This window comes from Phenylobacterium sp. P4_E10, assembly GCF_056401675.1.
On record NZ_JBFUIW010000008.1, the window covers coordinates 1 to 55,779 of the forward strand.

Annotated in this window: 53 protein-coding genes (1 of these 53 only partly in view); 23 read left to right on the forward strand and 30 right to left on the reverse strand. The window is 68.9% G+C overall.

What is annotated here, in order from left to right:
• Positions 1–53: 53 nt before the first annotated feature.
• From pseI to AC1DQJ_RS10935, 6 genes are all read right to left on the reverse strand, one after another.
• The gene (pseI, locus tag AC1DQJ_RS10910) at positions 54–1,100 is read right to left on the reverse strand and encodes a pseudaminic acid synthase (protein ID WP_477603113.1); all 1,047 of its coding nucleotides are present in this window, start codon (positions 1,098–1,100) and stop codon (positions 54–56) included.
• Positions 1,097–1,777, reverse strand: a complete 681-nt coding sequence (locus tag AC1DQJ_RS10915; protein WP_477603115.1) for an HAD family hydrolase — start codon at positions 1,775–1,777, stop codon at positions 1,097–1,099. Before AC1DQJ_RS10915 ends, pseI begins: the two co-directional genes overlap by 4 nt.
• Positions 1,774–2,721 carry an ATP-grasp domain-containing protein gene (locus AC1DQJ_RS10920; RefSeq protein ID WP_477603117.1) on the reverse strand — a complete coding sequence of 316 codons (948 nt, stop codon included), beginning with the start codon at positions 2,719–2,721 and terminating at the stop codon, positions 1,774–1,776. Before AC1DQJ_RS10920 ends, AC1DQJ_RS10915 begins: the two co-directional genes overlap by 4 nt.
• Positions 2,722–2,742: 21 nt before the next feature.
• The gene (locus AC1DQJ_RS10925; protein WP_477603119.1) at positions 2,743–3,615 is read right to left on the reverse strand and encodes a class I SAM-dependent methyltransferase; all 873 of its coding nucleotides are present in this window, start codon (positions 3,613–3,615) and stop codon (positions 2,743–2,745) included.
• A 179-nt stretch (positions 3,616–3,794) separates the two neighbouring features.
• On the reverse strand, positions 3,795–4,286 hold the full coding sequence (locus AC1DQJ_RS10930) for a DUF2267 domain-containing protein (protein WP_477603121.1): 492 nt from the start codon (positions 4,284–4,286) through the stop codon (positions 3,795–3,797).
• A gap of 85 nt (positions 4,287–4,371) precedes the next feature.
• Positions 4,372–6,192 carry a flavin-containing monooxygenase gene (locus AC1DQJ_RS10935; RefSeq protein WP_477603123.1) on the reverse strand — a complete coding sequence of 607 codons (1,821 nt, stop codon included), beginning with the start codon at positions 6,190–6,192 and terminating at the stop codon, positions 4,372–4,374.
• A 172-nt stretch (positions 6,193–6,364) separates the two neighbouring features.
• Here AC1DQJ_RS10935 and AC1DQJ_RS10940 point away from each other — a divergent pair, with 172 nt between their 5' ends.
• On the forward strand, positions 6,365–7,525 hold the full coding sequence (locus AC1DQJ_RS10940; RefSeq protein ID WP_477603125.1) for an MFS transporter: 1,161 nt from the start codon (positions 6,365–6,367) through the stop codon (positions 7,523–7,525).
• A 6-nt stretch (positions 7,526–7,531) separates the two neighbouring features.
• Here AC1DQJ_RS10940 and gyrB read toward each other — a convergent pair whose 3' ends face one another.
• From gyrB to AC1DQJ_RS10970, 6 genes are all read right to left on the reverse strand, one after another.
• Positions 7,532–9,958 (reverse strand): DNA topoisomerase (ATP-hydrolyzing) subunit B, encoded by a 2,427-nt coding sequence (gyrB, locus tag AC1DQJ_RS10945; protein WP_477603127.1) that lies wholly within the window; start codon positions 9,956–9,958, stop codon positions 7,532–7,534.
• The gene (gene recF / locus AC1DQJ_RS10950; RefSeq protein ID WP_477603498.1) at positions 9,955–11,097 is read right to left on the reverse strand and encodes a DNA replication/repair protein RecF; all 1,143 of its coding nucleotides are present in this window, start codon (positions 11,095–11,097) and stop codon (positions 9,955–9,957) included. Before recF ends, gyrB begins: the two co-directional genes overlap by 4 nt.
• A gap of 45 nt (positions 11,098–11,142) precedes the next feature.
• On the reverse strand, positions 11,143–11,553 hold the full coding sequence (locus AC1DQJ_RS10955; protein ID WP_477603129.1) for an NUDIX hydrolase: 411 nt from the start codon (positions 11,551–11,553) through the stop codon (positions 11,143–11,145).
• A gap of 6 nt (positions 11,554–11,559) precedes the next feature.
• Complete coding sequence (gene dnaN, locus AC1DQJ_RS10960; protein ID WP_477603131.1) at positions 11,560–12,678, reverse strand: DNA polymerase III subunit beta; 1,119 nt, start codon at positions 12,676–12,678, stop codon at positions 11,560–11,562.
• 138 nt (positions 12,679–12,816) lie between these two features.
• Positions 12,817–13,767 carry a retroviral-like aspartic protease family protein gene (locus tag AC1DQJ_RS10965; protein WP_477603133.1) on the reverse strand — a complete coding sequence of 317 codons (951 nt, stop codon included), beginning with the start codon at positions 13,765–13,767 and terminating at the stop codon, positions 12,817–12,819.
• Positions 13,768–14,018: 251 nt separating this feature from the next.
• Positions 14,019–14,660: a LysE family translocator gene (locus AC1DQJ_RS10970; protein WP_477603135.1), complete on the reverse strand. Its 642-nt coding sequence runs from the start codon at positions 14,658–14,660 to the stop codon at positions 14,019–14,021.
• 56 nt (positions 14,661–14,716) lie between these two features.
• Between AC1DQJ_RS10970 and AC1DQJ_RS10975 the strand changes: the two genes are divergently transcribed.
• Positions 14,717–14,899 (forward strand): hypothetical protein, encoded by a 183-nt coding sequence (locus tag AC1DQJ_RS10975; RefSeq protein WP_477603137.1) that lies wholly within the window; start codon positions 14,717–14,719, stop codon positions 14,897–14,899.
• Here AC1DQJ_RS10975 and AC1DQJ_RS10980 read toward each other — a convergent pair.
• From AC1DQJ_RS10980 to hrcA, 3 genes are all read right to left on the reverse strand, one after another.
• Complete coding sequence (locus AC1DQJ_RS10980) at positions 14,871–16,364, reverse strand: S10 family serine carboxypeptidase-like protein (RefSeq protein WP_477603139.1); 1,494 nt, start codon at positions 16,362–16,364, stop codon at positions 14,871–14,873. The genes AC1DQJ_RS10975 and AC1DQJ_RS10980 overlap by 29 nt on opposite strands.
• A gap of 101 nt (positions 16,365–16,465) precedes the next feature.
• A complete protein-coding gene (grpE, locus tag AC1DQJ_RS10985; protein WP_477603141.1) occupies positions 16,466–17,062 on the reverse strand; it encodes a nucleotide exchange factor GrpE in 597 nt (198 codons plus the stop codon).
• A 12-nt stretch (positions 17,063–17,074) separates the two neighbouring features.
• The gene (gene hrcA, locus AC1DQJ_RS10990; protein ID WP_477603500.1) at positions 17,075–18,145 is read right to left on the reverse strand and encodes a heat-inducible transcriptional repressor HrcA; all 1,071 of its coding nucleotides are present in this window, start codon (positions 18,143–18,145) and stop codon (positions 17,075–17,077) included.
• A gap of 102 nt (positions 18,146–18,247) precedes the next feature.
• On the opposite strand from hrcA, the gene rph reads away from it, so the two are divergent.
• The 4 genes from rph to AC1DQJ_RS11010 all read left to right on the forward strand — a co-directional run bounded on the left by rph (position 18,248) and on the right by AC1DQJ_RS11010 (position 24,142).
• Positions 18,248–18,964, forward strand: a complete 717-nt coding sequence (gene rph, locus AC1DQJ_RS10995) for a ribonuclease PH (RefSeq protein WP_477603143.1) — start codon at positions 18,248–18,250, stop codon at positions 18,962–18,964.
• Between the two features lie 138 nt (positions 18,965–19,102).
• Positions 19,103–19,624 (forward strand): N-acetyltransferase family protein, encoded by a 522-nt coding sequence (locus AC1DQJ_RS11000; RefSeq protein WP_477603145.1) that lies wholly within the window; start codon positions 19,103–19,105, stop codon positions 19,622–19,624.
• Between the two features lie 87 nt (positions 19,625–19,711).
• Entirely contained in the window at positions 19,712–23,281 is a 3,570-nt protein-coding gene (locus AC1DQJ_RS11005) for a fibronectin type III domain-containing protein (RefSeq protein ID WP_477603147.1), read from the forward strand.
• A gap of 459 nt (positions 23,282–23,740) precedes the next feature.
• The gene (locus AC1DQJ_RS11010; protein WP_477603149.1) at positions 23,741–24,142 is read left to right on the forward strand and encodes a hypothetical protein; all 402 of its coding nucleotides are present in this window, start codon (positions 23,741–23,743) and stop codon (positions 24,140–24,142) included.
• A 9-nt stretch (positions 24,143–24,151) separates the two neighbouring features.
• On the opposite strand, the gene AC1DQJ_RS11015 is transcribed toward AC1DQJ_RS11010, so the two are convergent.
• Positions 24,152–24,667 (reverse strand): D-glycero-alpha-D-manno-heptose-1,7-bisphosphate 7-phosphatase, encoded by a 516-nt coding sequence (locus AC1DQJ_RS11015; protein ID WP_477603151.1) that lies wholly within the window; start codon positions 24,665–24,667, stop codon positions 24,152–24,154.
• 139 nt (positions 24,668–24,806) lie between these two features.
• On the opposite strand from AC1DQJ_RS11015, the gene AC1DQJ_RS11020 reads away from it, so the two are divergent.
• From AC1DQJ_RS11020 to AC1DQJ_RS11030, 3 genes are all read left to right on the forward strand, one after another.
• Positions 24,807–26,612: an ABC transporter ATP-binding protein gene (locus AC1DQJ_RS11020; protein ID WP_477603153.1), complete on the forward strand. Its 1,806-nt coding sequence runs from the start codon at positions 24,807–24,809 to the stop codon at positions 26,610–26,612.
• Positions 26,609–27,673 (forward strand): mannose-1-phosphate guanylyltransferase, encoded by a 1,065-nt coding sequence (locus tag AC1DQJ_RS11025; protein WP_477603155.1) that lies wholly within the window; start codon positions 26,609–26,611, stop codon positions 27,671–27,673. The genes AC1DQJ_RS11020 and AC1DQJ_RS11025 overlap by 4 nt, the downstream gene beginning before the upstream one ends.
• Positions 27,674–27,765: 92 nt before the next feature.
• Positions 27,766–28,851, forward strand: a complete 1,086-nt coding sequence (locus AC1DQJ_RS11030) for a GNAT family N-acetyltransferase (protein ID WP_477603157.1) — start codon at positions 27,766–27,768, stop codon at positions 28,849–28,851.
• On the opposite strand, the gene AC1DQJ_RS11035 is transcribed toward AC1DQJ_RS11030, so the two are convergent.
• A complete protein-coding gene (locus tag AC1DQJ_RS11035; protein ID WP_477603159.1) occupies positions 28,848–29,534 on the reverse strand; it encodes a hypothetical protein in 687 nt (228 codons plus the stop codon). The genes AC1DQJ_RS11030 and AC1DQJ_RS11035 overlap by 4 nt on opposite strands.
• 92 nt (positions 29,535–29,626) lie before the next feature.
• On the opposite strand from AC1DQJ_RS11035, the gene AC1DQJ_RS11040 reads away from it, so the two are divergent.
• On the forward strand, positions 29,627–30,838 hold the full coding sequence (locus AC1DQJ_RS11040) for a threonine ammonia-lyase (protein ID WP_477603161.1): 1,212 nt from the start codon (positions 29,627–29,629) through the stop codon (positions 30,836–30,838).
• 11 nt (positions 30,839–30,849) lie between these two features.
• Complete coding sequence (locus AC1DQJ_RS11045; RefSeq protein ID WP_477603163.1) at positions 30,850–31,359, forward strand: FKBP-type peptidyl-prolyl cis-trans isomerase; 510 nt, start codon at positions 30,850–30,852, stop codon at positions 31,357–31,359.
• 148 nt (positions 31,360–31,507) lie between these two features.
• Here the strand turns inward: AC1DQJ_RS11045 and AC1DQJ_RS11050 are convergent, their stop codons facing one another.
• Positions 31,508–32,029 (reverse strand): DUF1993 domain-containing protein, encoded by a 522-nt coding sequence (locus AC1DQJ_RS11050; RefSeq protein ID WP_477603165.1) that lies wholly within the window; start codon positions 32,027–32,029, stop codon positions 31,508–31,510.
• 150 nt (positions 32,030–32,179) lie between these two features.
• Here AC1DQJ_RS11050 and AC1DQJ_RS11055 point away from each other — a divergent pair, with 150 nt between their 5' ends.
• Positions 32,180–32,743, forward strand: coding sequence for a carboxymuconolactone decarboxylase family protein (locus AC1DQJ_RS11055; RefSeq protein ID WP_477603167.1), 564 nt, complete (start codon positions 32,180–32,182; stop codon positions 32,741–32,743).
• Between the two features lie 2 nt (positions 32,744–32,745).
• Entirely contained in the window at positions 32,746–33,543 is a 798-nt protein-coding gene (locus tag AC1DQJ_RS11060) for an SDR family NAD(P)-dependent oxidoreductase (protein WP_477603169.1), read from the forward strand.
• Here the strand turns inward: AC1DQJ_RS11060 and AC1DQJ_RS11065 are convergent, their stop codons facing one another.
• From AC1DQJ_RS11065 to purU, 4 genes are all read right to left on the reverse strand, one after another.
• Positions 33,544–33,993: a DUF2214 family protein gene (locus AC1DQJ_RS11065; RefSeq protein WP_477603171.1), complete on the reverse strand. Its 450-nt coding sequence runs from the start codon at positions 33,991–33,993 to the stop codon at positions 33,544–33,546.
• 57 nt (positions 33,994–34,050) lie between these two features.
• On the reverse strand, positions 34,051–34,872 hold the full coding sequence (locus AC1DQJ_RS11070; protein WP_477603173.1) for an enoyl-CoA hydratase-related protein: 822 nt from the start codon (positions 34,870–34,872) through the stop codon (positions 34,051–34,053).
• A 61-nt stretch (positions 34,873–34,933) separates the two neighbouring features.
• Positions 34,934–35,767, reverse strand: coding sequence for an EamA family transporter (locus tag AC1DQJ_RS11075; RefSeq protein WP_477603175.1), 834 nt, complete (start codon positions 35,765–35,767; stop codon positions 34,934–34,936).
• A 67-nt stretch (positions 35,768–35,834) separates the two neighbouring features.
• The gene (purU, locus tag AC1DQJ_RS11080; RefSeq protein WP_477603177.1) at positions 35,835–36,677 is read right to left on the reverse strand and encodes a formyltetrahydrofolate deformylase; all 843 of its coding nucleotides are present in this window, start codon (positions 36,675–36,677) and stop codon (positions 35,835–35,837) included.
• 92 nt (positions 36,678–36,769) lie between these two features.
• Here purU and argE point away from each other — a divergent pair, with 92 nt between their 5' ends.
• Complete coding sequence (gene argE / locus AC1DQJ_RS11085; protein WP_477603179.1) at positions 36,770–37,951, forward strand: acetylornithine deacetylase; 1,182 nt, start codon at positions 36,770–36,772, stop codon at positions 37,949–37,951.
• Here argE and AC1DQJ_RS11090 read toward each other — a convergent pair.
• Positions 37,911–38,975 carry a glycosyltransferase family 2 protein gene (locus tag AC1DQJ_RS11090; protein ID WP_477603181.1) on the reverse strand — a complete coding sequence of 355 codons (1,065 nt, stop codon included), beginning with the start codon at positions 38,973–38,975 and terminating at the stop codon, positions 37,911–37,913. The genes argE and AC1DQJ_RS11090 overlap by 41 nt on opposite strands.
• 30 nt (positions 38,976–39,005) lie before the next feature.
• Between AC1DQJ_RS11090 and rfbC the strand changes: the two genes are divergently transcribed.
• Both rfbC and AC1DQJ_RS11100 read left to right on the forward strand, forming a co-directional pair.
• Entirely contained in the window at positions 39,006–39,560 is a 555-nt protein-coding gene (rfbC, locus tag AC1DQJ_RS11095) for a dTDP-4-dehydrorhamnose 3,5-epimerase (RefSeq protein ID WP_477603183.1), read from the forward strand.
• A gap of 16 nt (positions 39,561–39,576) precedes the next feature.
• Positions 39,577–40,398 carry an acyl-CoA thioesterase gene (locus AC1DQJ_RS11100; protein ID WP_477603185.1) on the forward strand — a complete coding sequence of 274 codons (822 nt, stop codon included), beginning with the start codon at positions 39,577–39,579 and terminating at the stop codon, positions 40,396–40,398.
• 58 nt (positions 40,399–40,456) lie between these two features.
• Here AC1DQJ_RS11100 and AC1DQJ_RS11105 read toward each other — a convergent pair whose 3' ends face one another.
• Complete coding sequence (locus tag AC1DQJ_RS11105) at positions 40,457–41,551, reverse strand: NADH:flavin oxidoreductase (protein ID WP_477603187.1); 1,095 nt, start codon at positions 41,549–41,551, stop codon at positions 40,457–40,459.
• Positions 41,548–42,699 carry a saccharopine dehydrogenase family protein gene (locus AC1DQJ_RS11110; protein WP_477603189.1) on the reverse strand — a complete coding sequence of 384 codons (1,152 nt, stop codon included), beginning with the start codon at positions 42,697–42,699 and terminating at the stop codon, positions 41,548–41,550. The genes AC1DQJ_RS11105 and AC1DQJ_RS11110 overlap by 4 nt, the downstream gene beginning before the upstream one ends.
• A gap of 218 nt (positions 42,700–42,917) precedes the next feature.
• Here AC1DQJ_RS11110 and AC1DQJ_RS11115 point away from each other — a divergent pair, with 218 nt between their 5' ends.
• From AC1DQJ_RS11115 to katG, 5 genes are all read left to right on the forward strand, one after another.
• The gene (locus AC1DQJ_RS11115; RefSeq protein ID WP_477603191.1) at positions 42,918–44,342 is read left to right on the forward strand and encodes an MFS transporter; all 1,425 of its coding nucleotides are present in this window, start codon (positions 42,918–42,920) and stop codon (positions 44,340–44,342) included.
• 83 nt (positions 44,343–44,425) lie between these two features.
• Complete coding sequence (locus tag AC1DQJ_RS11120) at positions 44,426–45,334, forward strand: glutathione S-transferase family protein (RefSeq protein WP_477603193.1); 909 nt, start codon at positions 44,426–44,428, stop codon at positions 45,332–45,334.
• A gap of 11 nt (positions 45,335–45,345) precedes the next feature.
• A complete protein-coding gene (locus AC1DQJ_RS11125; protein WP_477603195.1) occupies positions 45,346–46,164 on the forward strand; it encodes a crotonase/enoyl-CoA hydratase family protein in 819 nt (272 codons plus the stop codon).
• The gene (locus AC1DQJ_RS11130) at positions 46,164–46,802 is read left to right on the forward strand and encodes a glutathione S-transferase family protein (RefSeq protein WP_477603197.1); all 639 of its coding nucleotides are present in this window, start codon (positions 46,164–46,166) and stop codon (positions 46,800–46,802) included. The genes AC1DQJ_RS11125 and AC1DQJ_RS11130 overlap by 1 nt, the downstream gene beginning before the upstream one ends.
• Positions 46,803–46,935: 133 nt before the next feature.
• Complete coding sequence (katG, locus tag AC1DQJ_RS11135; protein WP_477603199.1) at positions 46,936–49,143, forward strand: catalase/peroxidase HPI; 2,208 nt, start codon at positions 46,936–46,938, stop codon at positions 49,141–49,143.
• A gap of 31 nt (positions 49,144–49,174) precedes the next feature.
• Here katG and queG read toward each other — a convergent pair whose 3' ends face one another.
• From queG to AC1DQJ_RS11150, 3 genes are read right to left on the reverse strand one after another with little or no spacing between them, the layout of a single operon-like run.
• On the reverse strand, positions 49,175–50,320 hold the full coding sequence (queG, locus tag AC1DQJ_RS11140; protein WP_477603201.1) for a tRNA epoxyqueuosine(34) reductase QueG: 1,146 nt from the start codon (positions 50,318–50,320) through the stop codon (positions 49,175–49,177).
• Positions 50,301–50,987 (reverse strand): FtsZ-binding protein FzlA, encoded by a 687-nt coding sequence (gene fzlA, locus AC1DQJ_RS11145; RefSeq protein WP_477603203.1) that lies wholly within the window; start codon positions 50,985–50,987, stop codon positions 50,301–50,303. Before fzlA ends, queG begins: the two co-directional genes overlap by 20 nt.
• Positions 50,988–50,995: 8 nt before the next feature.
• Positions 50,996–51,961: a cation diffusion facilitator family transporter gene (locus tag AC1DQJ_RS11150; protein WP_477603205.1), complete on the reverse strand. Its 966-nt coding sequence runs from the start codon at positions 51,959–51,961 to the stop codon at positions 50,996–50,998.
• A 173-nt stretch (positions 51,962–52,134) separates the two neighbouring features.
• Here AC1DQJ_RS11150 and AC1DQJ_RS11155 point away from each other — a divergent pair, with 173 nt between their 5' ends.
• Positions 52,135–52,998 carry an enoyl-CoA hydratase-related protein gene (locus AC1DQJ_RS11155; RefSeq protein ID WP_477603209.1) on the forward strand — a complete coding sequence of 288 codons (864 nt, stop codon included), beginning with the start codon at positions 52,135–52,137 and terminating at the stop codon, positions 52,996–52,998.
• A 6-nt stretch (positions 52,999–53,004) separates the two neighbouring features.
• Here the strand turns inward: AC1DQJ_RS11155 and AC1DQJ_RS11160 are convergent, their stop codons facing one another.
• Positions 53,005–53,448, reverse strand: coding sequence for a cupin domain-containing protein (locus AC1DQJ_RS11160; protein ID WP_477603211.1), 444 nt, complete (start codon positions 53,446–53,448; stop codon positions 53,005–53,007).
• A 91-nt stretch (positions 53,449–53,539) separates the two neighbouring features.
• Positions 53,540–54,625 (reverse strand): citrate synthase/methylcitrate synthase, encoded by a 1,086-nt coding sequence (locus AC1DQJ_RS11165; RefSeq protein WP_477603213.1) that lies wholly within the window; start codon positions 54,623–54,625, stop codon positions 53,540–53,542.
• A 76-nt stretch (positions 54,626–54,701) separates the two neighbouring features.
• Here AC1DQJ_RS11165 and AC1DQJ_RS11170 point away from each other — a divergent pair, with 76 nt between their 5' ends.
• Positions 54,702–55,779, forward strand: partial view of a citrate synthase gene (locus tag AC1DQJ_RS11170; RefSeq protein ID WP_477603215.1) — the 5' portion only. 89 nt of this gene lie beyond the right edge of the window; 1,078 of the gene's 1,167 nt are visible here — the first part of the coding sequence; its start codon is at positions 54,702–54,704; its stop codon lies beyond the right edge, outside the window.

Below are 55,779 nucleotides of genomic sequence, written 5' to 3' on the forward strand. Positions count from 1 at the left end.
CCTTTGGGGGAGGTGGCGCGCGAAGCGCGACGGAGGGGGCCTTTAGGTCGCCCCTACTCCACCATCGTCCAATCCAGCGGCGCGCCGCGGGGCAGGGCGCGGCTGGCCTTGCGGCCGAGCACCTGCGGCAGGTGCTTGGGCGGCAGGCCAAAGCCCGGCCGGATCGATCGCACGTTGGCGGGCGTCAGCGGCTCGCCGGCGGCGACGTCGGCGACCACGTAGAGCGAGCGGCGATGGTCGCGGCTGGACGCCTCCGACGGCGCCTCGTCGTAGCGGACGCTCCCCAGCGCCAGCCAGGCGTCGCGGCACTCGGTCACCAGCCGCTCCAGCTCCGCCGGCTCCAGCGAGAAATCGGAATCGACCCCGCCCTCGGCGCGGCTGAGGGTGAAGTGCTTTTCAATGAAGCAGGCGCCCAGCGCCACCGCCGCCACCGAGGCGGCGACTCCCATGGTGTGGTCCGACAGCCCGACCGCGACGCCGTGCTCGGCGGCCAGGTGCGGCAGGGTCAGCAGGTTCATGTCCGACGGCGGGGTCGGGTAGCCGCTGTTGCAGTGGAGCACGATGATCTCGGCGGCGCCGGCTCCGCGCGCGGCGGCCACCGCCTCGGCGATCTCGGCCGGGGAGGCCAGGCCCGTCGACATGATCAGCGGCTTGCCGGTGCGGGCGCAGAGCTCGATCAGCGGGAGGTCGACCAGCTCGAACGAGGCGATCTTGTAGGCCGGGGCGGCGAGGCTTTCGAGCAGCTCCACCGCCGTCGGGTCGAACGGCGAGGAGAAGACCGTGATGCCGATCTCGCGGGCGTGGGCGAACAGCGCCTCGTGCCAGTCCCAGGGGGTGTGGGCTTCCTCGTAGAGCTCATAGAGCCGCCGGCCGTCCCACAGTCCGCCGTGCACCGTGAAGCCAGGGCCGTCGTGGTCGAGGGTGATGGTGTCGGCGGTGTAGGTCTGCAGCTTGACCGCGTCGGCGCCCGCCGCCTTGGCCGCGTCGATCAGCGCCAGGGCGCGGCCGATGTCGCCGTTATGGTTCCCGGACATCTCGGCGACGATGTAGGGCGGATGGCCCGGGCCAATCTTGCGGCCGGCGATGGTGACGTGGCTCACGCCTCAGCTCCAGATTCGAGATGCGCCAGCACGGCGGCGATCTCCACGAAATGCGCGGCCTCGGCGTCCGGCGGGAAGTCGCCGTGGGCCTGGCCTGAAAACCTCCCGGTACGGACCCGGATGGAACGGCAACCGGCGGCGGCGGCGGCGGCCATGTCGTGGCCCGGATTGTCGCCGATCACCACGCTCTGGGCCGGGAAGGCCTCCAGCTTCCGCATCGCCTCAAGATAGCAGGCCGGGCTCGGCTTGGGGGCCTCGTACTCCCAGCACAGCAGCACCTCGTCGACCAGTTCGCCGACGCCGAGCGCCTCGAGCTTGCGCGCCTGCATCGTCGCCAGCCCGTCGGTGACGATCGCCAGCCGATAGGTCTTGGCCAGGAACCTGAGGGTGTCGGCCACCCCCGGCCACAGGCTGATCACCGGCCGGTGCTCGCGATAGACCCTGATCATGTCCCCGATCACGTCCGGCCCGATCCCGGCCTGCTCCAGCACCACATCGAAGATCCGCCCGCGGCCATGGGCGTCGAGCTCGGCCTCCATCGCTGCGGCCAGCGCCTGCGCGTCGAGGTTCGGGTAGCGCCCCGCCAGCTCCGCCGCGACGGCCCTGAACCCCGACAGCACGTAGCTCCGCTCGTCATAGAGCGTATCGTCGAGGTCGATGAGGAGCGCCGAGATCACAGCCCCGCCAGGTCCTGATCGGTGACGATCCGGTCCTGGGCGTAGCGCAGCATCGTCAGCCCATAGGTGATCGGGCGCGGGCGGGCGGCCTGCTCGGTCTCCCCGCGCGCCATCTGGAGGATGCGCTCGGGCGAAGCGAGGCCGGCCTGGATCGAGAGGTTCGAGGCGCCGCCGAACCGCGGATTGATCTCGATGAACCGGGCGCCGGCCTCATCGTGGAACGCCTGGACGACGTTGTGGCCAACGAGACCTAGGGCGGCGCAGAGCTTCAAGGCCTGCTCGGTCAGGGCAGGAATGTCCTCGGTGCGCGACTTGGTCGCCTCGCCGTCGCGGACCTGAAGCCGGCGGCGGGCGACGGCCTGCAGCGGCGCGCCGGCGAGATCCATCAGAACGTCGATGGTGAACTCCGGCGCTTCGTCGAAGGTCTGGACCAGGTACGCGTCGCCAACCGGCAGGTCGGCGAGCGAATCGATCCGGCGCGCGCCCTGGCCGCCGGCGCCGACGACAGGTCGGACGAAGACCGGAAAGCGATCGGGGGGCTCGCCGGGCGCAAAGGTCCGCGGCGTCGCCAGGCCGAGGTCATGGCAGAACTGCGTGAAGCGCCGCTTGTCGCTGCAGACGGCCAGGGCCTCCGGCGGGGGCGCCAGCACCAGGATCCCCCGGTCGGCGAAGCGTCGCCGGGCGGCCGAGAGCGCAGCCAATTCGCCGTCCCGGGTCGGCACGACCAGGCCGATGTCGTGGCGCGAGCAAACCTCAGCCAATGCGTCTTCAAAGCCCGGGTGGTCCGTGCGCGGCAGGATCACCGCGTGATCGGCCGCGAACAGGGCGGCGTTGTCCGGGGCGATGTCAGCAGCGATTACCTGCACGCACGCGGGTTGCGCCGCAGCCTGGAACGCCTGAACCAGGAGGACTTTTGCCGCGGCGCTGAGAATGAGGACCTTCATCGACGTCCGCTCAGCGCTCGCCTAGACCGGACGGGCGTAGGCGGTCTGGTTACGGCCCACGCCGGCCCGGGCGCAGCCGCGCCGGAACTCGATCACCGCTTCCAGCGAGCGTTGCCTCCACAGCCCCATCTCGAAGGCGATGCGGGTGAAGTGGCAGTTCCGGCCCTTGCTGCGGTCGCGCATATACGCGGTGTCCGGATTGAGCAGGAAGATGTCGATGGGGAACTCACCGAGATGCTCGACCACTTCCCAGCCGTTGCTGGCCAGGGCGCGGGGCAGAGTGTCGGTGTTGAAGTAGTTGAGGTGGTCAGGGGCGGCCAGCCAGAACTCCGGATCGGCCAGCTCGCGCTTGACGATCTGGTCTTGCAGCCAAGAGCCGTCGTTGGGCACGGCGACGCGCAACAGTCCCTGCGGCGCGACGATCGCCCGCAGCCGCTGGAGCAGGCCCATCGGATCGATCACGTGCTCCAGGACATTGTTGCAGATGACCAGGTCATAGACCTCGCCCTTGGCGATCTCGGCGTCGAGCAGCGCGAAGGCGTCGCCGAGCATCAGGTGCTCGGCCAGGTGCGGATGGAACTCGCGGACGCCGTCGTCGGTGAAGTCGAGACCCTTGGCCTGCCAGCCCCGCTTGAGGAAGTAGTCGAGCGTGAAGCCCTCGCCGACGCCGACCTCAAGCAGGCGGCCGGGCGCGCGGCCCCAGACCAGTTCCGTCTCGGCGGGCTGCAGCAGCTTGTGCTCTAGCTCCTCGGCCGTATAGCCATGGGCGTAGGGCGTCCGGCCGTCCGTAGAGCCGTAGTATTTGTTGCGATAGTAGGCGGCGAGCTCATCGGGCGTCGGCCGCGGCTCGATCTCGAAATAGCCCTCGGGCCGTTCGACCAGTTTGAGGCTCAAGGCGACACTCCCCGTTCAACGGCCCATCTACCCCTGATCGTAGTTAAGGCTCGGTCAACCCGGATGCGCGGAGTCGCCTAAACGAAGGGAATGTCCTGCGCTACTATGACGCGCCTGGCGTGGCGGGCGCAGCTGCGACCAGAGTACCCCTCGCTGACCGCGCAGTGACAATGCTGGCGTCAGATTCCGGTCGCCATCGCGGCCGCGTCTTCGGCGGTCTTCGGCGGCTTACGCCGGGGCGTCGGCTCAGCTGGCCAGGCGGCGCGAACCGCCTTGGGCAGATTGGCCCGCACCTTCTCGACCTGGCCAGCCGCCAGGTGCCGCGACAGCACGGCGAACACCGCCTGGGCCGCGCGGCGCGGATCGAGGGGAGTGGCGTCGCTCAGCCAGTCGCCGATGTCGTCGACGAACTCTTCCAGGGTGTTGCAGCGGCTCGGCTGCTTGGCCGGCTGGTACTGATCGTAATAGACGCCGCGGACGAGCAGGGGCAGCTGCGAGCCCAGGTGGGCCGAAAGGTCGACGGGAAGGCGGTCGCGGACCTTGTGCAGCACCACGCTGAGCACTTTCCAGGCGGCATGACGGTCGATGCCTAGCTCTTCGGAGATCTCCTTGAGCCAGGCGTTGGTCGTGTGCAGCGTCCTGTCGAAGACGTCCAGGCCGTTGGCGCTCATGAGAGCCTCCTTCGATGGCGGACGATCAGGCAACCGTCCGCCATCGGCGCAGGTTCCGCACCACGCGGCTTCGTGATCCAGGCGCTCAGCCGCGGGTCAGTTCAAGGCCTTCCATCGCCCCGTTTTCGCGCCAGGCCTCCAGCAGCCTGACGAAGGCGATTGGCCCCTTGCCGTAGGGGCCGTTGCGCGCCGCGAGGACGGAGGGCTGGCCTTCGTTGTTGTAGTAACCGGGGGTGCACTCCTCGGCGAACTTGGCTCGCTGCAGGGCGGAGTCGACCACCGCCTGCACCCAGGCCGTTTCCGCAGCCTCGGAGGCCTCGACGACGGCGACGCCGCGATCGGCGCACTGGCCGATGATGTAGGCGATGTGCTTGGCCTGCTCGTTGAGCATGTGCGGATAGTTCACCGTGAAGCCGGACTGGCTGTTGCTCATGATGAAGCAGTTGGGGAAGTCGCGGCTGTGGATGCCGTGCAGGGTCGAGATCCCGCCATCCCACTTGCCGGTCAAGGTCACCCCGCCACGGCCCGCGACTTCATAGCCGGCGCGACGCGCATAGGAGGTGCCGACCTCGAAGCCGGTGGCGAAGATCAGGCAGTCGAGCTCGTATTCGACGCCGTTGGCGACGACGCCTGCTTCCGTGATGCGCTCCACGCCCCGGCCCTCGGTATCGACCAGGGTGACGTTCGGTCGGTTGAAGGTGTCCAGATACTCGTCGTGGAAGCAGGGGCGCTTGCAGAACTGGTTGTAGTATGGCTTCAGCGCCTCGGCGGTGCGCTCATCGCGGACGACGGAATCCACGCGGCCACGGATCTGCTCCATCTTCTGAAAATCGGCCAGTTGCACCAGGGTCGCAGGATCCTGCGCGCCCTCGCCGGCCAGCTTGTTGCGGGCGATCAGGCCGAGATTGCGGATGATGTCGGTCCAGCCGTCGTTGACCAGGTCCTCCTCGGCGAAGCCGCCGCTTACCAGGGTGTTGAAGTTGTCCATTCGCGCCTGTTGCCAGCCAGGCTCCAGGCCGGCGGCCCAGTCCGGATCGGTGGGGCGGTTGTTGCGCACGTCGATGGATGAGGGCGTGCGCTGGAAGACGGAGAGATGGCCCGCGCTTGCGCCGAGGTGCGGCACGCATTGCACGGCGGTCGCGCCCGTGCCGATGATCCCCACCCGCTTCCCGGCCAGGCCGGTCAGGCCGCCATTGGAATCGCCGCCGGTGTAGTCGTAGTCCCAGCGGCTGGTGTGGAAGGTGTGGCCCTTGAAGCTATCGACGCCCGGAATGCCAGGCAGCTTGGGCCGGTGCAGCGGGCCGTTCGCCATGCATACGAAGCGCGCCTTCATGGCGTCGCCGCGATTGGTGGAGATGATCCAGCGGGCAGCCGCATCATCCCAGGTCATGCCGGTGACCTCCGTCTGCAGGCAGGCGTTGGCGTAAAGGTCGTACTGCTCGGCGATGGCGCGGCTGTGGGCGAGGATTTCCGGCGCGCGCGTGTACTTCTCGACCGGGATGTAGCCGGTCTCCTCCAGCAGCGGCAGGTAGACGTAGCTCTCCACGTCACAGGCCGCGCCGGGATAACGGTTCCAGTACCAGGTGCCCCCGAAGTCGCCGCCCTTCTCGATGACCCGTAGGTCCTTGACGCCGGCCTCACGCAGGCGCGCCGCCGCCAGCAGGCCGCCGAAGCCCCCGCCGATCACCACCACCTCGACCTCATCGGTGAGAGGTTCGCGGGTAAAGCCGGCAGCGACGTAGGGGTCTTCGAGATAGTGGGCGAACCCGTCCGCCATCTCGACGTACTGCGCGTTGCCGTCCGCCCGCAGGCGCTTGTCGCGCTCGGCCAAGTATCGCGCCCGCAGCTTGGCCGGGTCGAAGCCCAGACCGCTCCCCGCCTTCGCAGCGTCAGCAGAATCCGCCATGCGTTCCTCCCGAAACTATGTCGCGCCATCGAAAGTCGGGTCACCCCGCGGAAGGCAATGCCGAAGAAATGGGAGCGCGCCCGCGCCGTCGCAAAAACTGCGACGCCGTAATCAGAAAAACTCCGAGCTAATCTTCTGGCGGCCGGTATGCGCCCGCGGCTAAGCTCGATGGATGAACCCGCGCATTTTCGTCCTGACCATGGTCACGTTCGCGTTCGGGTCGGGGGCGTTCATCTTCGCAGGATTGCTGGAGACGCTGGCCGCCGATCTTGACGTCACCACGGCGGTGGCCGGGCAGCTGCAGACGGCCTTCGTGCTGACTTCGGCGGTGCTTGGGCCGGTGGCGGCCTGGCTGTTTGGCCGGATAGACCGCCGCCTGATGGTGATCGCTGGGCTGAGCCTCAGCGTGGCGCTGCATGTCGCGTGCGCCCTGACCCCCAACTTCGGAACTCTGATGGTGCTGCGGGCGCTGGCCGGTCTGGCCGGGGCGCTGTCGGGCCCCGCGGCCAGCGTGGCGGCCGCGACCCTGGCGCCGCCTGAGCGTCGAGGGTCGGCCCTGGCCATGGTGTCCGGCGGGATGACCCTGGCCTTCGTGGTCGGCATCCCAATCGGCAGCGTGGTCGGCAATGCGTTCGGGTGGCGGGCGACCTTCCTGTTCGCCGGCCTCCTGTCCGCCATCGCTCTGGTGGGAGTGTTCGCCTTCCTGCCCAAGGTTCCCGCGCCGCCGAAGCGCGAAGGCGGGTCGGTGCCGATGTCGGTCGTCTGGCCGCTCTACCTGACCACCTTCCTGGCGTTCGCCGCCAACATGACGCTGAACCTCTACATCGCGCCCATCGTGCGCGTCGGGGCCGGCGTGACCGGCGCGGGCGTCGGAGCCTTCCAGTCGATGATCGGCTTCGGCTCCATCGTCGGCCTGTGGCTTGGCGCGCGGGCGGCCGACCGCAATCTGGGCCGAAGCTGGATCCTGACCGGCTTCGTGATCCAGGCGACGGCGATGTCGATCCACTTCGGCGCGACGCACCAGCTCGCCCCGGCCGGCTGGCCTAGCGCGGCTCTGGTGGCGCTGGGCATCTTCGTCGCGGCGACGGCCCTGTTCTCGATCACCCCGGTGGTCCAGGCGCGGTTGATAGATCTGACCGGCGGCGCGCCGGTCGCCCTGGCCCTAAACGGCTCGGTGATCTCTGTCGGCCAGGCCCTGGGCTCGGCTATGGGCGGCGCAGCCCTGGCGAACTTCGGCGTGCCGGCGATCCCGGCGACAGCGCTCAGCATGTCGCTGGCGGCGCTGCTGACCCTGGCGTTTGTGTTCCCGCGGCCGGCGGTGAAGCCGGCCTAGAGGCCGCTAGACGTCGACTTCGGCGTCCAGGGCGTTTGCCTGGATGAACTCGCGGCGCGGTTCGACCAGATCGCCCATCAGGCGGGTGAACATGTCGTCGGCGTCGTCGGCGTGGGTCACCTTGACCTGCAGCAGGGTGCGGGCGTCGGCGTCCAGGGTGGTCTCCCACAACTGGTCGGGGTTCATCTCGCCCAGACCCTTGTAGCGCTGGATCGACAGGCCGCGGCGGCCCGCTTCCATCACCGCATTGAACAGGTCCAGCGGACCGCGGACCGTGGCGGTCTTGTCCTTGCGGGTGAAGGTCGCCACGCCCTCGAAGGTCTCGGTCATCGCGGTTGCGCGTTCGGAGAGGCGCCGGGCGTCGGCGGCGTGCAGCAGCAGGTCGTCGAGCACGATGCGTTCAGAGACGCCGCGCTTGGTGCGCGAGAACGCGTAGCCGCCGGTGGCGGCCTTTTCGCCGCTCCAGGCGCCATCGCCTTCCTCGGCGTAGAGGTCGAGGCGGGCCGCCGCCTTGGCCAGGTCGGGCTCTTCTTCCTTCAGCAGGCCGGCCAGGGCCGCTTGTTCGATCGCAAAGGCGGGCGCGCGCGTGGCCAGTCGCTCGATATTGGCTTTGGCGCCGCGGGCGCTCTGGACCAGGGCCAGCAGGTCGGCGCCGATCAGACGCTCGCCGCCCGAGAGGTCGAGGGTCGCGCCGTCGACGCCTTCGTCCATCAGGTAGCTTTCCAGCTCGGCATCGTCTTTCAGGTATCGGGACTGGCGGTTCTTGGTCGCCTTATAGAGCGGCGGTTGGGCGATATAGAGATAGCCGCGCTCGATCACCTCCGGCATCTGCCGGTAGAAGAAGGTCAGTAGCAGGGTGCGGATGTGCGCGCCGTCGACGTCGGCGTCCGTCATGATGACGATCTTGTGGTAGCGCAGCTTCTCGATGTTGAAGTCGTCGCGGCCGATGCCGGCCCCAAGGGCGGTGATCAGGGTGCCGACCTGGTCCGACGACAGCATCTTGTCGAAGCGGGCCCGCTCGACGTTCAGGATCTTGCCGCGCAGGGGCAGGATGGCTTGGTTCTCGCGGTTGCGCGCCTGCTTGGCCGATCCGCCGGCAGAGTCGCCCTCGACCAGGAAGATCTCCGACTTGGCCGGGTCTTTTTCCGAGCAGTCGGCGAGCTTGCCGGGCAGCGAGGTGATGTCGAGCGCCGACTTGCGGCGGGTCAGTTCACGGGCCTTGCGCGCCGCCTCGCGGGCGGCGGCGGCCTCGGCGATCTTCTGGACCACCATCTTGGCTTCGTTGGGGTGCTCTTCGAACCAGGTGCTGATGCCTTCCGACACCAAGTTCTCAACGGCCGGGCGAACTTCCGACGAGACCAGCTTGTCCTTGGTCTGGGACGAGAACTTCGGGTCCGGAACCTTGACCGACAGCACGCAGGTCAGGCCTTCGCGGGCGTCTTCGCCTGACAGCGAGACCTTCTCGCGCTTGGTCGCGCCGGAACTCTCGGCATAGCCGGTGATGATCCGGGTCAGGGCCGAGCGGAACGCCGCCAGGTGGGTGCCGCCGTCCTTCTGCGGGATGTTGTTCGTGAAGCAGAGGACGTTCTCGTGGTAGCCGTCGTTCCACCAGAGAGCCAGGTCGAGCTCGACGTTGTCCTTCTTGCCGCGCACCACGATCGGCATCTTGATCAGAGGGGTCTTGGCCTTGTCGAGGTGACGCACGAACGCCTCGATGCCGCCCTCGTAGGACATCACCTCTTCAAAGGGCTCGGCCTCGCGGAAGTCCTTCAGCCAGATGGTCACGCCGGAGTTCAGGAATGCCAGTTCGCGCAGGCGGTGCTCGAGCGTCTTGCGGTCGAAATCGATGAACGCGAAGGTCTCGGTCGAGGGCAGGAAGGTGACCTCGGTGCCCGACAGCGGTTCGCCGTTCTCGCGCATCGGCGCGTCGCCGGTGACCACCAGGGGCGATACTGCGTCGCCGCGGCGGAACTCCATCTCGTAGGCCCTGCCGCCGCGATAGATCTTCAGCTTCAGCCAGTCGGACAGGGCGTTGACCACCGAGACGCCGACGCCGTGCAGACCGCCGGAGACCTTGTAGGAGTTCTGGTCGAACTTACCGCCGGCGTGCAGCTGGGTCATGATGACCTCGGCTGCTGAAACGCCTTCGCCTTCGTGGATGTCGGTCGGGATGCCGCGGCCGTCGTCGGTGACGGTGCAGGAACCGTCGGCGTTGAGGATCACCTCGACCCGGCTCGCCCAACCGGCCAGGGTCTCGTCGATGGCGTTGTCGACCACCTCATAGACCATGTGGTGCAGGCCAGAGCCGTCATCGGTGTCGCCGATGTACATGCCGGGGCGCTTGCGCACCGCGTCCAGGCCCTTCAGGACCTTGATGGACTCCGCGCCATACTCAGCCTGGCCGTTGGATTCGCCTTGGGTTTCGTCGGTCATACCGTATCCAGAATCGCCAGGTTCGAGCCGTCCACATGGACGCCCTGGGCCCGGCCCTTCAAATCCTCGAAGAGATGCTCGTCCGTGCCGGTCAGGAATGCCTGCAGCCTGAGCGCCTCGATTTCGTCGAAGAGCGCGGCTCGCCGACGGCGGTCCAGATGCGCTGCGACTTCATCCAATAGCAATATAGGGTTTGGAGCCGATTCTGCACGCGAAAGACGCGCCGCCTGGGCCAAAACCAGGTTCAGAATCAGGGCTTTCTGCTCGCCGGTCGAGCATTCGGCCGCGGGGCGGTCCTTTTCGGCGTGGATGACGGCCAGATCGCCCCTGTGCGGGCCGGTCAGGGCGCGTCCGGCGGCGGCGTCGCGCTCGCGTGCGCCGGACAATGCGCGGGTCAGTCGCGCCTCGATTTCGGCCAGTTCGACGCCTTCGCCGGCCATCCGCTCCCAATCGCCGGTCAGGGTCATCCGCGCCTGCGGGAAGGGCCGGTCGCCGCGCCCGTCGATCTCGGTCTGGAGCGCGCTCAGGGTCCGTGAGCGCGAGGCGGCCATCAGGGCGCCGGCCTCGGCCATGCGGGCCTCCAGGGCCGTCAGCCAGGCGGGGTCGGCGGGGCCGTCGGCCAGCAGCCGCATGCGCTCGCGCTGGGACTTCTCATAGGCGCTGGCGTGGGCCGCGTGGCCGGGCTCGGCCGCGAACACCAGGCGGTCGAAGAACCGGCGCCGATCGCCCGCGCCTTCGAGGAACAGGCGGTCCTGGGCCGGGGTCAGCCAGACCTGGCGCTGATGGTCGGCCAGCCGCCCGGGGGGCACGGGCTCGCCCTCCAGCCGCACGCTGCGGCGCGCCGCGCCGGCGCTCTCCACGCCGGTCCCCAGGCGGGTTGGCTCGCCGTCCTGCTCGATGATTGCAGCGACCGCCCAGGGGCGGCCCTGCGCTTCCCCTGGCATGCGGCGGCCAAGCTCGGCTCCCACCGCCCCGCGCAGGCCGCGGCCTGGCGTGAATAGGCTGATCGCCTCTAGCAGGTTGGTCTTGCCCGCCCCGTTCGGCCCGACCAGGAACACCGGCCTTCCATCAAGGGCCAGTTCCGCCCGTTCGTAGGAGCGGAAGTTCGTCAGGGAGAGGCGCGTGAAGGCGGTGGTCACCGCCGCGTCATAGCGGGTTTCGGGGGCGAGCCCCAAACCCCGTGCTCACGCCGCGCCGGCGGCGAGGGCGAACACGTCGCGGTACTCAGGCAGGGCCAGCGCCTCAAGATTCGCGGCCTCCTCGGGTGTGAACCACTCCAGGCGGACGTGTTCGTCGCCGAGCATGTTCACCTCGCCGCTCCAGGCGGTGACCAGGAACACGTGGTAGCGCCCCTCGCCGTTGGTCTGCGGGTTAGGCTCCTGGATCATCGCGATGTGGCGCCAGGCGGTCGGGAAGACGCCCAGTTCCTCGGTCAGTTCGCGGGCCAGGGCCTCGCCGAGCGTCTCGCCCGGCTCGGCGAAGCCGCCGAGAGTGTCCCAGCAGTTCGGGTAAGTGCTTCGCCCGGCGCTGCGCAGGCCGAGCAGCAGCTTGCCGTCCCGCCAGAGGACCGCGCACGCGTAATCACCGTGACGCATAAGGGGCTAAACCCGCAGCGGCATCAGCACGTACTGGACGTCGGCGTCGACCGGATCGAGCACGAGGGCCGGATCGTTCGGGCCGCCGAAGCGGAATTCGGCGGTTTCGCTGGCGATCTGGTCGGTGACGTCGAGCAGGTAGCGAGCATTGAACGAAAGCTCGAAGGCCTCGCCGGAATAGTCGACTTCCAGCTCTTCGACAGCCTGGCCGGCCTCCATGTTGCGGACCGTCAGGATGATCTTGCCGGGCTCTATGGCCATCCGTACCGAGCGGCTCTTCTCCGCAGAGATGGTGGCGACGCGGTCCACGGCTTTGGCGAACAGCTTGTTGTCGACCAGCATGATGCGGTCGTTGCCCTGCGGGATCACGCGGCTGTAATCGGGAAACGAGCCGTCGATCACCTTCGAGGTCAGGGCCGCTCCGTTAAAGTCCAGGCGGATCTTCTGAGGGCTGACCTGCAGGTCGACGTTCTCGCCAGCGTCATCCAGCAGCCGGCGGACCTCGCCGATAGTCTTGCGCGGCACGATCACGCCCGGCGTGCCGGCCGAACCTTCGGGCGCGGCCATCTCGGCCAGGGCCAGGCGGTGGCCGTCGGTAGCCACCGCGCGCAGCTTCTGGACGCCGTTGTCGACGACCGTGTGCAGGTAGAGGCCGTTCAGGTAGTAGCGCGTCTCCTCGGTGGAGATTGCAAAGCGGGTCTTGTCGATCAGCCGGATCAGGTCGTTGACGTCGACGCCGATACGGCTGGAGAGGCCGTCCGAGGACATCACGGGGAAGTCGCCGGCCGGCAGAACCGGAAGATTGAAGCGCGAGCGGCCGGCGGCCACGGTCAGGCGCGGATCCTCGCCAGTGAAGCTCAGCGAGACGTCGGCGCCCTCGGGCAGCTTGCGGACGATCTCGTAGAGGGTGTGGGCGGGCGCGGTGATCTGGCCGGGCTGATCCACCTGGGCCACGGCCTCGTCGATGATCTCCATGTCGAGATCTGTGGCCGAGAAGGTCAGGCGATCGCGCTCTGCTGAGAGCAGCACGTTCGAGAGGATCGGGATGGTGTTGCGGCGCTCGACGGCGCTCTGCACATGCCCCAGCGCTTTCATGAGCGCCGCCCGTTCAATCGTAAGCTTCATGTTCCGGTCCGAATCTCTCCAAGCGCGGCGCCAAGTGCGCCGTCGCCCCCTACGCTGGAGGGACTTGGGACATTAGCCGAATTGCGGCGCTGTTAAAGGGGGCGAAACCATCTGAGCGGGGGATGATGCGCAAACGCTTCAGGCCTTGGCGATGTCGAAGCGCACGGATGAGCGGCCGAAGTCGACGGCGACTGTTTCGAACTGGGTCAGAAGGTCGATGCCGATCATGATGGTCGGGGTCTCGTGCAGGTCCCAGAGCTTGAAGATCGGCATGTCGGTAAACACCACCGGGACGTTGCCGAGGGTCAGGCCGCCCAGCCGCAGGAACGGCAGGTAGAGCTGGTCGCCGGTGAACGCCTCGCCGGCGATGGAGATCATCCCGACCTTGGTGGCGCGCGCCCGCGCGCTGGGGTCGATCTTCTCGATCAGCATCCGTAAGGCGCTGTTTCCCAACGAGAATTGAGATCCAGAATCGATCATCGCGCTGATGTCTTTGCCGCTCAGGTCGGCGTCGACGATGGTCAGCTGGCCGGACTTGCGGCGGGCGGGCACCACCACCCGCCCCTTGGCGCTGTCCTCGCGCCTGGACTTGGTGATCTCCAGGGTGTTGCCGGCGAAGCCCATCACCAGCCGTTGGCCCTTAAGCCAGTCGATGCCCAGCACCCCGTCGATGTCGAACTCGCCCATCGGCAGCACCGGGGCCTCGACCCGCTTACGGGTCCGCGTGCCGATCTGCAGCTGCTCGAGGGTGACGCTGGGGCGGCCACGGCGGCCGACCACGGTGTTGACCTGCAACTCGCGGCCGCGGGGCAGGGCCAGCTTCTGGGCCAGGCCCGAAGACACGCAGGAGACGTTGGCGCCGGTGTCGACCATGAAGCGGAACGGCCCCTGGCCATTGATCGTCACCGGGGCGGTGATGTGCTCGAACAGCTCGCGGGTGATGGCGATAGTGGTGGGTTCATCGTCAAGTTCTGGAGCCGGACTCTCAGGAACCTGCCCGAAGGCGGCCTGCGGAGCCGAAAGGAGGAGTCCTCCGGCGGCGGCGAGCCTGCCGAGTGCGAGGCGGCGAGTCTGCGACCCGACCAGCACGTTCCGCTCCCTTTTGACCTATGGCGCAGCCTACGCCCGGGCCGGGAAAGCGTCAAACTTTACGGCGACTTAGGATCAATCCAGGGCTGTGCGATCGCGCCCCGGCGCACGGCTGGATCGGCGTCTTTCGATCGGCCCGGTCCATGGCTCGCGGCGCATCTGAGCGCCACCGGGTATCGGCCAGCCCGATCGGCCTATCGACAGCGATCGGCGCGGCGGGCGGCGAAACCTGCCAGGCGCCGGTCGGCAGGTCAGGCGGTGCGCGGGGCGAACGTCTCGAAGATCAGGCGGGCGCCAAGCGCGCCGAGGATCGCGCCCATAAGGCGGTCGATGACGCCCTTGGCGCGGGCATAGCCGGCGCGGGGCCGCTCGGCCGAGAAGACCAGGGCGACGGCGGCGTACCAGCCTGCCTCGACCACGAACACGGCGGGCGGGATCGAGACCAGCAGCCAGGTCGGCGGCGAGGGCGGCAACAGCGCGGCGAAGATGCCCCCATAGACGATGGCGGTCTTCGGGTTGCTGACCTGGGTGATGAAGGCCAGCCAGAACGTCCGCAAGGGTGACCGGGCGGCCGGCTCGCCTGGGGCGGGCGCCGGCATCGGTTGACCGGCGCCGCGCCAGATTCGGATTCCGAGGTAGATCAGATAGGCGCCGCCCGCCAACTGGAAGGCCAGGTGTAGGACCTCTACCCTAAGCAGGATGGCGCTCAGCCCCGCGAGGGCAAGGGCGCCGAACGCGGCCCCGCCCACGCCCATCCCGAGGCCCGCCGCCAGTGCGTCGAGACGCGACCGCGTGACGGCGATACGGGTCACCAGAACGAAGCTTGGGCCAGGGCTCATGGCGCCGAGCAGCAGCGCGCCGAGAATGCTGAGCAGGGCGAGGGGTTCGGACATGGAGCGCCTCCCGTTGACGCTTCCGGCAAGCCCGGATTTCGGACCCACGGGAAGCGGTGGCGGTGGCGGTGGCGGTGGCGGTGGCGGTGGCGGTGGCGGTGGCGGTGGCGGTGGCGGTGGCGGTGGCGGTGGCGGTGGCGGTGGCGGCGGCAGGCGGGTGGCTTTGCGACCGGAAGGTTGGAAACGCCGTCGAAATCGGCTGGGCTGACCTCAGCGTACGGCGGCCGCCTCCTGGATGAACTTGGTCAGGTCGCGGGCGAGCTGCAGGCGGGTCGGTTGGTCGCGGTACATCATGTGGCCGCCCTCGTAGCAGACGTGAGTGAAACGGCTGGCCAGGGCCGGTTCCAGCTTTCCGCTCATGCGCAGGTTGCCCTCGCACATGTTCAGCGAATCATAGCGGCCGGCGGCGACATAGACCCGAATGCCCGGGTCCTGGCGCATGGCGTTCTGGAGCCAGGGCTGGGAGAGCGGCGGGCCGCCGCCGCCGCTCATGCGGGCCATGACCTCGGGGGTCAGCTCGACGTGATTGTAGTCCCAGCGCTCGCCGGTGCTGCGGCGCTTTGCGCCGGGCAGCGGCATGTAGCCGTCCTCCAGGCCGGTGTAGGCCAAGTCGGTGGCGAAGCCGAGTTCCTCGCGGAAGTAGGCCGCTATGGTCGCCGGCCGGGTCGGGTCGTCCACCTCGGGGCCGACGATCCGCATGTCGTAGGTGTTGAGCGCCTTCTTGGGGTCGCCTGCGTAAAGCCCCGAGAGATAGGCGCGGTTGTTCATGACCAGGGTCTTGCGGTCGATCTGCGAAGCCTTGACGCCGGTGAAACGGGCCAGGCCTTCGGCGATCTTCTCGCGCTCGGCCGGGGTGAGGGTGGCCAGCCGCTCTAGGGCCGGCAGGTAGACGCCGCTGGCCCAGGCGTCCGCCGCCTTCAGGGTCTTGGCCTTATCGGCCATCAGGTCAGGCGCCAGCTTCTTCAGCTCGAAGGCCGCGGCCGTCCGGGCCTGGACGTACATGGCGTCCTGGAACTGCGGCGACATTAGCGAGCCGGGCACGCCGCCGGAGATCAGGATCGCACCCTTCACCGGGATGCCGGCCTTGGTCAGCAGCTCGGTGGCGCCGTTGACCCGCCAGGTCCCGTAGCTCTCGCCGCCGAGGAACAGCGGTTGGTCGACGGCGCCGAACCGAACGCGGTAGGCGCGAACGAATTCGGCGGTGGCGGCGAAGTCCCCCAGCGTCGAATAGAACTCCTGCGCGAACTCGGGCTTGGCCGGGCGGCCAAAGCCCGTGCCGACCGGGTCGAAGAACACCAGATCGCTGGCGGTCAGCAGGGTCTCAGCGTTGTCGACCATGCCCTCGTGCGTCCAGCGCTTGGGGCCGAACACCTCGGTGTGGACCAGGACCGACGGGGTGGTCGGGCCCCCGTTCCAGAGGAAGGTCAGGGGGCGCGGCGGGCCCTTGGGCTTCACGACATAGGCGATGAAACCGACATAGCCGCGGACCTGGCCGGTCTCGTCGTTGCGGATCGGCAGCCGGCCGATGCGGGCCTCGTAGTCCAGCGGTCCGGCGGTGGTCTGCACTCGGTGCGTGGTGACGACGATGGTCTCGTCGCCGCTGACCAGCGGGGCGACTGTGCGGACGGCCGTAGTTTGGGCCAATGCTGGCGCCGCCAGGCAGGCGGTGGCGACGAGGGCGATGGCGAGGCGACGAAGGATCATGCCCCGATCATCGCCCAAAACGCCGGCGGGGTTTATTCGAAGGCTTGGCCGTCAGTGGCGCGGCGCGCATGAATTTTGCGCCGCGCGTGGGACGAAAAGGACTACGCCTTGGTGTCGACCGCGCCACCGGCCTCGCCGTCGTTGGCGGCATAGGGGTTGGCGGGGGCGGCGGGCTCGGCGGCGCCCGAACCCTTGGCTGCGACCACGACCATGGCCGGGCGGATCAACCGGCCGAGCAATTCATAGCCCGGCTGCAACACCTGGATGACGCCGCCGCCGGCGACTTCGGTCGAGGGCTGCTCCATCACCGCCTGGTGCAGGTGGGGGTCGAACTTCTCGCCAGCGGGCGGGTCGATCCTCTTCAGGCCGTTGGTCTCGAAGGCGCCTTGCAGGGCCTTCTGGGTCATTTCCATGCCGACCACGAAGTTCTTCACCGCCGGGTCCTCCACCGGAGCGGCGAGGGCGCGGTCGAGGGTGTCGGCGACGTTCAGCAGGTCGCGGCCGAACTTCTGGATTGCGTAGGCGCGCGCGTCGTTGGCCTCGCGCTCAGCGCGACGCTTGGTGTTCTCGGCCTCGGCGGCGACGCGAAGCACCTGGTCTTTCAGGGCCTGGTTCTCGGCGCGCAGGGCGATCAGCTCCTCGGCCGCGGAATCGGCGATCTCGTTGAAGTCTTCGGCCGGCGTTTGATCGTCGGACATCTTCTAAATCCTCTACGCGTTCGTCACCTGGGACAGCACGCGGGCGGTATAATCCACCAGCGGGATGACCCGGGCATAGTTTAGGCGGGCCGGACCGATCACCGCGATCGCGCCGAGCACCTTCTGTCGGCCCGTCATATAGGGAGCGGCGATCACCGCGGAACCCGAAAGCGAAAAGAGTCGCGTTTCGGCCCCGATATAAATGCGCACGCCCTGGGCCTGCCGCACGTCATCCAGCAAACCGATAAGCTGTTCCTTTTGTTCAAGATCATCGAACAGCATCCGCACCCGTTCGAGATCGTCGAGGGTTTCGCGGTCGCCGAGCAGGTTGGCGTGGCCGCGGACGATCAGGGCGCGGTCGCCGGCCTCGCCGCCGCTCCAGGCGGCCATGCCGTCCTCGACCAGCTTGGCGGCGGTCTCGTTGAGCTGCCGTCGGGCGGCGTCCAATTCACTGCGGATCTCAGCCCCCGCCTCGCCGAGCGTGCGGCCGCGCAGCCGGGCGTTCATGAAGTTCGAGGCTTCCTGCAGCGACGAAGGCGTCACGCCGGCCGCCAGGCGCATCAGGCGATTCTCGACCACCCCGTCCTCAAAGACCATGACCGCCAGGGCCTGGTCGATGGAGAGGGCGACGAACTCCACGTGCTTGACGCCGGCGTCGCGGACCGGGGTGACGACGATGCCGGCCCCGCCGGCCAGGCCCGAGAGCACGGCAGAGGCTTCGTTCAGGGCCTCTTCGAAGTTGCGACCCTTGGCCGACAGCCGCGCCTCGATGTTGCGGCGGTCGTCTTCGGCGACGTCGCCGACCTCCAGCAGGCCGTCGACGAACAGGCGCAGGCCGGCGTGGGTCGGCACCCGGCCAGCGCTGATGTGCGGCGCGCCTAGCAGGCCGAGCTGGGTCAGGTCCTGCATGGTGTTGCGGATCGAGGCCGGGGACAGGTGGATGCCGCCCTTGGACAGGGTGCGCGAGCCGACCGGCTCGCCGGTGTCCAGATAGCTCTCGACCACGCGCCGGAAGATGTCGCGTGCGCGCTCGTCCAGCTCGGCGAGCGATGGCCCGGGGGAAAGCAGGGGACTGGTCACGATGGAGGGCAGTGCTCGGTCAGGGCCATGGACGGAACCTCTCGCATCTAGGATAAGCCGCCCGACGCAAGACGCCAGACCCCTCGGCCTACTCTAAGGACCACCATGCGCCCCTCCGACCGCACGCCCGACATGCTTCGCTCCGTGACCCTGGAGACCGGGATCAACCGTTACGCGGAAGGCTCGTGCCTGGCCAGCTTCGGCCACACCAAGGTGCTGATCACCGCCAGCGTCGAGGACCGGGTGCCCGGCTTCATGCGCGGCCGGGGCGTGGGCTGGGTGACGGCCGAGTACGGCATGCTGCCGCGCGCCACCCACACTCGCGGCCGCCGCGAGGCCTCGGAAGGCAAACAATCGGGCCGCACGCAGGAAATCCAGCGGCTGATCGGCCGCTCGATGCGGGCGATCATCGACCCGGTGGCGCTCGGCGAGCGCCAGATCTCCATCGATTGCGACGTGATCCAGGCCGACGGCGGCACCCGCACCGCGGCGATCACCGGCGCCTGGGTGGCGCTGCGCACGGCCACCCAGTACCTGCTGGACGAGGGCGTGATCACCAAGGACCCGATCCTCGACCAGGTAGCGGCGATTTCCTGCGGCGTGTTCAACAACGTGCCGGTTCTGGACCTGGAGTACGAGGAAGACTCCAACGCCGAGGCCGACGCCAACTTCGTGCTGACCGGCAAGGGCGACATCGTCGAGATCCAGGCCACCGGCGAGAAGCGCGGGTTCACCCAGGACGAGTTCGAGTCGCTGTTCGGCCTTGCCCGCAAGGGTATCGCCGAGCTGTGCGAACTGCAGCGGGCGGTGACCGGCCGCTAGGCGCCCAATAGCTCGTCTTCCTCGGCCGCGCATGCGTGCCGGGGATCCATCGGCGCAGACATTTCCGGACGGTCTCGAGTTTGTGGATGGCCGGGACCTGGCGACCCGGCCATGACGATCCTTCAGGGGATTTGGAGCATGACCATCGTTCGTGTGCTGTCAGCGCAGGAGGCGCAGGCGCAGGCGCAGGTCTCGGCCCTGGCCGAGGTGCTGATCGACTGCGTCGAGGGCGGCGCTTCGGTGAGTTTCATGGCGCCGCTGGAGCGGGCCAAGGCGGAGGCCTTCTGGCGCGACATGGCGGCCGGCGTGGCGGCGGGCGAGCGGGTGCTGATCGTCGCTGAGGAGGCCGGCGAGATCCTTGGGACAGTGATGCTGGTGGTCGGCCAGCCGGAGAACCAGCCGCACCGGGCCGACGTCTCCAAGATGCTGGTGCGCCAGAGCGCCCGGAAGCGCGGTCTGGGGGCAGCGCTGATGAGCGCGGTCGAGGATGCGGCGCGGGCGGCGGGCAAGACCCTGCTGGTCCTCGACACCGCCAGCCCCGAGGCCGAGCGGCTCTATGAGCGGTCGGGATGGCTGCGGGTAGGCGTGGTGCCCGACTATGCGCTCACGCCCGACGGCCAGCTCTGCGACACCACCTTCTTTTACCGGCGCCTCGACTGATCGGGGGAAAGCCTGTGGGCTAATCATCCTCGTTTGTAATTTGGCAACTAGCCCGTGATTGCTAACCCCCTGGTTGAGGGGGCGGCGATGCGATTCACCTTACACGCGCGGAGGCTGGCGGCGACCTTCGCAGCCATGGCGCTCGTGGCGCTGCCGCAGGCGGCCCACGCCGTCGCGCCCGACGCCCCGACCATCGGCACGGCCACCGCTGGCGACGGCCAGGTCAGCGTCACCTTCACGGCGCCGGTCAGCAACGGCGGCTCTGCCATCACGACGTACACCGCGACCGCCAGCCCCGGCGGAGCGTTCGGCACCTGCGCGGGACCGGCGGCCTGCACGGCCACGGTCACCGGCCTCACCAACGGCACGGCCTATACCTTCACCGTCACGGCGACCAACGCCGACGGGACGAGCCTGGCCTCGGGCGCGTCGAACAGCGCCACGCCGAAGGGCAATCAGACGATCACCTTCGCAAATCCGGGCGCGCAGAACTTCGGGACGACGCCGACACTGTCGGCGACGGGCACGTCCAGCCTGGCCGCGACGTTCAGCTCCAGCACAACCGGCGTCTGCACGATCACCAGCGGCGGGATCTTGACCTTCGTCAGGGCGGGCAGCTGCACCATCGAAGCCAACCAGGCCGGGAACGGAAGCTGGAACGCCGCGACGCCGGTCGCCCAGACGTTCACCGTCAACGCCATCATCCCAAGCGCGCCGAACATCGGCACGGCCACGGCGGGCGACGCCGAGGCTTCGGTCACCTTTTCGGCGCCCGCCAGCAACGGCGGCTCGACCATCACGACGTACACGGCGACCGCCAGTCCCGGGGGCGCAACCGGAACCTGCGCCGGGCCGACGGCCTGCCCGATCACCATCACCGGCCTGACCAACGGGCTCGCCTACAGCTTCTCGGTGACCGCCACGAATTCGGCAGGCGAAGGGCCGGCGTCGGCGGCGTCCAACAGCGTCATGCCGGGGATGCCCCAGACGATTACCTTCAACAATCCCGGCGTACAGAATTTCGGGACCACCCCGACCCTCTCGGCGACCTCCAGCTCGTTCCTGACGGTGCGTTTCACCTCCTCGACGACCGGGGTCTGCACGATCACGCCGGGCGGAGCGCTGACTTTCGTCACGACGGGCAGCTGCACCATCAACGCCGATCAGGCGGGTGCTCCCGGCTTCCTGAGGGCGACCCAGGTCAGTCAGACGTTCAACGTCAGCGCCGTGGCTCCTGGCGCCCCGACGGGCGTGACCGTCATCCGCGGCGACACCCAGATGCAGGTGAGCTTCACGGCGCCGACCAACACCGGCGGGGCGGCAATCACCAACTACACGGTCACCACCAGCCCAGCCGATGTGGCGCCGGTCAACGGAGCCGGGCCCTCGATCGTCGTCACCGGCCTGACCAACGGGCAGCCCTATACGTTCACGGTGACGGCGAGCAATCTCGCCGGAACCGGGCCGGCGTCGAGCGCCAGCGCCAGCGCGATCCCTGCCGCGACCCAGACCATCACCTTCGCTGCTCCTGGAGCGCAGAACTTCGGGACCACCCCGACCTTCACGGCGACCGCGGACTCCGGTCTGACGCCGACCTTCACCTCCAGCACGACCGGAGTCTGCACGATCACCAGCGGCGGCGCATTGACCTTCGTCTCGGCGGGGACCTGCACGATCAACGCCGACCAGGTTGGGAACGGCAGCTACCTGCCGGCGGGCCAGGTGACCCGCACGTTCACAGTCAATGCGGTGGTTCCCGGCGCCCCGGCCATCACCGCCGTCACGCCAGGCGACCGTCAGGTGAGCGTGGCCTTCACGCGGCCCGTGTCGACCGGCGGCGTCGCGCTCACCGGCTACACCCTGACCGCCGCTCCGGGCGGGGCGACGGCAGCCTGTGCGGTGGCTTCGCCGTGCGTGTTCTCGGGCCTGACCAACGGAGTCGCCTACAGCTTCACGATCAGGGCGACCAATGGCGTTGGGACCGGATCGCCGTCCGGCGCGTCATTGAGCGTGACGCCGGTCGCGCCGCCGGAGCCGCCGCCCCCGCAGCAAGTCGACCAGGCGATCACCGGCCTCACGGTCAATCCGGCCGCGCCGGTGTTCAAGCCGGGCGGGACGTTCGGCGTCAGCGCGGCGAGCGGGGGTTCGTCCAGCCCGGTGGTGTTTGCGATCGCGCCGGCCAGCGCGAAGGTCTGCTCGATCAGCGGCGCGACAGTTAGCATGCTGGCGGCCGGGACCTGCACGATCACCGCCGACCAGGCCGGCGACGACAGCCATTTTGCTGCGCCGACCGTGCGGCTGGATGTGCGTATCGCCACGGCGACGCCAAGCCTCAGCTGGACCGGCGATCTGGCCAAGACCTTTGGCGATCCCGCCTTCGACCTCGCCGATCCCAGGAGCGACAGCAAGGGCGCCTTCAGCTTCGCCAGCAGCGATGCAGGCGTGGCCCGGGTCAACGGGCGGTCGGTGGCGATCGTCGGGCCGGGGACGGCGATCCTGACCGCCAGCCAGGCCGCCGACGGCGACTATGGAGCCGGCGCGGCCAGCCTGACGCTGACGGTGAGTGCACGGCCCAATCCGGTCTCGGATCCAACCGTAGCCGCCGCCAGCCAATCGCAAGTCGACGCCGCCGTCCGCTTCGCCACCGCCCAGCAGGTCAATGTGCAGTCGCGTCTGCGGAGCTTGCGCAGCGCGGGCGGGGCGAACGGCTTCAGCAACGGCCTGACCTTCAACCTGCAGAACGCGGCTGGCCGCGGCATGAGCCTGCCGACCGGAACGCTTGGCCTGGGCGAGGGCGGCGGCGTCCTGCCGGAAGGCTGGGGACTTTGGACCGCCGGTGCGCTGATATTCGACGAGCGCGCCGGAAGCGCGGGCTTCGCTGGGTTCGATGTGCGCAGCGAAGGGGTCAGCATCGGCCTCGACCGGAGCATCGGCGAGACGCTGGTGGTCGGCGCGTCGGCGGGCCTGGGCTGGAACGACACCGACTTTGGCGGCTCGCCCTCCGGCATGGACGGCAGCCAAGGGTCGGTCTCCGCATACGGCCTCTGGCGCGCAGGCGAGCACGTGTTCGCCGACGGCCTGATCGGTTGGGGGCGGCTCGACTTCGACATGACCCGCTGGAGCGACGAAGCCGCTGCGCTGGCCACTGCTGACCGCAGCGGCGACCAGTGGTTCGGCTCGCTGACCCTCGGCTACGAGCAGCGCGGCGTCCGCGGCAGTCTGTCAGGCTATGGCCGCCTCGACGCCAGCCGCACCGAACTGGAGGCCTATCGCGAAGTCGGGTTGGGCTCGTTCGACCTGGCCTATCGCGAGCAGACGATCGACAACTCCAGCCTGGCTGTCGGGATCGAGGGGAGCAGGCTGTTCAAACGGGGCGGCGCCGGCTTTCGGCCCTCCTGGATGATCGAGTATCGCGCCGCGCTGCAGAACAACGGCGACCAGGCGATCAACTTTGTGCTGAACCCGGCGACCAGCGACTACGTGCTGTCGCTGCGCAGCTTCAACGACGATGCGGTGGTGCTGGGGCTGGGGCTGGACATCGACCTGCCGGCCGGCTGGCTGCTGTCGCTGGGCTATCGTCGCGAGGACGGTTCGGAGCTCGACAGCAACGGCTATGCGGTGAGCGTCACCTATCGCGGCCAGGCCGGCCGCAAGTAGCGGAAACGAAAACGCCGCCCCGGGGAGGACGGGGCGGCGTCTCTTGTGAGGGGCGCGCGGCAGGGGGAGGGAGGAGCCGCGGCGCTCCTTAGAAGCCGTTCAGCAGATAGCGGAACGACGAAGCGGGCATGCGCGCCAGTTCGCGGGCGAACGGGCCGAGCATCCAGTCGATGATTTGTTCAATGGCGCGGGCCATGTCCATCTCCATTGGTGCGTTGCAGCAATTTGTTGCGGTGCACATAAGGCGAAGTTTGCGGCGCCGCAAGTGGTAAGGGACATTTTTGACGCCGTGGGCACAAGTTGAGGGCATGGACGCCCCGGACCGCGGCTTGGATGTCCCTGAAGGTCCTGCTTGCCGACTATTCCGGGCACGATGACGCCCGCGGGATCGCAAATTAGGTTAGAGCGTTTCCGAAGCTCGGGAGGCCGCGATGCGGCATAGGTTCACGGAGACCAAGCATGTTGCGTCGCACCGCCGTCGTCGGCCTGGCCCTGTTATTGGCCACCCCCGCCCTCGCGCAGGACAAGACGCGTACCGAGCGGATGCAGTTCGCCAAGGGGGCCAGCGCCAAGGCGATCAAGGGGTCGGTGAAGGGCTATGACGGCGTCAATTACGTGGTCGGACTCCGCGCTGGCCAGACCTTGAAGGTCGACATGAAGACCAGCAACGCCTCGAGCTACTTCAACGTCACCGCACCGGGCGCCGACAGCGCGATGTTCATCGGTTCGACCTCGGGCGGCAGCTTCAAGGGCGTAGTTCCGAAGACCGGCGACTACACGATCCATGTCTATCTGATGCGCAACGCCGCGCGTCGCGGCGAGACCGCCAACTACACCCTGACGGTCGGCGCGACCGGATGAGGATCGGCGCTAGGCTTCCGCCAGCTCAGCCTCAAGGAACTTAGCCAGGTCGCCGCCGGTGAAGTGCAGGGCGCGAAGGCCGGCGCGGGCGGCGGCCTCCAGGTCGGAGTCCTTGTCGCCGACCATGATGGAACGCGACAGGTCCACCGGCCACTCGGCCAGGGCGCGCAGGATCATGCCGGGGTTGGGCTTGCGGTCCGGCGGATCGGGATGGCGATAGGCCTCGACCTGGGCGTCCGGATGATGCGGGCAATAGTAGAAGGCGTCGATGCGCGCCTCGATCTCGGCCAGGCTGTCGGCCATGCGGGCGTGCAGGGTGATGACGTCGTCCTCGGCGTAGTACCCGCGCCCGACCCCGGACTGATTGGTCACCACGAACACCCACCAGCCGGCCCGGTTGAAAGCTGCGACCGCTTCGCGCGCGCCCGGAATCCAGTGGAAGTCCTCCCAGCGGTGCACATAACCGGGGTCTTCGTTCAGGACGCCGTCTCGGTCGAGGAACAGGGCAGGGCGGGGCGTACTCATCGGGCGTGGCTCACCAACGCAGTCTAACCAAAGATGTGGGTGGCGGCGCGGGCTTTCGCCATGGCTTCGCCAAAACCGGTATCTATCGGCCCCTAACGGATTCTATGGTCCGCCGTCATCCCGTTGCCAGAGGCTTCCATTGGCCGATCCTGTCCTGTCCATCGACGACCTGAAGATCGATTTTCGAACCCATGACGGGCTGGTCAGCGCCGTGCGCGGCGTCTCGCTGGCCGTGGGCCGCGGCGAAGTGCTGGGCGTGGTCGGCGAGAGCGGCTCGGGCAAGAGCCAGACCTTCATGGCGGCGATGGGCCTGCTGGCCGCCAACGGCAAGGCCAGCGGCTCGATCAAGTTCAAGGGCCAGGAACTGCTGGGGATGAAGCCGCGGGCGTTGAACAAGATCCGCGGCTCGAAGATGACGATGATCTTCCAGGACCCGCTGACCGCCCTGACCCCGCACGTCCGGATAGGTGAGCAGATCGCCGAGCCGCTGCGCCTGCACCTGGGCATGAGCGATGCGGCGGCGAAGGCCCACGCCAAGGACTGGCTGAAGCGTGTCCGCATCCCCGAGGCCGAGCGGCGGATGACCCAGTATCCGCACGAACTGTCGGGCGGAATGCGCCAGCGGGTGATGATCGCCGCGGCGATGGCCTGCTCGCCCGAGTTGCTGATCGCCGACGAGCCGACCACGGCGCTGGACGTGACGGTGCAGGCCGAGATCCTCGACCTGATGGCCGAGCTCGGCCGGGAGACCGGCGCGGCCATGGTGTTGATCACCCACGACATGGGCGTCATCGCCCGGCTGGCCGACCGGGTCTGCGTGATGAAGAACGGGGCCTATGTCGAGGAGGGCGAGGCCACGTCTCTGTTCGCCGCGCCCAAGGACCCGTACACCCAGGCGCTGCTGGCGGCGATCCCGCGGCTCGACCGCGAGGACCGCGGCGGACGCCCGACGCTCGCCCCGGTGGCGGCCGACGCGCCGGTGGTGGTCGAGGGCCGCGACATCAAGGTGCATTTCCCGGTCCGCCAGGGCGCGTTCGGCGCCAAGACGGCGCTGCGGGCCGTGGACGGCGTCTCGTTCCAGGTGCGGCAGGGCGAGACCCTGGGCGTTGTCGGCGAGAGCGGCTGTGGCAAGTCCACCCTGTCGCGGGCGGTGCTCAACCTGATCCCGCCGACCGAGGGGGCGGTGACGGTGCTGGGCCGCGACATCACCCATGCCGACCGCGAATCGATGCGCAACGCCCGCCGCGACCTGCAGATCGTGTTCCAGGACCCGCTGGCCAGCCTCGATCCACGCATGACCGTCGGCGACTCCATCGCCGAGCCGCTGCGGGTGTTCCGGCCCAACCTGAACCATGCCGCCCGCGAACTGGAAGTGCGGGCGATGATGGAGCGGGCGGGCCTCTCCACCACCCTGATCAACCGCTATCCGCATGAGCTGTCCGGCGGCCAAAACCAGCGCGTGGGCATCGCCCGGGCGATGATTTTGCAGCCCAAGCTGGTGATCTGCGACGAGGCGGTGTCGGCGCTCGACGTCTCGATCCGCGCGCAGATCATCGACCTGCTGATCGAGCTGCAGAAGCAGATGGGCATGGCGATGATCTTCATCAGCCACGACCTGGCGGTGGTTCGCGAGATCAGCCACCGGGTGATGGTGCTCTATCTGGGCCGAGTGATGGAGGAGGCCAGCCGCGAGCAGCTCTACGAAGCGCCGCAGCACCCCTACACCAAGGCGCTGCTGTCGGCCGCGCCGATCCCCGATCCCGTGCGCGAGCGCAGCCGCAAGCGCATCCGGCTGACCGGCGAGCCGCCCTCGCCGATGGATCCGCGCAGCGCCCTGCGGTTCCTGCCGTCCAAGCTCAGCGTCGATCCCAACGCGCCGGTCTATTCCCCGCAGTTGAGAGAGATCGCGCCGGGCCACCTGGTCAGCGAGTTTGACCAGGCATGAGCCGCAAGATCGTTCCCGTGCTGATGTCCGGCGGAGCCGGCACGCGGTTGTGGCCGCTGTCGCGGGGCGCCCGGCCCAAGCAGTTCCACCGCCTGGGCGGCGAGCACACCCTGATCCAGGACACTGCCCTGCGGCTGACCGGCGAGTTGTTCGAAGCTCCGGTGGTGGTCTGCGCCGCAGCCCATGCCGACCTGGCGCGCAAGCAGCTTTCGGAGGTCGGGATCACCCCGGCGGCGCTGATCACCGAGCCGGCGCCGCGCAACACCGCCCCGGCTTCGGTGGCGGCGGCGGCCTATGGGGCGAGACGCGATCCCGAGGCGCTGATGGTGCTGATGCACGCCGACAATCTGGTCGCCGACGTCGATGCGCTGCACGCGGCGATCGAGGCCGGACGCGCCGCGGCGGAGGCCGGCGAGATCGTGTTGCTGGGCCTCAAGCCCACCGGGCCGGCGACCATCTATGGCTACATCCAGGCGAAGGGCGAAGGGGCGGTTCGCAAGGTGGCGAGCTTTGTGGAGAAACCCGACCTCGAGACCGCCACGCGGTTCGTCGCCGATCCCAACTACAGCTGGAACGGGGGCATGTTCCTGTTCAAGGCCGGCGCCTTCCTGGATCAGGCGCGGGTCCTGGCGCCGGAAATCGCGGCGGCGGCCGAAGCGGCGGTGGCCGGCGCGGCGCGCAACGGCGACGTGGTGGCGCTGTCGGGCGCCTTCCTGCAGGCGCCAAGCATCGCCATCGACGTGGCGGTGATGGAGAAGACCGACCGCGCGAGCGTAGTCGAGGCCGATATCGGCTGGGCCGACGTCGGCAATTGGGGCGCGCTGTGGGAGCTGTCGGAGAAGACCGCGTCCGGCGACGCGCTCGAGGGCGAGGTGGTGGCGGTGCAGAGCCGCGACTGCCTGGTGCGCAGCGACGGGCCGACGGTGGTGCTGGCCGGGGTCGAGGACCTAGTCGTCGTAGTCGACAACGGCGTGGTGCTGGTCACTCGCCGCGATGCGCCAGGCGCGGTGCGCGAGGGCGTCGAGGCGCTGAAGGCCGGAGGCCGCGGGGATCTACTCTAGGGGGGCGCTGGCGCGCTAGCGTGGGTTGCCGAAACCTCCTCGAAAGACTTCGAAGCTAGGGTCGCGGCGTTCGCCCCCAGGATCGCACTCCCTTGGACATCGACGTCGTTCGCCCGCAGGACCTCTCGCCGGCCAGCCTTGAGCGCTGGGCGGAACTGCAGGCTGGCGACATCACTTTGGACTCCCCGTTCCTGTCTCCGCGCTGGGCGCGTGAGGTGGAGGGCGTCCAGGGGAAGAGTGCTCGCGGCGTCCGGGTGGCGGTGCTGAAGGACGGCGGCCGCGAGGTGGGGTTCTTTCCGGCCCGGGTAGGAACCTACACGGCGATGCCCGTCGGAGCGCCCATGTGCGACTACCAGGGCCTGGTCGCCGAACCCGGTGTCTTGCTCGACCCCATGCGACTGGTGCAGGCGCTGAGCGTCCATCGTCTCGATTTCACCCACATGATTGAGGGCCAGGCTCCGTTCGCGGGCCATGCGCGGGGCCGGACCCTGTCGCACGTGGTCGACGTTTCCGGCGGCTATCAGGCCTACGAGGCCGAGCGCCGGGCGGCCGGCAAATCGGTGCTGAAGGACAGCGACAAGAAGCGGCGCAAGGTCGAGCGCGAGGTGGGTCCGGCGAGGTTCCAGGCGTTCTCGCAGTCTTGCGCCGACCTGGACCAACTGCTCGACTGGAAGAGCGCCCAATACCGCGCCACCGGCCAGACCGACATCTTCGAGACCAACTGGACGAGCGCCCTGTTGCGCCGGCTGTTCGAGACCGGGGATGCAAATTTCGGCGCGGCGCTGTTCACCCTGCATTTTGGCGACCGGCTGGCGGCGGCCCACCTGCATCTGCACGGCGCCAAGACCGTCCATGGCTGGATTATCGCTCATGACGCCGAGTTTGAGCGCTATTCGCCCGGCATCCTGCTGTTTCAGGACATCCTGCGCTGGATGGACGGAACGCCCTATTGCCGGCTGGACCTCGGTCCCGGCGACTATCGGTTCAAGCGCGAGCTGGCCAATGAGGGGCTGTGGGTGACCCACGGCTTCGTAGGCCTGCCCTCGCCGGCCGCGCTGGCCTCGCGCGCGGCCTATGGCGTGCGGCGCGCGGCCGAAGCGTTGCCGCTGGGCAAGGTCTCCGAACTGCCGGGCAAGGCCATGCGGCGGATGGACGTGCTGCGCGGCCTTCGGGTCTAGAGGATGGCGGCCAGTTTCGCCCGCAGCGCGTCGGTTTCCACGCCGGGCTTGAACGGCGGGATGGTCAGGAAGGCTTCCAGTTCGGCGCCGGTGAAGTCCACCAACAGGTCGGCGCGCCCGCCGGCGATCGCCTCGATAATCGACCGTCCCCGCACGAACACCGGATCGACCAGCTTCAGGTCGCCGTTGGCGTTGACCATCACATTGCCGGGCCGGATGTCCGAGCCGCCCCAGAGGCGGTAGCGGCGCGCGCCCTCGGCGATGAGGGCGAGAATGCGCTCGCGCAAGGCGGAGAGATCGGCGTCGGCGTCTTCGAAGGTCAGGTCCTCGCGCAGCTGATAGCCGCTGTCGTTGCGGACTCCCAAGGCGGCGCAGAAGGCGGCGGCGGGATCCTCCTGCGCAGGCCATAGCCGCTCCATCACCACCACGTAGCCGTCGCCGGCGATCGGCAGCAGAGTCTCGATGCGCGGTAGCCAGCGGTTGGCCGGGCCTTCGAGCATCGCCTCGGCGTGCAGGCGATAGGCGGGGTCGAACGGGGTCACACGCGCGGCCAGCCGGTCATCGGGATCGGCCAGCACCCAGGACCAGTCGCCGATTCCGACCTCACGCCAGCCGGCGGCTTCCAGGAGCGCGCGGGCCTGTTGGGCGGTCGCATCGGCGGGGATGTGCGGCGTGCGGGTCACATCGCCACCCATACCCCGGCAATCGGTCCGGCTCCATTGCGGTAAGGGGTTTGCGTCGTTAGACGTGAGCCACCTCTCACATCGGCTCCGACATGACGCTTTCCATCGACGACATCCGCGCCGCCGCCGATCGCCTGAAAGGGCACATCGAGCGCACGCCCTGCCGCCATTCGCGGACGCTGTCGGAGATTACTGGGGCCGAGGTATGGGTGAAGTTCGAGAACCTGCAGTTCACGGCCGCCTACAAGGAGCGCGGTGCGCTCAACACGCTGCTGCAACTGTCGGACAATGAGCGCGGGCGCGGCGTGATCGCCGCCTCGGCCGGCAACCACAGCCAGGGCCTGGCCTATCACGCGGCGCGGCTGGGCATTCCGGTGACCATCGTGATGCCGCGTTCGACCCCGTTCGTGAAGGTGCAGCAGACCCGCAACCACGGCGCCCAGGTGGTGCTGGAGGGTGACAGCTACGACGAGGCCTCGGAAGTGGCGCTGAAGCTGCGCGACGAGCGGGACCTGGCGTTCATCCACCCGTTCAACGACCTGCAGGTGATGGCCGGACAAGGCACGGTGGCGCTCGAGATGTTCGAGGACGTGCCGGACCTGGAAGCGTTGCCGATTCCGATCGGCGGCGGCGGACTGATCGCCGGCTGCGCGACGGTGGCCAAGTCGATCAATCCCAAGGTCGAGGTAATCGGCGTCGAGCCAGCCATGTACCCGTCCTTCACCGCCAAGATGCGCGGCGTCAACGGCGCGACTGTGACCGGCGGCGGGGCGACCATCGCCGAGGGCATCGCGGTCAAGCAGGTGGGCGATCTCTCCTACGCCATCGCGCGGCCGCTGATCGACGAGGTGCTGCTGATCGAGGAGCCGCACTTCGAGCGAGCGGTGGCGCTGTACTGCAATGTCGAGAAGACCGTGGTCGAGGGCGCGGGCGCGGCCTCGCTGGCGGCGCTGCTGGCCTATCCCAGCAAGTTCAAGAACAAGAAGGTCGGGCTGATCATCACCGGCGGTAATATCGACACCCGGCTGCTGGCCTCGGTGCTGACCCGTGAACTGGTGCGCGACCAACGCCTGGTGTCCTTGCGGATCATCGGCGACGACCGGCCCGGCCTGCTGGCCACCGTCTCGGCGGTGATCGGCCAGATGGGCGCCAACATCATCGAGGTGGCGCACAACCGCCTGGCCCTGGACGTGCCCGCCAAGGGCGCGGAGTTCGACATCATGATCGAGACCCGCGACGCCCAGCACACCCAGGAAATCATGGACGCCCTGCGCGAGCGCGGTTATCCGCCCCGCGCCGTCTAGGAACACCCAATATGAAGCGCATCCTGATCGTTCTCGCCGCACTGGCTCTGGCCGCCTGCAATCGCGGCGGACCCGCCGCCGACCCGGCCCAGCTGGCCAAGTCCGCCGCGGAGGCCAAGGCCTTCATGGCGACCAACGCCAAGGCGCCCGGCATCCAGACCCTGCCCTCGGGCGTGCAGTACAAGATCGTCCGTTCGGGTCCGGCCACCGGCCTGAAGCCCGGTGCCGAGGACGAGGTGAAGGTCCACTACGAAGGCAAGCTGGTCAGCGGCAAGGTGTTCGATTCGTCCTACGAGCGCGGCCAGCCGGCGGCCATGCCGCTGCCGGCCCTGATCCCGGCCTGGAAGGAAGCTCTGCAGCTGATGCGGCCGGGCGACGAGTGGATGCTCTTCGTGCCGCCGGCTATGGGCTATGGCGAAGAAGGCGCGGGCGGCGGCGAGATCCCGCCCAACAGCGTGCTGATCTTCCGCATCGAACTGATCGACGTGCTGCCGGCCCCAGGGCGCATCGGCCAGGGCTAAGACCGACGCAGATCCTCCCCCACAGGCGGAGGTGGATCGCCGCCTAGGCGGCGAGACGGAGGGGGACGCTCCTACGAGCTTCGGTCAAAGTCCCCCTCAGTCGGCCATCGGCCCACAGCTCCCCAGTGGGGGAGCATCTTGTCCGCCGCTAGAGCTTCATCCGCAGTTGACCCATGTAGTCGCGCTTGCCGATCGGCACGCCGCGCGAGCGCAGCAGGTCGTAGGCGGTGGTGGCGTGGAAGTGCAGGTTCGGCGTCGAGAACGACATCAGGAAGTTCTCGGCGACGAACGGGATCTTGGTGCCGCGGAATTCGAAGAAGACGTCCCTGCCCTCGAACGCGTTGATCTCGTCCGGGGTGATCGCCTGCAGCTTGGACTGGGTGTCTTTGATGAGCGCGATCAGGCCCTGATAGTCCTGAACGCTCTGGTCGCCGCCGGGCGAGAAGACGCCGGCCTTCACGCCTTCGATGGCGCCGAGCGAGTGGTGAGCGACCGAGATCACCTGGAAGCGGAAGTCGAACATGTCGTCGGCCATGCGCGAGGTGACGATTTCCTGCGGGTCGATCCCATTGTCCTGGCAATGGGCCAGGCCGCGCTCCAGGAAGCCGGCGACGCCGCCGACGGTCTGCAGGAACGAAGCGACGCTGACGTCGTAGAGTGAAATCGCCATGGACGGCCCCTAATGATTGTTCTGGTTGGGGCGCCAATCTGTGTCGCCTCGCCAACCGACGCCAGCGGTTTTCGGCTCGCTAGCTCGAGCCTTGCGCCGGACGGCCGGCGCCTGTTTGCTGCCTGCCAACCAAGACAAGGGAAACGCCACATGCGCCTCACCAAGCCGCGGATCGCGCCGGTCCAGGACGCTGCGCTCAACGACGAGCAAAAGGAAATCCTGGCGCCGATGGGCGACCGGGTGCTGAACATCTTTCGGACGATGGTCACGGCGCCGAAGGCGGCCAAAGGCTTCCTCGCCTGGGGCAACTACGTGCTGTCCAAGAAGAACGACCTGCCGCCGCGAGAGCGGGAGATCGTGATCCTGCGCATCGGCTATCTCTGTAAGTCCGGCTACGAGTGGACACAGCACGTGCCGATCGGCGTCCGGGCCGGCCTGACCGACGACGAGGTGGCCAAGATCAAAGGCGGCGCCGACGCCGGCGGCTGGAGCGCGGCCGATCAGGCGCTGCTGCGGGCTTCGGACGAATTGCACCACGACCAGTTCATTACCGAGCCGACCTGGGCGGCGCTGAAGGCGCACTTCACCGACAAGCAGTGCATGGACGTGGTGTTCACCGCTGGCCAGTACACCCAGGTGTCGATGATCCTGAACTCGTTCGGAGTGCAGCTGGATGTCGGCCAGACCCTCGATCCCGACCTGAAGGGCTTCTGACCATGCGGCTCCAAGGAAAGACGGCCGTGGTCGTCGGGGCGGGCCAGACGCCCGGCGAGACGGTCGGCAATGGCCGCGCCATCGCACTGCTGTTCGCTCGTGAGGGCGCCGATGTGCTCTGCGTCGACCGGCTGATCGAGCGGGCGGAAGAGACCGCCTCAATGATCGCGGCCGAGGGCGGCAAGGCCGCTGCCTTCGCGGCGAACATCATCCGCGCCGATGACTGCGCGGCGATGCTCGAGGCGGCCAGGGCGCGGTTCGAACGCATCGACATCGTGGTCAACAATGTCGGGATCGGCGGTGGTGGCGACGGACCGGCTCACAAGCTGACCGAAGACGCCTTCGACCGGATCATGGCGGTGAACCTGAAGGGCGCCTGGCAGGTGTCGAAGGCCTTCCTGCCGACCCTGCGCGAACAGGGACGCGGTTCGATCGTCAACATCTCCTCCCTGGCCTCGGTCGCAGGCGGCGCCCAGGCGGCCTACGAGATCTCCAAGGCGGCGGTGAACCGGCTGACCACCAGCGTGGCCCAGGCGAACGCTTCCAAGGGGGTGCGCTGCAACGCCATCGCCATGGGGCTGCTGGACACGCCGATGGCGGTGGCCGGCATCGCCCAGGCCAGCGGTCAGGAGCAGCAGGCGGTGCGCGACGCCCGTAACGCCCGGGTGCCGCTCGGCGGCCAGATGGGGACCGCCTGGGACACCGCCTATGCGGCCCTGTTCCTGGCCAGCGACGAGTCGCGGTTCATCACCGGCACGGTGCTGTTCGTGGACGGCGGCATGTCGAGCCGGATCGGATAGCTACTGACCGATCCCCCGCGCCATCATCGCGGCGAAGACCGGGATCAGGGCGAAGACGGCGACTTCAGCGATCAGGTAGGGACGGACGGCTTTCACCTCGGTCGTGGTGAGGGCGAAGTCGGGCTCGGCGCGGGCGCGCTTGCGCCATTGCAGGATGCGGACGGTCGGCGGCGCCGAGAGCAGGCCGACGACCACGAAGGCGCCGATCTTGGCCCAGAAGGCCCAGTTGCCGAGATAGGCCTCCGGGCCTTTGACGCCCATATAGACGCGGGCGAAGCCGACGATGAGGATCAGCGCCGCGATCAGCCCGTAGTGCATGTCGACGATCCCCAGCCGACGCAGGCCGACGCCCGACAGGCCCGGCCGGATCGTGGCCAGCTCGGCGGCCAGGATTGCGGCGAGGCTGAACACCAGCAGGTGGTGGACAATGGCGAGAACTAGGTCGGTCACGGGCGCGCTCCATGATTGCGAAGCCGACAGTGACGCTGTTGTCTTACAATGTAAATACTAACTCTTCTCGCGATAGTCGGCGAACTTGGCGTCGCGTTCGGTAAGGGCGGCTGTGACCCCTTCGCGCATCTTGGCCATGTAGTCGCGCGACGCCTTGGTGTGCCAGCCCAGCGCGTGCAGGTCAGTCCCGGCGCGGATTCCCTGGCGCATGCCCATCACCTCCATCTGGCGGTGAACCAGGCGCTTGTTGAGCTGGGCGAGCTCCGGGTCGAGCTTGGCAATGCGTTCGGCCATGGCCAGCGCCGCGGCCTCCAGCTCTTCTGCGGGATGGGCGCGGTTGGCGAAGCCGAGGCGGACCGCCTCGTTTCCGTCGATCGAGTCGCCGGTCAGCATCTGCTCCATGGCCGCTCGCATGCCCATCAGCCAGACATGGTAGTGGTTGTCCGGCGGGCTCATGGTGCGCACCGCGGGGTAGCCGATCTGGGCGTCCTCGGCGACGTAGACCAAGTCGCAGGCCACGGCGAGCTCGGAGCCGCCGGCCAGGCACCAGCCGTGCACCTGCGCGATCACCGGCTTGGCCAGGTCCCAGACTTTGAAGCAGCCTTCGACCACGTGGCGCGCCCACTGGCCCTGGGCGCCCGCCGTATGCCAGGGCAGCTCGCCGACCCCGGCCAGGTCGTAGCCGGAGGAGAAGCAAGTCCCGGCCCCGCGGATGATCATCACCCGGACTTCGGGATCGGCGTCGCCGGCCTCCAGGGCCGCGAAGATCTCTGCGCGCAAAGCGTTGGAGAGGGCGTTGCGTTTGGCGGGGCGGTTGAGGGTGATGCGGCGCACGTGCGGCGCGGGGTCGTCGGTCAGCAGGATCGGCTCTTCGGCCATGACGGTCCTCCCTAGGTTTTAGGCGAGGGTCGGCCCTTTACGCCGTGGCAGTCCAGCGGCTTCAGGCCAGCCGCAGCGTGACCGCGCCAAGCGCGATGATGAGGCAGGCCAGCAGCCGCACGGGGGTGATCTTCTCGCCCAGGAACAGGGCCGCGATGATCGCCGCGAACAGGATCGAGGTCTCGCGCAGGGCGGCGACCGCGGCCACCGGCGCCTTGGTCATCGCCCAGAGCGCCAGGCCATAAGCGGCGAGGGTCCCGAACCCGCCGACCGCGCCGTAGAGGTAGTTGCTGCGCGCATAGGCCAGGAACTCGACCCTACGCCGGGCCAGCGCCCAGACCAGCAGCGGTGCGCCGGTCAGCAGGCAGAGCCAGAGGTTGTAGGCGACCGCGGCGTTCGAAAGCCGCACGCCGATCCCGTCGATCAGCGTGTAGGCGGCGATGACCACGGCGCTGATCAGCGCTGAACGCACGCCCGCGGCGTTGCCGCGATGGGCGCCGAGCGCCAGGCTGAGCACGCCGCCGCAGATCAGGGCGACCCCGATCCAGGCCGTCGGGCGCAAGTGGTCGCCGAGCGCGAAGGTCCCGATAAGCGCCACCAGCAGCGGAGCGGATCCGCGCATCAGCGGATAGATCTGGCTCATGTCGGCGCCGCGATAGGCGCTGGCCAGCAGCAGGTAGGCGCCCAGCTGCAGCGCCGCCGAAACGCCCAGATAGGGCCAGCTTTCCAGGCTCGGCTGCGGGACGAAGGGCAGGGCGGCGATGGCGATCACCGCCGAGCCGGCGGCCACCAGCACGGTGGTCAGCAGCTTGTCGCTCGCGCCCTTGACGATGGCGTTCCAACTGGCGTGCAGGAACGCCGCCAGCAGCACGATCGCGAAGACGCTGAGGGTCATGGGGCGAGCTTAGCGGTTTCGGGCGAGGCTTGGGTCCCGGCTTTCGCCGGGGTGAGTGGAACTTTGATCAGTCCGTGAACACCACGGTCTTGGCGCCGTTCAGCAGCACCCGATCCTCCAGCCGCCAGCGCACGGCTCTGGCCAGCACCCGGCGCTCGATGTCGCGGCCCTTGCGGATCAGGGCGGCGGGAGTGTCGCGGTGGCTGATGCGCTCGACGTCCTGCTCGATAATCGGGCCTTCGTCGAGGTCGGCGGTGACGTAGTGGGCGGTGGCGCCGATGACCTTCACCCCGCGCTCGTGCGCCTGGTGATAGGGCCGCGCGCCCTTGAAGCCCGGCAGGAACGAGTGGTGGATGTTGATGCAGCGCTCTTCCAGCTTGGCGGCGAGGCCGTCGGACAACACCTGCATGTAGCGGGCGAGGACCACTAGTTCGGCCTGCGTCTCCTGGATCAGCTTCCAGATCGCCGCTTCCTGTTCGAGCTTGGTCGAGCGAGTGACCGGCAGGTGATGGAAGGGCACGTCGGAGAGGTCGAGATTGGCGTAGGTCTCGATCGGGTGGTTGGAGACCACCGCGGCGATCTCCATCGGCAGTTCGCCGCGCCGCCAGCGATAGAGCAGGTCGGCCAGGCAGTGGTCCTGCTGGCTGGCCAGGATCATGACCTTGCGCTTGATCTTCGGGTCGCGGAGCGTCCAGCGCATCGAGAAGCCCTTGGCCAGCGCCTCGAAGTCGGCGCGCAGGGCGATCGGGTCCGCGCCCTTGGCGTCGAACACCACGCGCATGAAGAACTTGCCGGTCTCCTGGTCGTCGTACTGCTGGGCGTCGAGGATGTTGGCGCCGCGCTCGAACAGGAAGGTGGAGACGCGCGCGACGATGCCCGGTTGGTCAGGACAGGAGAGGGTCAGGATCATGATGGCGCTCAAGGGCGCAATCACGGGCGATACGTCAAGCTTTCTGGCGATCCGGCTTGGAGAGGCGCCGGACCCAAGGATAGGGTCGCGCCATGTCGTCCGCCGAAATCCTCACCGCCCGCGCCCTGGACATCCTGGGCAAGCTGATCGCCTTCGACACCACCTCGCGGCTGTCGAACCTGGTCCTGATCGAATGGGTCGAGGCCTATCTGGACGAGCATGGCGTGCCGCACCGGCGGGTGCCCAACCACGACGGGACCAAGTCCAACCTGCTGGCCAGCATCGGCCCGGCGGTGGAGGGCGGGGTGGTGCTGTCGGGCCATACCGACGTGGTGCCGGTGGACGGCCAGGCCTGGGTCACCGATCCGTTCGTGCTGACCCCGAAGGATGACGGGCGCCTATACGGCCGCGGGACCTGCGACATGAAGGGGTTCCTGGCCCTGTCGCTGGCTGCGGCGCCGGACCTGGTCGCCGCTGATCCGAAGAGGCCGGTGCACCTGGCCTTCTCCTATGATGAGGAGATCGGCTGCCTCGGCGCGCCGGACATGATCGCGGTGATCGCCAAGGAGCTGCCGCGCCCGGCCCTGGTGGTGGTGGGCGAGCCGACCGACATGGTGGCGGTCAGCGGTCACAAGGGCATTTCGACCTTCACGGTGACGGTCAACGGCAAGGAGGCGCATTCCAGCCAGACTCATCTGGGGGTCTCGGCGATCATGGAGGCGATCCCGCTGCTGGCCTCGCTGAAGGCGCTGGCCCGGCGGCTGGAGGAGAGCGCCAATCCGACTTCGGCCTTCATGCCTAAGCACGCGACCCTGACTGTCGGCCTGCTGCACGGCGGCACGGCGGGCAACATCCTGGCGCGGGAGTGCGCCTTCCAGTTCGACCTGCGCTGCCCGCCCGGGCAGGACCCGCTTGCCGCGCTTGCGCCGTTCATCGACGAGGTGGAGGCGCTGGATACGCGGCTGAAGGCGCTGTTCCCGGAGGCGGGAGCCAAGATCGTCCAGAGGTCGGGAACGCCGCCGCTCTCGCCCGAGCAGGACGGCGCGGCCGAGGCCTTCGCTCGGCGGCTGGCTGGCGACAACGGCCCTGCGCGGGTGGTGCCCTACGCGGCCGAGGCCGGGCAGTTCCAGCAGGCCGGCTTCTCGACGGTGATCTGCGGTCCCGGCTCCATCGACCAGGCGCACCAGGCCAACGAGTATGTCGAGCGCGCACAGATGGAGCGCGGCGGCGCCTTTATGGCGCGGCTGATCGACTGGGCCGCAACGGGCGAATGACCGGACGTCTGCCGGTCAGGTCCTTGGGATTCCAGGTCATGGCCCTGGCGATCGCCAGGCTCGAGGCGCGGCGGGCCGTCTGAACCGCCTTGCGGCTCTTTAGCACCGTCGGCAGGCCTTTCAGCGACTCCTTGAACGCCCTCCAGACGATGTGGGCGTGCGGCCAGTTCTCGCGACGACTGGAGATGTAGGCGACGCCAAGCAGGTGCAGAGGCACGACGATCGGCAGCAGTGGCCAGGGCGTATCCTTGTAGACCACATAGAAGCGGTTGCGGGTGCCGTGGAAGACGGCGAATTCCGACTTGCGGCCGCCGCTGGAGGCCGAGCCGACGTGCTGGATGCTGGCGGCCGGGACCAGCAGGGTCGGCTCGCCGGCCAATTGCAGCCGGTAGCCGAGATCGACGTCCTCCGAGTAGCAGAAGAAGAACTCGTCGAAACCGCCAAGCTGCAGGAACAGCTCCCTGTCGATCATCATCGCAGCGCCGCAGGGCGAGAACACCTCGCCTTCTGGGGTGTCCCCCGGATCGACGGCGAGGTAGCCGCCGCGATAGGGAATGCCGTAGCCCGACATCACATCGCCGAGGCCATCGAGCCGGGCCGGGTCCTCGGCCATCACCTGGCGCGAGGTGAACGAGCGGACCTGCGGATGGCGTGCGGCGGCGTCGACCAGCTTTTCCAGCCAGTCCGGCTCGGCGTAGGCGTCAGGGTTGAGCAGCACGAACCAGCGGCCGGCGGCCAGCCGCGCGGCCTGGTTGCCGGCCCCGGCGAAGCCGAGGTTCTCGGCATTTTCGACCAGACGCACAGAGGGGAACTCGCGGGCGATGGCGCGGTCGCCGGGATCGGGCGAGGCGTTGTCGATCACAAGCACTTCGAAGTCGCGGAAGCTCTGTGAGTCCAGCCGCTGGAGGCAGGTCCGCAGGGTCGGCCCGGAATTGTACGCAATGACGCAGACGGTGACGCTGACGGGACGGATCACGGGATCGAGCAGCGCTGGCGACTTGTGTTCCTGCGCGCGGTCGTTCATGCGGTGGCGGTTTCCAACTTGCGGGCAGCCATGACGTCGATCACGCCGCTTTCAATCCCTGAAGTCCTGCTTATCACGCCCAAGCGCCATGGCGATGCGCGAGGCTGGTTCGCGGAGACCTGGAGCCGTCGCGCCCTGGCCGAGGCCGGGATCGACCACGACTTCGTGCAGGACAACCAGGCCTTCAACGCCAAGGCCGGGACCGTGCGCGGCCTGCACTTCCAGCAATCGCCGCATCCGCAGGCCAAGCTGGTGCGGGTGCTGCGCGGCGAGATCTTCGACGTCGCCGTCGACGTGCGCGCCGGTTCGCCGACCTACGGCCAGTGGGTGGGCGCGAGACTGACCGCCGAGGGCGGCGAGCAGCTGCTGGTGCCGCGGGGCTTCGCGCACGGCTACTGCACCCTCACCGACAATTGCGAGCTCTTCTACAAGGTCGACGGCCTCTATGCGCCGCAGACCGAGGGCGCGCTGCTGTGGAACGACCCGGACGTGGGGATCGACTGGCCGTTCAGCGGCGAGGCGGTCCTATCGGACAAGGACCGGGTGGCGCCGCGGCTCAAGGACATGCCGATCCCGGCGTTCTGACGACGATTGTGCTGACATGAGTGAACTGGTTCGCATTCTCGATATCGAGGCGATCGACCTCGACATGTTCCGCGGCCATACGCCCCCGGGCGAGACCCGGCGGATCTATGGCGGCCAGGTGGTGGCCCAGGCCCTGACCGCGGCCTATCGCACCATCGACGGCCGGGTTTGCCACTCGATGCATGCCTACTTCATCCGGGGCGGCGACCCCAAGATCCCCATCCTGCTGAAGGTTGAGCGGGTGCGCGACGGCGGCACCTTCTCGATGCGCCGGGTCACGGCCCTGCAGCATGGACAGCAGATCTTCAACCTCTCGGCCTCGTTCCAGGTCCCGGAAGGCGGCTTGGAGCACCAGATCGAGATGCCGCCGGCGCCGGGCCCTGAGGGGCTCATGGACGAGGATCAGCTGCGTGCGGCCGGCGGCGAGACCGAGCAGCGCCGGACCTGGCCGGTCGAGGTGCGCCCCGTCGATCCGCCGCCCTACGGCACGGCGCCGGTCATGGACCCGAACCATGCGGTCTGGTTCCGCGCGCGCAATCCGCTGGGCTCGGACCCGATGATCCACCAGTGCGCACTGGCCTACGCCACCGACATGACCCTGCTGGACACCTCGCTTCGCCCGCACGGAATCCCGTGGAGCGAGGGGCGGCTGCAGGTCGCCAGCCTCGATCACGCCCTCTGGTTCCACCACCCCAGCGACTTCACCCAGTGGCACCTCTATGTGCAGGACAGCCCCTCGGCATCGGGCGGACGCGGTTTCAACCGCGGCTCGATCTTTGACCCGTCGGGCAAGCTGGTGGCCTCGGCGACGCAGGAAGCCCTGATCCGCTATCGGTAGGGCCAAATTCAAGTGTCATCCCGGACGCCGCGTAGCGGCTGTCCGGGACGGCCGGTCCTTAGTGCGAGACTGTCTCGGGCTGCACGACGAACCCCTTCCAGCTGTTCATGTACTGGATGAAGGTCGGGCTCAGCAGCTCATTGGCCAGATGCTCGCGGGTGACCGGCAGGGCGACGGGGACGAAGTCTGGGTCGGCGGCGACCTTTTGCGGATAGTCGTGGTGTAGGATCGCGGCGCGGCCGATCAACACGTAGTCGGCGCCGTTCTCCAGGCACTCGCGAGCGGTGGCGGCGTTCATGATCTTTCCGGCCACGCCCAGGCGGACGTTCCCGCGGTCGAGCTCGGTGAAGTAGGACATCAGGCTGCGGCCCTGGAACGCCTCCTCGATCGGCTCCTTGCCCACGTCCCACAGCGACATGTCGAGATAGTCGATCTGGCCCTCGCTCATCAGCGACTGGGCGAGGTCGCGGATCTCGGCCAGCTGCAGGTCGAAGCGTTCGGGCGACAAGCGGACGCCGAGGGTGAGGTCAGGACGGCAGGCGCCGCGGATCCCGGCGATGATCTCGTGCAGCAGCCGGGCGCGGTTCTCCGGCGAGCCGCCGTAGCGGTCGGTTCGGCGATTGATGGTCGGCGAAAGGAACTGGCAGATCACATAGCCATGGGCGCCGTGTAGCTCGACGCCGTCGAAGCCGGCCTTTTCGGCGCGCACTGCGGCGGCGATGAAGTCGTCGCGCAGCTGCTCGACCTCGGTCAGGGTCAGGGCGCGTGAGCCGGTGTCTGCGTCTTCCGACGGGCAGACCGGCGCCTGGCCAATCAGCTCCTTGGGCGAGCGCATGCCGGCGTGGTGCAACTGGATCGCCGCCACGCTGCCGGCCGCCTTGATCGCCTCGGCCAGGCGGGCGAGGCCGGGCAGGTGCTGGTCGCCGAACACGCCGAGCTGACCTGGAAAGCCCTGGCCGACCGCTTGGACGTGGGCGGCGCAAGTCATGGTCAGGCCAAAGCCGCCTTCGGCGCGGTAGGTCAGCCAGCGGAACTCGTCATCGGACAGCGTGCCGTCCGGATGGCTCTGCAGGTTGGTCAGCGGGGCCAGCATGAAGCGGTTCTTCATGGCCGGGCCGCGGGTGAAGCTCAGCGGGGCGAACAGGTCGGTCATGCTTCAACCTCAAACGAAAGGCCGGCGTTCTTTTGCAGGCGGGCGACAAGTTTGTCGCCCAGCGCCGCGCCGGGCACCCAAATGCCGCCGGGGACGTCCGGGGCTTCCTTGACCAGGCATATGGCGGTCTCGGCGATGATTTTCGAGGTCGAGCCGTAACCGGGATCCTTGTCGCCCTTCACCGAGACGATGACCTTGCGGCCGTCGGCGGCGACGCCGATGAAGGCGGCGTCGTAGAAGCCGGTCTCGCGCTCTTCCTTGCTGGGGCCCTCGCCGGGCTGCGGGCCGCCGCCCTCCTCGAGCGCGAAGCTGGCCGGAGCGGCCGGATCGATCACCGCCATCTCGTCATAGACGAAGTCCTTCCCGTAGGCGTGGCCCTGCAGGAGGTTCGAGCGGTGGACGTTCTTGGTGTTGATGGCCGCCATCATGAACGGGCCGACCTCGGCGCCAAGGTCCTCGTCGCGCTCGGGCGTGTTGCCCGCAGGCTGCTCGGGGCCCTTGAAGCCGGGAGTCAGGGCGAACGGATCGACCATCAGCGCGAACAGCGCCGGATTCTTCTGGATCGCCGCCATGGTGGCGCGGCCGCTGGCTGCCGTGCCGCCCGAGAGGCCGCCCTTCAGCTTGCGCATCCGGCCTTTCACGCGGGGCACGACGCCCCCGAGCTTCTGCTTGGCGGTCTGCTGCGCGAAGTAGACGCCGAGTTCGAACGGGATCGAGTCGAAGCCGCAGGAGAACAGGATGCGCGCGCCCGACGCTTTCGCCGCCGCCTCGTGGGCGACGATCATCTCAGCCATCCAGTTCGGCTCGCCGGATAGGTCGAGATAGTCGGTCCCGGCCGCGGCGCAGGCGGCGACCAGGTCCGAACCGTAGAGCTGGTAGGGGCCGACGGTGGTCAGCACCGCCTTGGCGCGCTCGACCATCGCCTTGACCGAGGCCGGGTCCCCGGCGTCGGCGACGACCAGGGGCGTGTCCTTGGGTGCGCCGATCTCGTCGCGGACCGCCTGCAGCTTGTCGAGGCTGCGGCCGGCCATGGCCCACTTCACCTCACCGCCGACGCCGTAGCGCTCGGCCAGGTGCTCGGCGACCAGACGGCCGGTGAAGCCGGTGGCCCCATAGACGATGATGTCGAATTCGGCGGCCGGGTTCATGGCGCTTCTCTCCCTGGTCCCTGTTTGGGTTGCCGCGACCTTGCCCAGAAGCCGGCCGCCATGCAAACGCGTGTTTTAAATTCGACGCGTGTCGAACGGCGTTCGAGCTGATTTTGTCGCGGCGACGCTGCGCTCGGAGCTTGCCTCCAGCCCGCCCAGGGTCATCAATGACACCAACGACGCGGCCCGAGCCGGCGCACGCACAGGGAGCACCAGCAGTGACTCAAGCCGCGCCGGCCGCCGGCCCTCGGCCGCTTTCAAGCCCAATGGTGCTGTCGTTTTCGACCCTGGCCTTGCCGCTGGGGGCTCTGGCGGTGGCGGTCGCGGTCTACATCCCTCCCTATTTCGCCGCGCACCTGGGCGTGAATCTGGCGGCGATCGGCGCGGCCTTCGCCATCGTGCGGCTGCTCGACATCGGGGTGGACCCGGTGCTGGGGCTGGTCATGGACCGCACCCGCACCAAGTTCGGTCGCTACCGGGTCTGGGTGATGATCGGCGGACCGATCCTAATGGCCGCGGTCTATGCGTTGTTCGAGGCGCCGCCGGGCATAGGCACAGCCTATCTGATCGCCTGGCTGCTGATCTTCTACCTCGGCAATTCGATCCTCGGCCTGGGCCACTCCGCCTGGGCCGCGACCCTGGCGACCGAGTACCACCAGCGCTCACGGGTGTTCGGGGTGCTGGCCGCGGCTGGGGTGATCGGCGCGGTCATCGTGCTGCTGATCCCGATCGTCGCCGCCCATATCGGCTGGAGCGAGGCCCAGGGCGTGCGGGGCATGGGCTGGTTCATCTTCGCGTTGATCCCGGTGGTGGTGGCTCTGGTCTGCCTGCGCACCCCCGAGCATGTCGCCAAGGCCGAGCACGGCCATTTCGCGCTCAAGGACTATCTTAGCCTGCTGCTGAAGCCCGACCTGCTGCGGCTGTTCATGGCGCAGATGGCCCTGACCCTGGGGCCGGGCTGGATGAGCGCGCTCTACATGTTCTTCTTCAAGGACTCCCGCGGTTTCACTGCCGAGCAGGCCTCGGGCCTGCTGCTGGTCTATGTGATCGCCGGCATCGTCGGCGCGCCGCTGACCGCGCGACTGGCGATGCGGTTCTCAAAGCACCGCACCTTGATGGTCACCACGACGGCCTATTCGCTGGGTCTCTGCGCCGTGATGGCCCTGCCCAAGGGCAATGTACTGATGGCCATCCCGGTGATGTTCTGGTGCGGTTTCATGGCCGCCGGCTTCGACCTGATGATCCGCGCCATGCTGGCCGACGTCGCCGACGAGGTGCGGCTGGAGCAGGGTCAGGAACGGCTGAGCCTGATCTATGCGCTGAACTCGCTGGCCAACAAGATCGCCTCCGCCTTCGCGATCGGCTTGACCTTCCCGCTGCTGGCCCAGATCGGCTACCGCGCGGCCGGGGGCAACACGACGGAAGCGATCTTCGGGCTGGAGCTGGCCTTCATCGTCGGCCCGATCGTGTTCGTCATGCTTGGCGGCGCCTGCGTGCTGGGCTGGAAGCTCGACGCGCACAAGCACGCCGACATTCGCGCCCAACTGGAGCGGCGAGACGCACTCTACGCCGAGGCGCCGATCCTCGAGACCTTCGGCGTCGAGCCGCCGATCCCGGTTCTGGCCGAGGAGGGAAAGGGCTGACGCGAGGTCACCATGGGCGACGCGAGCGATCCGTGACAGCGTAAGCTCTGCGGCCCGCCAAGAGGCCGGCTGAGGAGACGCCGATGAGCGGGATTATCCTTCATCACTACGACACCTCGCCGTTCTCCGAGAAGGTGCGGCTGATGCTGGGACTCAAGGGGCTGGCCTGGGATTCAGTCCAGGCTCCGGTGATCATGCCCAAGCCCGAGCTGACCCCGCTGACCGGCGGCTACCGCCGCATCCCGGTGCTGCAGATCGGGGCCGACATCTATTGCGACACCCAGGTGATCCTGGCCGAGATCGAGGCGCGGACGCCGACCCCGCGCGCGGTGTTCGGCGCCGACTGGGCGGTCAACTTCTGGGCCGACCGGCAGTTCTTCGGCGTCACCGTGCCGATCATCTTCGGGGAGCTGGGCGACGCCACCACGCCGGAGTTCATCGCTGATCGCGAGAAGCTGTCGGGGCGGCCGTTCAACGTCGAGGCCATGAAGGCGGCGGCGGGCTTCATGCGCCCCCAATGGCGGGCGCAAGCGGCCTGGATCGAGGCGGGGCTGGCCGGCGGCGACTGGCTATCGGGCGAGACGCCGGGGCTGGCGGACATCGCCGCCTACATGAACATCTGGTTCCTCGCCCGCAATCTGCCCGGACTGGCCGACGAACTGCTGGCTGGCCTGCCGCGGACCCAGGCCTGGCGCGGCCGAGTGTCCGCCATCGGCCACGGCCAGCGGCGCGAGATCAGCGGCGCGGACGCGCTGGCGGCGGCCAAGGAGGCTGCCCCCGGGCCCGCGCCGGCGAATGACGCGGCCGATCCTTTGGGCCTGTCGCCCGGAACCGCGGTGACCGTCTGCGCCGACGACTATGGCCGTGACCTGGTCGCCGGAACCTTGGTGGCGGCTACGCCCGACCGTGTCGTCATCGCCCGCACGAGCCCGGAGCTTGGCGAGACCCAGATCCATTTCCCACGCGCCGGCTACATCGTCGGCAAGGCCTGAAGGAGCGCCCCATGGAAGACCGTATCACGGTGAGTTTGAAGGACGGCGTGGCCGATGTCCGCCTGGTCCGCACCGACAAGATGAACGCCCTGGACGACGCCATGTTCTCGGCTCTGATCGAGACCGGCGAGCGGCTGAAGACCGAGAAGGGCGTGCGCGCCATCGTGCTGTCGGGCGAGGGCCGGGCCTTCTGCGCCGGGCTCGACATGGGCAATTTCGGCAAGATGGCCTCAGGCGAGCGCAGCGGCGGCCAGTCCTCGACGGGCGAGTCGCTGCTGACCCCCAAGCGCACGGCCGGCGGCTCCAACCGCGCGCAGCATGCGGTGATGGTCTGGCGCGAGCAGCCGGTCCCGGTCATTGCCGCAGTGCACGGCGTCGCCTTCGGCGGCGGCCTCCAGCTGGCCCTGGCGGCGGACCTGCGCTTCGTCACCGCCGACACCCGCATGGCGGTGATGGAGATCAAGTGGGGCCTGGTGCCGGACATGGCCGGCATGGTGCTGATGAAGGGCTTGGTGCGCGACGACGTGGCCCGGGAGCTGACGTACACGGGCCGCATCTTCGAGGGCGAGGAGGCCGCGCGGCTGGGCATCGCCACCCGGGTCTGCGCCGATCCGCGGGCCGAGGCCCTTGTTTTGGCGGCGGAAATCGCCGGCAAGAGCCCGACCGCGATCCGCGGCGCCAAGCGGCTGCTGGACATGGTCGCCGACGCCGATCAGCACGCCATCCTCCAGGCCGAGAGCGACGAGCAGGCGGCCTTGATCGGTTCGCCCAACCAGGTCGAGGCGGTGATGTCGAACATGCAGAAGCGCGCCGCGGTCTACGCCGATTGATGGTCACGCTGTTCCATTGCCAGGACGCGCGCTCCTTCCGGGCCCTCTGGGCCCTGGAGGAGCTGGGCGTTCCCTACGATTTGAAATTGCTGCCGTTTCCGCCGCGGGTGCTGGCGCCCGAGTACCTGGAGATCAACCCGCTCGGGACCATCCCGTTTTTCGTCGACGGCGAGACGAAGATGACCGAGTCCTCGGCCATTCTTCAGTACCTGGCCGTTCGGCACGGCGGGCCGTTGAACGTGCCGACTGACGATAGCGCCTACGGGTCGTGGCTGAACTGGCTCTATCTGGGCGAGGCGACCTTGACCTTTCCGCAGACCCTGGTGCTCCGCTACACGCGGCTGGAGCCCAAGGAACGGCGCAATCCGCAGGTCGCCGAGGACTACGCCCGCTGGTTCATGGCGCGGCTGCGGGCGGTCGATAAGGCGCTGGAAACGCAAGAGTATCTTTGCGCGGGACGGTTCACGGCGGCGGACATCTCGGTGGGTTATGCGCTGCTGCTGGCCTCGACAATCGGCCTGAGCGCGCGGTTCAGTCCGGCGGTGGCCGCCTATTGGGCGCGGCTGCAAGAGCGTCCGGCGTTGCAGCGGGCCAAGGCGGCGCAGGCTGCCGATAGCCCGCCCGACTGGCAGGTTTAGCACCGCAGCCCGCATCAACCTGCCAGAGGAAAAATCTATCGATATCGAATAGTCAATCGATTGGACTGTGCATCCACACGGGTGTCATCTCACGAGATCAGGGTCGACCAAGATCTGATCAAGGGAGGTACGCATGGACGCCGAAAACAAATGTCCGATGGACGGCGGCAAGGTGAGCGGCCGAGCTGTCCTGTTCGGTATGACCAACCGGCTTTGGTGGCCGAACCAGCTGGACCTCTCGGTCCTCCACCAGAACCCGCCGTCGGGCAGTCCGATGGCCTCCGATTTCGATTACCCCGCGGCGTTCCGCAGCCTCGACCTCAAGGCGGTCAAGCAAGACATCTTCGACCTGATGACCAAGTCGCAGCCCTGGTGGCCGGCCGACTATGGTCACTATGGTCCACTGTTCATCCGGATGGCCTGGCACAGCGCCGGCACCTACCGCGTGGCCGACGGCCGGGGCGGCGGCGGGGACGGCGCCCAGCGCTTCGCGCCGCTGAACAGCTGGCCGGACAACGCCAACCTCGACAAGGCCCGTCTGCTGCTGTGGCCGGTGAAGCAGAAGTACGGGCAGAAGCTCTCCTGGGCCGACCTGCTGATCCTGGCCGGGAACTGCGCGCTGGAATCGATGGGCTTCAGGACGGCCGGTTTCGCCGGCGGCCGCGAGGACGTCTGGGAACCGCAGAACGACATCTTCTGGGGCCCCGAGCGCGAGTGGCTGGGCGACGAACGCTACAGCGGCGAGCGCGACCTCGCCCATCCGCTGGCCGCCGTCCAGATGGGCCTGATCTACGTCAATCCCGAGGGGCCGAGCGGCAAGCCCGACCCGGTCGCGGCGGCGCACGACATCCGCGAGACCTTCGCTCGGATGGCGATGAACGACGAGGAGACCGTCGCCCTGATCGCTGGCGGGCACACCTTCGGCAAGACCCACGGCGCGGCCAAGCCGGACGAGTATGTCGGCCCCGAGCCGGAAGGCGCGGGCGTCGAGCTGCAGGGCCTGGGCTGGAGCAACAGCTTCGGCGACGGCTCCGGCGTCCACACCATCACCAGCGGCCTCGAGGGCGCGTGGACCAAAGACCCGGTCAAGTGGGACAACAACTTCTTCGAGAACCTGTTCGGGTTCGAGTGGGAGCTGACCGCGAGCCCGGCCGGCGCGCATCAGTGGAAGCCGAAGAACCCCGAGGCGCAGGACACCGTCCCCGACGCCCACGACCCGACCAAGCGGCACGCGCCGACCATGCTGACCACGGACCTGGCCCTCCGGTTCGACCCGAATTACGAGCGGATCTCGCGGCGGTTCCACGAGAACCCGGACGAGTTCGCCACAGCGTTCGCGGAGGCCTGGTACAAGCTGACCCACCGCGACATGGGCCCCTACGCCCTGCTGCTCGGCCCGGAAGTGCCGGCCCAGCCGCGCCTCTGGCAAGATCCGATCCCGCCGCTCGATCACCCGTTGGTCGACGAGGCCGACATCGCCGCGCTCAAGGCCCAGATCGTGGGCTCGGGCCTGTCGACCGGCCGGCTGGTGGCCACCGCCTGGGCCTCGGCCTCGACGTTCCGCGGCTCGGACAAGCGCGGGGGCGCCAACGGCGGGCGCATCCGCCTGGCGCCGGCCAAGGATTGGGCGGTCAACGAGCCGGAAGAACTGGCCGACGTCCTGGCGAAGCTCGAAGCGATCCAGGGCGCGTTCAACGCCGCGCAAGCCAGCGGCAAGAAGGTGTCCATCGCCGACCTGATCGTGCTGGGCGGCTGCGCGGCCGTCGAGCAGGCGGTGAAGGCCGCGGGCTATGACGTGAAGGTCCCCTTCACGCCGGGTCGCACCGACGCCTCGCAGGACCAGACCGACCCGCACTCCTACGCGGTGCTCGAACCGAAGGTCGACGGTTTCCGCAACTTCACCAGCGGCGACCAGACGCGTTCGGCCGAGGAGATGCTGCTCGACCGCGCCCATCTGCTGACGCTCAGCGCGCCGGAGATGACCGTGCTGCTCGGCGGCCTGCGGGTGCTGGGCGCCAATGTCGGCGGCTCCAAGCTGGGCGCGTTCACCGACCGGCCAGGGACGCTGACCAACGACTTCTTCGTGAACCTGCTCAATGCGAGCATGACCATGAAGTGGGCGGCGGCGGACGACTCCGACGACGTCTTCGAGGCCACCGACCGCGTCAGCGGCGAGAAGACGTGGGCCGGCTCGCGGGTCGACCTGATCTTCGGCTCGAACTCGCAGCTGCGGGCGCTGTCGGAAGCCTATGCGACCGACGACGCCAAGGAGGCGTTCGTCCACGCCTTCGTGGCGGCGTGGACCAAGGTGATGAACCTGGACCGCTTCGACCTGGCGTGATCGCGCGGACGGGCGGGCCGGCAGGCTCGCCCTATGCCGCCTCGGCCCGCCACTCGGCAAGGACGTCGGGATCAGACTCGGCGGCCGCGGCGCGCAGGGCCGCGAAGGCGTCGGGGGTCAGCAGCCGCGACAGCGCCCAGACGGCGGCGCCGCGGACCACCGGCGCGGGATCGTCAAGCAGGCGCCGGGCGCTGGCCGCCAGGGCGGGCGCGCCGGAGTTGCCGATCGCGTAGAGCACATTGCGGACGAAGCGGTCGCGGCCGATGCGCTTGACCGGGCTCTTGGCGAACAGGGCGCGGAAGGCCGCGTCGTCGAGCGCGGCCAGGTCTTCCAGGGTGGGCGAGCGCAGGGCGTCGCGGGCGTGCAGCCGCTGCTCGCGCGACTGGGCGGCGAACTTGTTCCACGGACAGACCGCCAGGCAGTCGTCGCAGCCATAGATGCGGTTGCCGAGGGCGGGCCGGAACTGCGCCGGGATGGGCCCCTTCAGCTCGATGGTCAGGTAGGAAATGCAGCGGCGGGCGTCGAGCTGGTAGGGCGCGGGGAAGGCGTTCGTCGGACAGATGTCGAGGCAGGCGCGGCACTGGCCGCAGGACCCGCCGCTCGGTCCGTCGGGGGGCAGGTCGAGCTCAGTCAGGATCGAGCCGAGGAACAGCCAGGAGCCGAATTCGCGGCTGACCAGGTTGGTGTGCTTGCCCTGCCAGCCGAGGCCGGCGCGCTCGGCCAGCGGCTTTTCCATCAAGGGCGCGGTGTCGACGAACACCTTCAGCTCGCCGCCGAAACGCGACACCAGCCAGCCGGCCAACTGCTTGAGCCGGCCCTTGATCAGCTCGTGATAGTCGTCGCCCTGGGCGTAGACCGAGATCACGCCGCGATCGCGCTCGGCCAGCGCCTGTAGCGGGTCGTGGTCGGGGCCGTAGTTGACGCCGAGCATGATCGCCGAGCGGGCGGCGTCCCACATGGCGGTCGGATGGCGGCGGCGGTCTTCGGTTTCCTCGATCCAGCCCATCTCGCCGTGGCGGCCGTCCTCGACGAATTCGTGCAGGCGGGCGCTGGCCTCCCACTCGGCGCGGGCGTCGGCGATGCGGCAGACATCGAAGCCGAGCTCGGCGGCCCGCGCTCGGATCAGGTCGGCGGGAGTCGGTCTTAGGTCGAGGAGATCAGAAGTCGAGATCGTCATAATGCGGCGCCGGCGCGAGGCCGGGCCAGCGATCGGCCAGCAGCGGCCGGAAGCACGGCCTCGATTTCAGCTTCATGTACCACGTCTTGACCGCCGGGAAGTCCCGCCAGGGCACATCGCCGAAATAGTCGATGACCGAGAGGTGGGCGGCGGCGGCGAAGTCGGCCAGCGACAGCCGGCGTCCGGCCAGCCACTCGCGGCTGGCCAGCAGGCCCTCGACATAGACCAGGTGGGCGCGAAGCGCCTCGCGGCCGGCGCGCATGGCGGCCAGGTCGGGGGCGCCGAGGCCGAGCAGCCGTTTCTCCATCTTCTCGTGCAGCAGGAAACCGCCGACCTCGTAGTCGAACTTGCGGTCGAACCATTGCAGCAGGCGGCGAGCCTCGGCCCGTTCGGCCGGGTCGCGGCCCAGCAGCGGCGGCTCGGGATGCATCTCTTCCAGGTGGTCGAGGATCGCCCGGCTCTCGCAGAGGATCAGCTGGTCGCGGCCGTCGGAGGCGACCAGCACCGGGGTCAGGCCCGAGGCGTTCATCTTCACCAGGGCGGCGGGCCGCTCCCAATAGCGAACCTGCTCTTCGGCGAACGGCAGGCGCTTCTCGCCCAGGGCGAGGCGGACCTGGCGAGAAGCCGGGTCGAGCGGGAAGTGGTGGAGGGTGAGGTCGAGACTCATGAGACGGCCTAGTCTCGCGCGTCCTCGTTAAGGCCACGTTTACCGAGCGCGCCTTCGGCGAAGGCGCCGCCGTGCGGTTCGGCCGCGCCGCGCGGGTCCGGATGGATGATGATGTCGGCGCTGGGGAACTCGCTGAGGATCCGCTTTTCGGCGGCCACCATGGCGGCGTGGGCCTGTTCCAGGGACAGGCTGGGGTCGAGATCGACGTGCATCTGCATGTGAACGTACGGACCCGAGGCGCGGGTCCGCAGCTGGTGCACATCGGTGAGGCCTGGGTCGCTGGTGACCAGCTCGACGATGCGCCGGCGCTCGGGCTGGGGCAGCTCACGATCCATCAGCTGGGCGGCGGCCTCGCGGAACACGCTGACTGCGCCCCAGAGCAAGAGGACGGTGACAACCAGGGCGGCGACGGCGTCCAGGCCGCTCCATCCGAACAGGGCCGCGCCAGCGATCCCGAGCAGGGCGGCGAGGTTGGACGCAAGGTCGGTGGCGTAGTGCGCGCGGTCGCCGGCCACCGCCACCGAGGTGGTGCGGCGCAGGACGTAGCCCTGGGCGGCGATCAGGCCGCCGGTCAACACGATGGAGACCAGCATGACGGCGATGGCCAGGCCTTCCTGGCGGACCGGCTGCGGGGAGATCAGGCTGCCAACCGCCTCGCGCCCGACCAGGGCGGCGGAGGCGAACACCAGGCCGCCCTGCATCAGGCTGGCGAAAGCCTCGGCCTTGCCGTGGCCGAACCGGTGCTCGGCGTCGGGCGGGCTGGCGGCGTAGCGAACGGCGAAGAAGGTGACCAGCGAGGCCAACAGGTCGAGGCCCGAGTCCGCCGCCGAGGCCAGCAGCGCCACCGAGCCGCTGATCCACCACACCCCGCCCTTGATCGCCACCAGCACGCCGGCCACCAGGGTCGAGGCCAGGGTGATCCTGCGGGTCAGGGCGGCGGTCTCTTCCAGGGCCAGGCGCGGGGCGGGGGTCATGGCCTCTCATAGCGCCGCGCGCTCGGCAACCCCAGCGCGAACGACTCTCGGGAGGGGCCTACGGAGTGTCATCCCGGTTTCGGCGCGGCCGGAGGGGTGACACCGTTGACGACGGGCTTCGCCTCCGTGGCGTCAACCTCCTAGCGTGGGTCGCGCGAACTGGGAGGAACGTGATGTCCGAGTCTCATATTCGTAGCGAGCTTAAGGACGGCATTCTCGAGATCGTCCTCAATCGGCCCGACAAACTCAACGCCTACACCGCTCTCATGGGCGAGGAACTGGCCGCCGCATTCCGGCGGGCCGACGCCGACGACGAGGTGCGCGTGGTGCTGGTCACCGGGGCGGGCCGGGCGTTCTGCGCCGGGGCCGACATCTCTGCGGGGGCGGATGCGTTCGACACCACCTCGGCGGCGGGATCGGCCTCATTCGGCGACGTCAGCCAGGGTCCGCGGCAGGGTGGCGGCTCCGGTTTCGTCGGCGCGATCTACGAGTGCCGCAAGCCGTCGATCGCCGCCTTCAACGGCGCGGCGGTCGGGGTGGGCCTGACCCTGACTCTGCCGATGGATATCCGCATCACCGCCGACACCGCCAAGTTCGGCTTCGTGTTCGCGCGCCGTGGGTTGGCGCCGGAGGCCGGCAGCGCCTGGTTCCTGCCGCGCATCGTCGGCCTGCCGCAGGCGCTGCGCTGGTGCCTGGACGGCGGCCTGTTCCCGGCGGCCGAGGCGCTGAAAGGCGGGCTGGTCAGCGAGGTCGTGGCGGCCGAAGAGCTGCTGCCCCGCGCCCGCGCCATCGCCCGCAGCATCGCCGACAACACCGCGCCCGTGGGGCTGGCGATCACACGCCAGATGCTGTGGCGGCTGTCGGAGGCCCCCTCGCCGGACGAGGTGCTGAAGATCGACGGGCGGATGGCCATGACCCTGGGCGCCGGGCCGGACGTGAAGGAGGGCGTCGCCGCCTTCCTGGAAAAGCGCGCGCCGAGCTTCCCCGGCAAGGTGTCGGAGAACATGCCGCGCGGCTATCCGTGGTGGGGCGACTAGGTCTCTCTAGGCCGGCGGTGGGACCACCAGGCCGTAGGGCAGGCCGAGCGCGATGAGCTTTTCGATGTCGGGCGCGGTCGGCGAGACCTCGCGGTCGAAGTCGGTGAACATGTGCGAGGCGCCTTCGCGCGAGGTCATCGAGACCATCTCGCCGCCACCTTTGCCGAACCGGAACCAGTGGGTGACGCCGGCCGGCAGGTGCACGAGGGTGCCGGCCTGGGCGACCAGTTCGCGCTCGCCTATGCCGAAGGCGATCTCGCCCTTGGTGACGTAGAAAGCTTCGTCCCAGGGGTGGTTATGCGGCGGCGGGCCGCTGCCTTCCGGGCCGGCTTGGTGAAAGATCTCGTAGCTGCCGGTCTGGGCGCCCGAGGCCAGGACGGTGATCTGCTCGCCGACGACGTTCAGCGGGCGCGGCGTGTCGGCAGGCGTGACGACGAGTGGCTCTGGCATGGTCTCGCTCCCAGGCTCGTAGGCGTTGGCCAAATATAACATCGTTACGCGACCGCAGCCATTAACGAGGCCGATCTCCAGGAGGCTCCGACTATGCCGCCTTCAACGGGGCCGGCCCGACATAGACCGACTGCGGGCGGATCAGGCGGCCGCCGGCGACCTGTTCGCGGGCGTGGGCGATCCAGCCGGCGACCCGGCCCATGGCGAACACGCAGGTGAAGGCCGAGGGCGGGAAGTCCAGGGCCTCGAGCAGCAGGGCGGTGTAGAACTCGACATTGGTGTCGAGCGGCCGGTTGGGCTTGTGCTGCTTGAGGATCGCCAGGGCGGCGGCCTCGACGGCCTCGGCGAAGGCGATGCGGCCGGGGCGGGTGTTGGAGCCGTCGGCCAGCCGGCGGACCGCCGCCTTGAGCGCATCGGCGCGCGGATCGCGCACCCGGTAGACCCGGTGCCCGAAGCCCATCAGCCGGTCGCCGCGGGCCAGGGCCTCTTCGATCCAGGCGCGGGCGTTCTCGGGGCGGCCGATCTCGTCCAGCATCTCGATCACCGGCCCGGGCGCGCCGCCGTGCAGCGGTCCCTTCAGGGCGCTGATCCCGCCGAGCACGGCCGAGGTGAGGCCTGCTCTCGTGGAGGCGATCACCCGGGCGGCGAAGGTCGAGGCGTTGAGGCCGTGGTCGCTGACCGTGACCAGGTAGGTGTCGAGCGCGTCGGCCTGGGCCTGGGTCGCCGGCTTGCCGCGCAGCATGCGCAGGGTGTCGGCGGCGTGGGTCAGGGCGGGGTCGGGGGCGACCGGCGCCTCGCCGGCCTGGGCGCGGACCACGGCGGCGGTGAACACCGAGGGCGCGGCCAGCAGGCGCAGGGCCACCGCCAGGTCGTCGCCGTCGGCCAGCCGGGCGGTGAGGGCGCGCATGGCCTCGACCGGGCTGCGGTCCAGCAGACCGGTGTCGAGGGCGGCGACCTCGCCGAACACTTCGACCCGGGCTGCGCCGAGGGCCGCGGCCAGGTCGGCTGGCAGATCGTCGAAGAAGCCGTCGAACAGGATGCGGGCGACGTCCTCGAAGCGGGCGTTTCCGGCCAGCTCGTCGAGGGAGTGGCCGCGGATGATCAGCACACCGCGCTGGCCGTCGACTTCCGACATGACGGTGTTGGCGGCGACGACGTCTTCAAGGCCATCGGACATGGCGAGAACTCCTCTTGCTCGCCGCGATATTTGCCCTCAATGTGAATGGGTCAATCTTGATCAATATAATCAATATATGCCTGCCCAAGCCGCCCGCGAATGGATCGCCGCCGACGAGGCCCGCACCCGGCTGGGGGTGAGGCCGCAGACTCTCTACGCCTATGTGAGCCGTGGGCGGGTTCAGGTGCGGCCCGATCCGCACGACCCGCGGCGCAGTCTCTACCGGGCCGCCGACATCGCCGCCCTGACCGACCGCAAGAGCCGCAGCCGCAAGGTCTCGGAGGTCGCGGCCGGCGCGATCTCCTGGGGCGAGCCGGTGCTGACCTCGGCGATCACCACCATTTCCGGCGGGCGGCTGTTCTATCGCGGCCGCGACGCGGTCGAGCTGTCCGACACCGAGACGCTGGAGGCGGTGGCGCGGCTCCTGCGCGGCGGGCACGGGGCGGCGCTGAAGCGCACCGACCGGCCGCGGCCGCCGCAGGGCGGGAACATGCGCTCGCGCGCCTTCCTGGCCCTGGCGACCCGGGCCGGCGAGGATCCGCCGGCGCGGGGACGCAATCCGCTGGCTTTGGCGGTGGAGGCCGCGACCCTGCTGGACGTGCTGACCGACGCGGTGGCCGGCGAGGTCGGCGGCGGGGCGATCGCCAACCGGCTGGCCCTGGCCTGGGGCCTTGGTCCCGGCGGGCCGGGCGCGGACCTGATCCGCCGGGCTCTGGTGCTGCTGGCCGACCACGAGCTGAACTCGTCGACCTTCGCGGCCAGGGTGGCGGCCTCGACCGGCGCGTCGCTGGCGGCCAGCGCCCTGGCGGGGCTGGCGGCGCTGTCGGGCCCGCGGCACGGCGGCGCTGCGGCGGCGGTGCAGAGCCTGGCGCGGGAGGCGGCCGAAGACGGGCCGCGGGCGGCTGTGCAGGCGCGGCTGGCGGAGGATCGGATCGTCCCGGGCTTCGGCCACAACCTCTATGCGGACGTCGATCCGCGGGCCGAGGCGCTGCTGGCGCGGTTCGAGCCGACCGCGGAGATGGCGCGGCTGCAGGGCGCGGTGACGGCGATGACCGGCCTGGCGCCCAATGTCGACTTCGCGCTGGTGGCGATGGGGGCGGCGCTGAAGCTGCCGGCCGACGCGCCGTTCGCGTTGTTCGCCGTAGCCCGCTGCG

Coding starts and splice junctions, on each gene's coding strand:
- AC1DQJ_RS11125 (WP_477603195.1), top strand. CDS start 45,346: ATGGAAGACCGTATCACGGTGAGTTTGAAGGACGGCGTGGCCGATGTC.
- AC1DQJ_RS10920 (WP_477603117.1), bottom strand. CDS start 2,721: ATGAAGGTCCTCATTCTCAGCGCCGCGGCAAAAGTCCTCCTGGTTCAG.
- AC1DQJ_RS11055 (WP_477603167.1), top strand. CDS start 32,180: ATGCGCCTCACCAAGCCGCGGATCGCGCCGGTCCAGGACGCTGCGCTC.
- AC1DQJ_RS11120 (WP_477603193.1), top strand. CDS start 44,426: ATGAGCGGGATTATCCTTCATCACTACGACACCTCGCCGTTCTCCGAG.
- purU (WP_477603177.1), bottom strand. CDS start 36,677: ATGATCCTGACCCTCTCCTGTCCTGACCAACCGGGCATCGTCGCGCGC.
- AC1DQJ_RS11060 (WP_477603169.1), top strand. CDS start 32,746: ATGCGGCTCCAAGGAAAGACGGCCGTGGTCGTCGGGGCGGGCCAGACG.
- AC1DQJ_RS11100 (WP_477603185.1), top strand. CDS start 39,577: ATGAGTGAACTGGTTCGCATTCTCGATATCGAGGCGATCGACCTCGAC.
- AC1DQJ_RS10935 (WP_477603123.1), bottom strand. CDS start 6,192: ATGGCGGATTCTGCTGACGCTGCGAAGGCGGGGAGCGGTCTGGGCTTC.
- gyrB (WP_477603127.1), bottom strand. CDS start 9,958: ATGACCGACGAAACCCAAGGCGAATCCAACGGCCAGGCTGAGTATGGC.
- AC1DQJ_RS11155 (WP_477603209.1), top strand. CDS start 52,135: ATGTCCGAGTCTCATATTCGTAGCGAGCTTAAGGACGGCATTCTCGAG.
- AC1DQJ_RS11165 (WP_477603213.1), bottom strand. CDS start 54,625: ATGTCCGATGGCCTTGAAGACGTCGTCGCCGCCAACACCGTCATGTCG.
- AC1DQJ_RS11015 (WP_477603151.1), bottom strand. CDS start 24,667: ATGAGTACGCCCCGCCCTGCCCTGTTCCTCGACCGAGACGGCGTCCTG.
- fzlA (WP_477603203.1), bottom strand. CDS start 50,987: ATGAGTCTCGACCTCACCCTCCACCACTTCCCGCTCGACCCGGCTTCT.
- rfbC (WP_477603183.1), top strand. CDS start 39,006: ATGACGTCGATCACGCCGCTTTCAATCCCTGAAGTCCTGCTTATCACG.
- AC1DQJ_RS10970 (WP_477603135.1), bottom strand. CDS start 14,660: ATGTCCGAACCCCTCGCCCTGCTCAGCATTCTCGGCGCGCTGCTGCTC.
- AC1DQJ_RS10980 (WP_477603139.1), bottom strand. CDS start 16,364: ATGATCCTTCGTCGCCTCGCCATCGCCCTCGTCGCCACCGCCTGCCTG.
- AC1DQJ_RS11160 (WP_477603211.1), bottom strand. CDS start 53,448: ATGCCAGAGCCACTCGTCGTCACGCCTGCCGACACGCCGCGCCCGCTG.
- AC1DQJ_RS10940 (WP_477603125.1), top strand. CDS start 6,365: ATGAACCCGCGCATTTTCGTCCTGACCATGGTCACGTTCGCGTTCGGG.
- rph (WP_477603143.1), top strand. CDS start 18,248: ATGCGCCCCTCCGACCGCACGCCCGACATGCTTCGCTCCGTGACCCTG.
- AC1DQJ_RS11040 (WP_477603161.1), top strand. CDS start 29,627: ATGACGCTTTCCATCGACGACATCCGCGCCGCCGCCGATCGCCTGAAA.
- AC1DQJ_RS10930 (WP_477603121.1), bottom strand. CDS start 4,286: ATGAGCGCCAACGGCCTGGACGTCTTCGACAGGACGCTGCACACGACC.
- AC1DQJ_RS11075 (WP_477603175.1), bottom strand. CDS start 35,767: ATGACCCTCAGCGTCTTCGCGATCGTGCTGCTGGCGGCGTTCCTGCAC.
- AC1DQJ_RS11110 (WP_477603189.1), bottom strand. CDS start 42,699: ATGAACCCGGCCGCCGAATTCGACATCATCGTCTATGGGGCCACCGGC.
- AC1DQJ_RS11045 (WP_477603163.1), top strand. CDS start 30,850: ATGAAGCGCATCCTGATCGTTCTCGCCGCACTGGCTCTGGCCGCCTGC.
- AC1DQJ_RS11000 (WP_477603145.1), top strand. CDS start 19,103: ATGACCATCGTTCGTGTGCTGTCAGCGCAGGAGGCGCAGGCGCAGGCG.
- katG (WP_477603199.1), top strand. CDS start 46,936: ATGGACGCCGAAAACAAATGTCCGATGGACGGCGGCAAGGTGAGCGGC.
- AC1DQJ_RS11150 (WP_477603205.1), bottom strand. CDS start 51,961: ATGACCCCCGCCCCGCGCCTGGCCCTGGAAGAGACCGCCGCCCTGACC.
- AC1DQJ_RS11130 (WP_477603197.1), top strand. CDS start 46,164: ATGGTCACGCTGTTCCATTGCCAGGACGCGCGCTCCTTCCGGGCCCTC.
- AC1DQJ_RS11090 (WP_477603181.1), bottom strand. CDS start 38,975: ATGAACGACCGCGCGCAGGAACACAAGTCGCCAGCGCTGCTCGATCCC.
- AC1DQJ_RS11025 (WP_477603155.1), top strand. CDS start 26,609: ATGAGCCGCAAGATCGTTCCCGTGCTGATGTCCGGCGGAGCCGGCACG.
- AC1DQJ_RS11105 (WP_477603187.1), bottom strand. CDS start 41,551: ATGACCGACCTGTTCGCCCCGCTGAGCTTCACCCGCGGCCCGGCCATG.
- AC1DQJ_RS11050 (WP_477603165.1), bottom strand. CDS start 32,029: ATGGCGATTTCACTCTACGACGTCAGCGTCGCTTCGTTCCTGCAGACC.
- AC1DQJ_RS10955 (WP_477603129.1), bottom strand. CDS start 11,553: ATGCGTCACGGTGATTACGCGTGCGCGGTCCTCTGGCGGGACGGCAAG.
- AC1DQJ_RS11010 (WP_477603149.1), top strand. CDS start 23,741: ATGTTGCGTCGCACCGCCGTCGTCGGCCTGGCCCTGTTATTGGCCACC.
- dnaN (WP_477603131.1), bottom strand. CDS start 12,678: ATGAAGCTTACGATTGAACGGGCGGCGCTCATGAAAGCGCTGGGGCAT.
- AC1DQJ_RS11070 (WP_477603173.1), bottom strand. CDS start 34,872: ATGGCCGAAGAGCCGATCCTGCTGACCGACGACCCCGCGCCGCACGTG.
- argE (WP_477603179.1), top strand. CDS start 36,770: ATGTCGTCCGCCGAAATCCTCACCGCCCGCGCCCTGGACATCCTGGGC.
- queG (WP_477603201.1), bottom strand. CDS start 50,320: ATGACGATCTCGACTTCTGATCTCCTCGACCTAAGACCGACTCCCGCC.
- AC1DQJ_RS11005 (WP_477603147.1), top strand. CDS start 19,712: ATGCGATTCACCTTACACGCGCGGAGGCTGGCGGCGACCTTCGCAGCC.
- grpE (WP_477603141.1), bottom strand. CDS start 17,062: ATGTCCGACGATCAAACGCCGGCCGAAGACTTCAACGAGATCGCCGAT.